Source organism: Allobosea sp. 05T433 (assembly GCF_056396065.1).
The window spans coordinates 114,450-172,120 of sequence record NZ_JBFTKS010000015.1 but is presented as its reverse complement, the minus strand read 5'-3'; the positions used below and the strand labels follow the sequence as shown (position 1 = coordinate 172,120).

The window sequence follows — 57,671 nt, the reverse complement described above, 5'->3', positions numbered from 1 at the left end:
TGTCGTTGGTCGGGCCGTTGCCGGAAGTCGAGCGGGCCGCGACCGAACTCGGCTATCCCGACCGCCGCACTTCGGCCACCGACATGGTCTTCGTCGGCTTCGGGATCTTCCTGGGCGGCTTGTTCGGTCTGCTGACACTGGTCGTCTGGGGCGTGCCACTGACACTGACCGCCAGCGGCGGCGCGCTCTTCATGGGGCTCGTCTTCGGCTGGCTGCGCTCCGTCTACCCCTTCTACGGTCGCATTCCCGAGCCGGCGATCTGGATCTTCGATACGGTCGGGCTCTGCATGTTCATCGGCATCGTCGGGCTCGGCGCCGGCCCAAGTTTCGTCTCGGGCCTGAAGGCGACCGGCGTCAGCCTGATCCTGGTCGGCCTCGTCTCCGCGCTGCTGCCGCATACCATCGGCATTCTGTTCGGGCGCTACGTCCTTAAGATGGACCCGCTCATCGTGCTCGGCGCCTGCGCCGGGGCCGGCACCATCACGGCGGCGCTCAGGGCCATCCAGGACGAGGCCCAGAGCAGCATTCCGGCGCTGGGTTACACAGTGCCCTATGCCATCGGCAATATCCTGCTCACGGCCTGGGGGCCGATCCTGATCGGAATCATGTCGCGTTAGGGCAGCCGATCTGTTGCGGGTCCGTTTCCACGCTGTGGACATCCAGCCCCTGGCGAAAGCTCAGGTCGCGCGTGCTTTCGGGTATTCGAGGAAAGAACCGTGGCAGTGCGCGGGTTGATCGCAGCAGAGATGGCGCTCTCCTTATCTCACAAGGAGCTTCGTCTGATGGGCGCTTCCTGAACAGAGCCGAACAATTCCGTTCATCCTGCGTTCCCTTTCGGAAGGCTTTAATCGCCGGGAGGAAAGAAGGAGAACCCCGATGCGTCGGTTCTTGATCACAGCCACTATCGTCTTGGGCGCGGCCGCAACCATGGCCGGCCTCGCGCCCGCAGCTCACGCCAGCGAAGCGATTGCGCCCTCGATTGCGCAGCAGCTCGACAAGCAACCGTTGGCGTTCGCCATGACCGAGGCGAAGCGGGAACGCTTGATGATCATCCAGGGCAACATGGATCGGCAGCGATATTACGGCCGCCGCGATGGCTATAGTCACGGCTACGGCTATGGTTATGGCCGTCGCCATGGTGGTCCGCCGCCCTGGGCGCCTGCACATGGCTACCGCCGGCACCATTATGAGCGCTGGTAGGCTCGCTCCCGCGGGATAATTTCCCCGCTGAATAGGCGGAGGGCCGGCAGGCGGCTCTCCGGAATGGTCGAGGCTCCGGTCTCATAAGCTCGGAGCCTTGGTCATGGGAGCCACGCGTTAGGCTCGAGCAGGTCAGCCTTGTGCATCGTCGCGCGCGTGTCGCCGCCGACTTCGTGCGTGCCGCCAGAACGCGACAAGCGCAATCAGGGCGGTGACCAGCAGGAGTGAAACGCCCATCTGGATCAGTCCGAACTTGTGTGCGCCTGGAGGCACAAACCACCCGGCGACGACGGCGGCGACGTTCAGAACGGACTCAACGAAGCGGTCCAACATCTTGATCCCCTTTCCCAAAGCCCGTTTCAGGAGCAAGTCGCTGAACGGTGGCGAACGAGAGGACTCTCATCCTCATTTGTCGGGGGTGCCCGCTCGCGGTGCAAGCAAATTCTAGAAGATCCTGCCCGCAAAATTCATTCTGGAAGCAGTATTCAGCGGCATCGGGCTGCCTGAACATTTCCGAGCCACTTGCGAAACCGGGATGCGCCCGGACTACCCTTCAGTCAGCTGCTACAGCCGCGCAAATCAACCAGGTCTGGCGTGCGCCATCCCAGGGCTTTCTGCCCTCGGGCGGTGTTGCGGCGGCCAAGCTAACAGCTGATCGAGGCCTATGCCGGTGGTCCTTATCCACCGCCGGGAACCACCCCCCGGCAGGCCCAGGCGACCGCCGCAAATGAGCGCGGGCCATCAGGTTGGCCGGCCTCATAGGCGGCCCTGACGGCTTCACCGGCCTTTGCCCGGGACGCCGGATCGAGCCCCGCCACATATTTGCCGAGCGGCCCCTCCCCGGCGGCGAACGGGTCCCAGTAGTCAGCGAAATTCGCGTAATCCATCCTGATCATAAGCGAGGTCTGTTCGACGCTCTCGAGGCCCTGCGCCGTGAAGGTCTGCCGCATTTCGTCGGGCCTCATCATGGGCTGGAAGCAGTAATGAGCGCGCAGGCTTCGCGCCTGCTCGTCCTGCGCAGCGAGGGTGTCCAACATCATGCGCATCCCCGACATCCCGCCGAGATGATCCCAAACGGCGGCTGCGACAACGCCGCCCGGCCGCACGACGCGACGCATTTCGGCAACCGCCTTGTCGGCTGCCGGCACGAAGTGCAGGACGAGCAGCGACAGGGCCCGGTCGAATTCGTCGTCGGGGAAAGGGATGGCGCAGGCATCGCCCTCCTTGATCGTGATCCGCGGATCACTGTTCCGGCGCCGGGCCTCCGCGACGAAGATCGGTGAAAAGTCGATCGCCGCGACCTCGGCGATTTCCGCTGCCTGGGGCAGCGCGAAGGTCAGGCTGCCTGTGCCGCAGCCGACGTCGATGACGCGCTCGCCATGGGCGATACCGGCGAAATCAATGAACGGGCCGGCAAGCTGACGGCTCCAGCGGCCCATGAGCTGCTCATAACCGCTGGCGCTGCGGACGGTGAAGCTGGACGGCATGGTGGGGCTCTCCTTGCTCGCTGAAGAACCTCCCTACTGCGCAACCTGGGAAACGGCCGACATGAGCTCCTGGGGGTTCGGCGCCCCGAACATGTAACGCCCCCCTTCCGGAACTTCGGTGAAGCACCAGCGCACGATGCCTTGCCGGTCGAGCAGGAACTGGCCGACAAGCTGGCCAAGGCCTGTCGCCTTCATCTCCAGGTCGGCCTCGGTCAGTTCGTAACCGTCCTTGTTGTCGAGGAATTGCGACCCCGCCAGCGGGTCGAGCGGTCCTGGCGTCTCGCCGGAAATCTCGACCCGCATACCCAGCACGGCGGCCATCGAGACCTTGTGCGGCCACGCCGTCTCGTTCTCCGTGAATTCGAGATTTGGCAGGCCAAATGCCTGGTGGGAGGTTCGTTTAGGGTCGGAGGCGGCGATAAGATTGGGCATCGGATGATAACGGAAATAGAGCCGCGCGCGTTCAATCGGCGTGTTGACCACGGTCAGGCTCTCGACGCCCGCAGCACGGAGCGCCGGATCGAGCTGCGCCTGGGCGGCGATATGGCGCCGGCAGAAGGCACAGTGCAAGCCGCGGTACAGGCCGACCAGCACCGGCTTTTGACCGCGAAAGTCGTCGATCGCGATCTTTCCCTCGCGGGTGATGGCGTCGAGCACGACGTTCGGTGCCCTGTCGCCGGGTTGAAGAGGAACCATGTCGGCCTGCGCGAGCATATCCAACCTCCTCCGCGGTCAATCGAGGAAAGGCAGCACCACGAGCGCTTCCGGGTCGAGCCCGTGCCGGGCGCAGACATCTTGCGCCAGCGAAAAGTAACGGTCGGCTTCCGCCAGATCGTCACGGTCGAGATTGAGTGTTGCGAGACCATCATAACATGGAAAGAGCAGCTGCGGCTCGCCCGTTTCGCGGGCAACGTCGAGCGCTTCGTTGTAGAAGCTGGCCGCGATGTCTGGTTGCCCCTGGCATTGGTGAATCTGCCCGAGCACGATCAGGGGCACAGGCAGGTGCTCGCGCTGGTCGAGCGCACGGTCGATCTCCACCGCCTTCTCCGCCGCCGGAACGCCCTCTGTCGGGCAGCGGTCCGTGAATGTGCAGCAGGCGACCGCCAGATTGGTGAGGAGGCGTGCCTGGAAACCCAGATCGCCGATACGCCGCGATATCTCGAGGCCGCGCCGACACACCTCCATCGCCTGCACGGGATTGATCGTTGTATAGAGCACGCCGAGATTGGTGTAGCCGCGGCAGGCGGCGCCAGGCAGGTCGGCAGCTTCAGCCACCTCTATGCTTCGCTCCACCTCGCGCACTGCTTCGCGGTTCCGCCCGAGCCGGGCCAGCGCGACGCCCTTGGTGTTGAGCGCTTCCGCAGTCACGAGCGCTGCCTCGCGCCCGATCCCGGAGGCCTCGTCCCGGGTCAGCGTGCACGCGCATGCGAGCGCAGCGTCGGCCCATTCTGCTGCACGCGCGTGGTCGCCGGTCCGGAACGCCAGGCGGCCGCGTTCCTGCCAGAGATGCGCCTGCTCGATCGGTGCGTCAGCTCCGTCGAGAAGTGTCGCGGCCTCGGCGTAGCAGGCTTCGGCCTTGTCGCGCTTGCCGACATCCCAGAGCAGGCGGCCGATCTTGCGAAGAACCCGGGCCGAGGCGACGCGGTCGCCGTTCTCGCGATAGACCCGCAGCACCATCCCATAGTGCTCATGCGCCAGCGCACGGCGGCCGGTCGGGCCACAGAGATCGGCAATCCGCTCGCCGACCTGCAACCTGACCCCTGTCGGTTCGGCCGTCGCCAGCGCCGCGAGCGCCTGCTCGTAGAAGCGAAGGGCGTCATCATTGGCATAGATCATGCGGGCGCGATCACCGGCCTCGCGCAGGTATTGCGCGCCCTTTTCCCGCTCTGCGCTCAGCCCGAAATGATGACCGAGCACGGTCAGATCTTCGAGCCTTTCGGGACTTTCGCCGCACAGGCCTTCGAAGGCGGTGGCGATCTGCCCGTGCAGTTCGGTCCGTCGTAGCAGCAGCAGATTCTGGTAGATCACATCGTGCAGCAATGTCTGCGTGAAGCGGTAGCACTGCGACGAGATTGCGCCTGTCCCGGCCTTCTGGATGATTTCCGCGTCGCCAAGCAGTTCGAGCCCGGCTTCGAGCCTGGCGGGGTCGGCGGTCACCGCTGCAAGCAGCGTCGCATCGAAGCGAGGGCCAATGACCGCGGCTTCCTGCGCGAGACGCCGCGCCTCCTGCGGCAGCCGGTCGAAGCGGGCGAGCAACATCGCCTGGATCGTGTCCGGGATGCTGACTGCCGCTTCGCCCGCCACGATCTGCCAGTGCTGGCCGTCGCGCTTCAGCACGTCGAGCTCGATCAGGCTGCGCACGATCTCCTCGAGGAACAGGGGGTTGCCGCCGGCGCGCTCGAGGATCCTCTCAGGCAGCGCCCCGATGGAACTCAGCCAGCCCTCTCCGAACAGGGCCGCGAGCAGGCGGCGTCCGTCGCTGTCTCCAAGCTGCGTCAGCCTGAGCGCGGTATGGCTGAAGCGGCTTGAGTCCAGCGGGTCGTTTTGCTGCGTGGGGCGATGAGTGACCACCAGCATCAGCCGCGATCGGTCCAGCCTGTCCATCACGAAACGCAGCGCTTCCAGCGATACCGTGTCAGCCCAGTGCAGATCTTCGACGACGATCAGCAGCGGCGATAGCGCCAGGCGCCGCTCGATGATCGTGCAGACAGCATGGAGGATTTGCCGCCGCAATTGCTCGGGCTCGACATGCTGCAAACTTGCCTTGGGGTCGCCCAGGCCGAGCACATGGTAGAGCAGCGGCATCAATCGCTCCGCCTCTTCGCCCGCCATGCCAAGGTTGGCCAGCAAGGCTGCGAGCTTCAAGCGCATCTCGTCGGGAGCATCGTTCTGCATCACCCCGGCAGCGCTGCGCACGACTGCGCCGATGGCGCCGAAGGACTGTTCGCCAAGCGGCGAGCAGGCGGCCTGCCGTACGGCAACGTCGCGAAAGCGCTCCTCGCAGCCGAGGCGGCCGACGAACTCGTTCACCAGCCGAGATTTCCCGATGCCGGCCTCACCGACAAGGCGCAGAAGCTGCGCCTGGCCAGCACAGGCCTGGTCGAGACTCGCCAGCATGCGCTGGAGCTCCGCATCGCGGCCGATCAGCGGTGCGCTGAGGCCGAGTGCATCGAGCCCACGCGCTGCACGGGGTGATGCGAGCGGTCCACCCAGCCGATGCACCAGCACGCTGCCGGACCTGCCGCGAAGGGCGACCTCACCGAGCGAGGTATAGGAGAAGGCATGCCGGGTCAGCCTATAGGTCAGCGGCCCCACCAGGACCTCGCCCGGGGCGGCCAGCGATTGCAGTCTCTGCGCTGTATTCACCGTGTCGCCGGTCACCGAATAGGATTTCGCAGTACCGACGCCGAGACCTCCAGCAACAACCGGCCCGGTGTTTATGCCGAGATGGAGCACCATTTCAGCGCGCCCGGCGGCGGAGCTTTCGCCGAGCCGCGCCGTGCGGGCGATCATGTCGAGCGCAGCGCGGAGCGCGCGTTCGGGATCATCCTCATGCGCGACAGGTGCGCCGAACAGTGCGAGCAGCGCATCGCCGATGAACTTGTCGACAAAGCCACCGAAGCTCTGCACGGCCGCGGTCAGTTCCGTGAACAACGCGGTCTGCAAGGTCTGGACGACCTCGGGGTCGAGCCGCTCGCTGAGCGCGGTGAAGCCGCTGAGGTCGGCGAACAGGACCGTCACCGTCCTGCGATCCGCATCGGAGACCGGCGGCGCGGTTGTATGGTCCCTTTCAACGTCCGGAAGCGGTGCTGGCATCCGGGAATCCAGCGCAGCGATTGCTCTCGACGCGGACGCTGTCTGAGGAGTGGCCCTCGCGGTGGTGCGGGCGCCGCATTGCGGGCAAAAGGCGAAATCCGGCGCACAGAGAAAGCTGCAACTCGAACACGGCACGGGCTGGCGCACGCCGCATTTCGGGCAGAAGGCAAAGCCGCTTTCGATCTGGAAACCGCAGCCCGAGCAGTCCATCGAACAAGACCTCGCGGGGCCGTAAAAGCCTGCTCTCGCTTCACGCTTTGCCGCACGGCCTTCATGAGGTTGAACCCATAACGGCCAGGCTGCAAGCGACGGCGCGATAACGGAATCAGTCGGCCGTTCCTACCAGGCGAGTTGGCCGGTCGGGCTCTCGGCGGCAGCCGATCGCGTCGGCGCGTCCTGCGCCATGAGCGATTTGCCGTCGGGCCGAGAACGTTCCTGCGTGCGCGGTCGTCCCCTGCCCTCAGAACCTCATTCCAAGCCTGGCGTTGAAGCTATGGTCGGTGGCGCCCCGCGCGAGCTGGCCATCATAGGCGATGCTGAGCTCGGCCGCCGGCGTGAGCTTCATGCCGATGCCCGCGCCGACCACCAGCGCATCGCGGGCGATCGGAACGCCCGCGATCGAGAACGGGGCGCCGCCGGCGAAGGCCTGGAGCGAGAGTGGCGTCAGGTCGCCGCCAGCATGGCGCCAGCCGAGCGTGCCGTTGAGCTGCACCGTGCTGCTGCCGAGTTCGACGCTGGTCTGCGCACGCAGGCCGAGCGTGGCGAAGGTCACGGCGGTGGTCTGCGGGCCCGCGGACAAAGCGGCGATGCCGCCCGTCTCACGAAAGCCATCACTGCGAAGGTTGACATAGGCCAGATTGGCGAACGGCTCGAACACGCCCGGCCCGAAGTCGAGACGATAGGCGATCTCGCCAAAGGCCTGCAGGGAGTGGGCGCCGTAGCCCGACAGAAGCTGCTCGCCGCTGCCAGGGAAGGAGACCGAACGCCGCATCGAGAGATCGTGCCAGGTAAAGTTCGCCGCGCCGGTCAGGCGGAGACGATCGAAGCGGGCCCCGCCATAGAGGCCGATCGTGTAGTTGTCCGCGTCCGCCTGCGACCTGCGGCGCGCCACCTCGAAATGCGAGCGCGAATATCCCGCCATGATGCCGGCCCGACTATCCGCCGTGGCAGCGAGGTCGAGGCCGGCGACGAGGCCGTTGGTCGAGCGCGTGAGCGAGGCGGCATTGCCGTCCCCTTGTGTCTGCCCCCAGGAGCCGAAGCCGCGCGCCCATAGCGCCAGGCTTTCCGCCGGGGCCGTCGAGATCGCCCCGTTGCCCGAAGCATAGGCCAGCGTCGCGATATGCGGCGCGCCGATTCCGTCGAAGGCCGCGCGGATCCGGTCGGAAACCGCACTGCGCACGATCTGGCTGCCTTCGATCAGCACGGTCTTGGCCGAGGCGTGAATCTCGCCGGACAGGCTGTCGAATGCGCGTCGGCCTTCATCCTCGTCGCGCAACTGCGTGAAGCGCTGCCAGAGCGGATTGGCCTCGTCGAGGCTCTCCAGGCCGAGGCTGGTCTGGGTCTGGTTGCGGGTCTGTGCGAGAGCGGAGAAAGGCAGGTCGTTGCGCAGCAAGGTCAAGGTGACGCTGGTCGCGTCATAGCCCAGCGTCGGATCGAGGAAGAGATAGCGCGAGCTGACATCGTCGAAACGGCCCTGCACGCCCCGATCGGCGGTCAGGATCGTATAACGCTGGTTCGCTCGATAATTGCCGTCCTCACCGAGATGCACCACCGAGCCGCCGCCGAGCCGTGCCGCACCACCGGCACGGATCAGGTCGCTCGACATGCCGCTGGCATCGACCTCGACCTCATAGCTCGCGCCCGGCTCGAACGCGATGTCGCCGGTAACCGTCAGCGTGCCGATCGAGTTGCCGGGCGCGATCGTCGCGCCGGAGCGGATCGTCGTTGCGCCGACGGAACCGCTGCCCTGAAGTCTGGCGCCAGCGAGCACGTCGATCTCGCCGCCAAGGGAACCATTGACCACGAGCATGCCCGCCGACACCGTGGTCGTGCCGGAATAGCCCGCGCTATCGCCGCGCAATTCGAGCCCCCCGCGGCCGGTCTTGTCGAACCGTCCCGTCCCGGAGAACACGCTAGCGATGCTGGCGTCTCTGCGCTGATCGAACACGACCGTGCCGTTATTGGCGATGTCGCCGGAGATCGAGGCTGCGTCGCCGACGAGCCTGCCCGCCGCGACGACGGTGCGGCGATAGAAGTTGGTGCCGGTCAGCGTCAGCGTTCCCGCCCCGGTCTTGATCAGATCGCCGAAGCCATAGACCCCACCCGTCAGCGTCGCGTCGCGGCCATTGGTATCGACGGTGCCGTTGCCCAGCAGCAGCACGGTGCGGCTGGTGTCGAACGCGGTGCCGAAGCGCAGCGCGCCGCCGAAGAAGCTGATCGCCGTGCCCCGGGCGCCGAGATTGCCGTCGGACGCGACCTCGAGCACACCAGCCCTGATCACCGTGCCGCCGGAATAGCTGTTATTGCCGGTCAGGATCGTCGTGCCGCTGCCGGACTGGACGACGCTGCCGCTGCCCGAGATGGCGCCGGCGAAGACGTAGTCGTTCGTGCGGTTGAAGCTCAGAAGGGCGTTGTTGACGACATCGCCGGCGAGTTCGCCGGAGGTCCCGCCATTGCCGATCTGCAGCATGCCGGCCGCAATCGTCGTGCCGCCGCCATGGCTGGCGCTTCCTGTCAGTGCGAGCGTGCCCCAGCCGTCCTTCACCAGGCTGCCAGTGCCGCTGACTGCCCCACCGAGGGCCAAGGTTGTGCCCGCGATGGTCTCGATCGTGCCCGAGCCGGTGAGCGTGACCGCGCGGCTGCTGGTGATGTCGGCGAGCGTCGCCAGCCGGCCTCCCCCGCTCAATGCAAGGCTGGAGGATGCATTGCCGAGATTGGCGTCGGCGATGATGGCCAAAGTGCCGCCGCGGATCGCCGTGCCCCCGGAATAGCTGCTCGTCCCCGTCAGCAACAGCGTGCCCGCACCTGCCTTCGCGACCCGTCCGGCGCCGGTGATGCTGCCGGCGAAGGCACTGTCCTCGGCCTGGTCGACGGTCAGCGTAGCCGTGCCGAGCGCAATCTCGCCGCCTGTGCCGGCGAGTTGGCTCATCGCCAGATGATAGCTGTTGAGATCGAGCCTGCCGCCGGTCAGGACGTAGCCGGTCATCCCTGGCAGGGCTCCGGCGCTCTCTGCGATCAGCGTTCCGGCCGTGATGAGCGTGCCGCCGGACCAGCTGTTGCTGCCTGAAAGCGCGAGCGTACCGGTGCCCCATTTGATCAGCCCGCCCGCGCCGCCGAGCCCCCCGGTGAGCCGCAGCGTCGTGCCAGTATCGGTGTCGATGGCGCCGGTGTCGCGCAAGGCGATGCTGCGGCCGGAGGTGAAACTCGCGGTCGTATGGAGCGCGCCATTGTCGAAGGTGAGGCCGCCCGCACCGCCAAGATTGCCGTCATCGGCGATCTGAAGCGTGCCGCCCCCGATCTCCGTGCCGCCGGTATAGGTATTGGCTCCAGACAGGATCAGCGTGCCGTCGCCGGTCTTGGCGAGACCGTCAGAGCCAGTAATCGTCAGGGCGACCGTTGCGGTCTCGCCGTCGAGGACGCGGATCTCCGGCGTCGTGATGACGAAGCTGCCGTTATTGTAGCCGCGCAGGTTCAGGCTGCCTCCGGCCCCGTCGACCAGCGTGTAGCTGCCGCCCGCGAATTGCAGCCCGACGAGGTTCTGCTGGCCGTCAACGGTAACGGTGCCGCCCGGACCGCGGAAGACACCGTAGCCGCTCCCCCATTGCGTCGGAGTGGCGCCGGCATAGTCGAACCAGTTCTGGCTTCCGGCATTCCAGGTGCCGGATGCGCCGCCCGCCGATGTCGTGCCCCAGAGTTGCAGGATGTTGAGGCCGTTCTGCTGGACGAGCAGGTCGACCTTGCCCGCCTGCGAGATGTCGATTCTGTAGTCATAGGCGAACGGGCTGGTCGCCGGCGTGCTCCCGATGCCGAGGCCGCCGCCGGAGAGGGCACCGGTATAGGTGAAGACACGATGGAAGCCGATCATGGGCTGAGAACCGGCGCCGATGTTCAGTATCCCGCCATTGAGGGCGAGGTTTCCATTGACCTGTGTCGTGGCGGAGTCGATCGGGGGGGCGTCGGCGCTGCGCAGTTGGTAATCGTAGTTGCTGCCGGCGTTGAGTGTCAGCGTGCCGTTGACGATGAGCGGGGCGGCATCCGATGGCCTGATGGTGCCGCCTGCATTCCCCGTGAGGTTGCCGTTGACGGTCAGCGAGGTCGGGCCGGAGGGCGCCAGGGTGCCGCCATTGCCGATCGTGATCGCACCCAGGCTGCCCTCGCCTTCGACACGGCCGCCAGCATTGAGCGCGATGGCGCCGCCGAGACGCGCCGAGCCCGCCATCCTGAGCGTGCTGCTCGCCACCGTCACAGCGCCCGAGAAACCCGAACTGTCGCCCGTCAGGATCGTCGTGCCCGAGAGCAGCCGGATCGTCCCCGCGCCCGCGCTGGCGCTGGAGAGCGCCGCATCGAAGCGATAATCCGACGCCGTGTGGTTGAAGACGAGCGCACCGGCTGTCGAGATTTGCACGCCACCGGTTTTCAGGAATCCGGGAGCGGCTGCCGGAGCCCCGGCACCAGCACCGATGTTCAAGGAGCTGGGGCCGTAATCCTTCAAGGCGATGACATATTTGCCGGTATCGATCAGCCCGCCATCCGAGACCGTCGCGGTTGCGGCTGCGCCGCCGAGCCCCGACAGGGTGAAGGCCTCGACGCCATGATAGAGGGCATCCGAATTGACCGTGGTCAGCACGGAACCGGCACCTGTGACGACGAGGCTGCCGGCGACCGCCACCGTGTCGCTCTGGACCCGACCACCATCGGAGATGAGCAGCGAACTCGTGCTGCCGACGCCAAGTTCGGCGCGCTCGAGGTAGCCGGGGCCGCGATGCACGGTCCAGCGCGAGCCTGCACCCGTGACGACGGCATCGGAGCCGGGCGCGCCGGGCTTGCCGCCGATGATCGTCTCGCCATAGCTGTCGAGGCTCCCGCCATTGGCGATCGTCATATGACCTGAGCCGTCGATCCCGAGGTACAGCGCCGAATAATTGCTCCAGTGCGACCCTGGCCCGGAAATGAGGACCGTGCCGCGAGAGCCGGCCTCCTTGCCGATGATCGTGGCGATCCCGAGCTGGGGCTGGAAGAGCGTGAACAGGCTGGTCAGGGTACCGCCATTCGTGATGGTCAGCGACGCATCCCCCCTGTCGCCCACGACCATGGGGACAGCATTGTTCCATTTGGCCGCGGAACCGGAGATCGTGACGGCAGCATGGGAGCCCGCATCAGGCGCGATGACCGCCGTCGTGCTGGAGAATTCCGCCGCACCGGACAGGACGAGCCCGCCATTCCTGACGCTGATCGTGCTGAAGCTCGCCGCGCCCGTCACGGTCCAGGTGCCCGGGCCGTCCTTCGCAAAGGTGCCGAAGGCCTGGCTGGCATTGCCCAATGCGCCGAAGTCGAAACCGGCATTCTGCCAGCCTCCGAGGACGAGCGTGTTTGGATTGCTGTCGTCGCGGGTCAGGACGACAGTGCCGAGGATGCGATAGCCCGCCTGCAATTCCAGCGTATTGCCGCCGCCGCTCAGATTGATGGCATCGGCACGCGACCCGTCGGGATTGAGCCCGCCTTCGATCTGCCCGGCCGTGACGATCCGAACGCCGCCGCCGCCCGACACAGCACGCCCGCCGCGCCCGTTCTGGCCCGCAGTGCCATCATGGCCGGGATCGATATTGTACGACCCATATCCTGCCGCGCCGGCCGCCCCTCCAGCGCCGCCCTTGCCGCCGGCAACGAGTCCTCCGGCCTGAACCTCCAGGCTTCCGCCGGCGGCGAGGACGAGACCGTCACCGCCATTGCCGGCGCTGCCGCCATGGCCTCCGTCGCCGCCGTTCTTGCCCCCGCCCCCCGTTCCGCCGATGCCCCCGGCACCGCCGTCACCGCCGCGAATGACCGACTGGTTCTGGACGATGATCGGGCCGGAGCCGGAGGCATAGAGCCCGGCTGCGCCATCGCCGCCATTGCCGCCGCTGCCGCCATAATACCCGTCCCCGCCATCGTCTCCCCAGAGGAAACAGGGCAGGCCCGGAGGGCAGTTCTGGCCGAGCACACCTCCCGCGCCGTCCCCGCCCGTACCGCCGGCACCGCCTGCGCCGCCATTGCCGCCCGAAATCACCGACCTGACGAGGACTTCTCCGGACTGCAGCAGCACCAGCCCGACCCCGCCGCCGCCGCCACCGCCGCCACCGCCGCCCGCACCGCCATAGCCTGCCCCTGGGATCGGTCCAACCAGGCCGACGGCACCGGTGCCGGCCTTGCCGCCTCTCGCGCCCGCGCCACCGCTGCCACCGAGAATCGGCGCGGTGACGAAACTCGCGCTCGGATCACTCAGGATCGCGCCGGTACCACCGCCGCCACCGCCGCCGCCGCTGCCGCTGTCATGCCCCCAGATGCCACCGAAGGGCTGGCCGTCGCTGCCGTCTCCGCCAACCGCGCCTGCCTCACCGGCACCGCCCGTGATCGCTTGGCCGCCCGGTAGCGGGCCGGAACCACTCCTGCCGTCGAAGCCGATGGCACCGGCACCGCCGCCATCGCCGCCGCCTTTGGCATGCGCGCCGCTACCCCCGGCTCCGCCCAGGCCGCCGTTGGCAGTACCGCTGCGCTTGTCGCCGTGCCGGCCGCCGCCGCCGCCGCCTCCCCCGCCCGCGAACAATCCCGAGCCGGCGCCCGCTCCGCCAGCGACAGGCTTGCTGACGCCATGGCGGCCGCCCGCGCCGCCGCCGCCCAGCGACTGGGCTGCGGCCGGAGATGCGCCGATCAGGATGGCGCCGAGCATGACGCCCCCGGCCAGGGCTCCGGCGATGGCCGTGGACGAGCGCAGCGCAGCCCGCTTCTGCGACAATGCCGCGCCGTGATATCCGCGCAAGCTTGCAATCGGCGTCCGGTCAGGACGCCGGCTGATTTCAAAGGCCAGGCTCGGCCGCGCCGCCGTCATGCCCCTGCCGTCCGCAACGCTCAGCGCCCTTCTGCCGCGGGCACGAGTTCGGCAGCGAGATCCCGGACCGCCTGCCGTATCCCTCCGAACATGGCGAAGTCGACGCGGCTGGCGACGACGAAGATGCCGAGCTTGCGGTTGGGCGAGAGCACGACATAGCTCATGAAGCCGCCGATGCCGCCGCTCTTGCCGAGCAGCAGCGGCACGCGTTCGCGCGCCGGGCTGACGATCCAGCCCAATCCCATCCCGTCGGAATCCGTGGCCTCGACGCCAACGAGGCGCGCAAGTCCGTCATGGGGCCGCCAGAGCGCATGCGCGAGTGTCCGCGCCGGGCGCCCGGCCGCGTCATCGGCCAGATGCCAGCGCATCCATTTCACCATGTCCTCGGCGGTGGTGTAGATGCCGGCGCTGGCCTGCATCACCTCACTTGCCTCCCAGTTCGGATCGGGCTTGCCGAACGGATCGAGCCCGGTCATCAGTCGGGGCTTCTGAGCCTCCGAGAGACGCAAGCCCGTGTCCGCCATGGCGAGCGGCGCGGTGATGCGCTCGCGCACCAGTTCGGCAAACGGCTTGCCACCGGCCCTGCCGAGCGCGTCGCCGAGCAGGCCGAAGCCGAAATTGGAGTACATCGCGGTGGTGCCGGGGCGGTAGGCCGGGCGATGACCCGAGATCCAGTCCCAGTAATAGGATGCCTTGAAGGTCGCGAACGGGTTCTTCTCTTCCGCCGGCGTCGCTGGATCGGCCATTTCGCGCGGCAGTCCAGCCGAATGCGTTGCGAGGTCGAGCAACGTGATCGGCCGGTCGGCGAAATCCAGCGGAGCCTTGCCGGGCGGGGCATAGCGACTGAGCGGAGCGTCGAGGGCGAGCTGCCCGGTTGCGGCCATCGCGGCAAGCACATCGGCCGCGAAGACCTTTGAAACCGAACCGACGCGGACGATCGATCGGCGGTCGGGCTCCTTGCCGCTGCCCGGCGCGGCTTCGCCATAGCCCGCGATGACGCTGTCCTCGCCCCTGACGACGGCGAGGATCAGCCCCGGAGCGCGCGCGTTCAGGAACATCGCGACGCCGGCCATCGATGCCGCATCCTGCAGGGCCAGATCTTCGGCAGCGGCTTGGCGCTGCCAGCCTGCGGACAGCACGACGGCCAACAAAGAGACGACGGCTAACCTTGCCGCCTTGCGTCCCGGGATGCGTCTGGAGGTTGGAGCGGTGACGGTGCGGCGGAGCGGCATGGGCAAAGCGTGAATCGGTTGATCGGTTCGCCTATCGGGTTGGCGTGCCGGGCGGGAGGCAAGCTCAATTCGACCAACCGACATGCCGGTTCGATGAATGCCCTTGCCGATAGGTTTCATCGTGAGAAATCGGTAAAGCGGCAGGAGGTTACGTTACGCGAAGCGGCCGGCGCTCAAATCCCGAGTCGCTGCCGCAATTCCTGCCGGTAGGGGCGCGACACGGGCCAGGCGTCCGCGAGCTGGCCGAGCGCAATCTTCCAGCCATTTCCGTCGCGCCGGTCGAGCCCGCTGACATGATGCAGATTGACGATCGCGGTGCGGTGCACGCGCAGGAAGGAGGCCGAAGGCAGCAGCCCGGTCCAGAGGGCGAGCGGGCGCAGGTCGAGGACCGTCGAGCCGTCCTTCAGCCAGACCTTGGCATAGTCGCGCGCCGAGCGGACGCCGAGAATGGCATGGGGCTCCACGCCGATGATCTGCCCCTGCCGGCGCAGATGGATCAACGGTGCGAACGCCTTCGCCGGGCCGTCCAGCGCCTGCGCGCTGCGGTGCGATCCGTAACGCGCCAGCGCGATAAGCTCCGCGCATTGAAACAGCGCCCTGATATCCGCCTGCTGCCAGCGCCGGGCTGCGGTGGTCGCGTCGAAACCGATACAGGCACGCAGCTGCCCATCATGGAAGACCGGGACGCTAAGCACGCTCTGGTCGCCCTGGCGCAGCATCTCGACCTGGAGCTGGCGGGCCGGACGCGGCAAGTCGGCAACCCGATTGATCATCACGGCCTTGCCCGAGACCAGGAACTGCTGCAGCCAGGCAATCATCGTCACCGGCGTGTTCTGCAGGTCCTCGACGAAGGAGCGAACGCCCTGCCTGCTCCATTCATGGGTGTTCCGGAAGCGGAGCAGCGCGGCGTCATATTCGAACATCCAGGCCCGGTCGGCACCGGCAAGCGCGCCGATCTCGGCCAGCGCAGCCGTGATCGCGACATCGGCCGGCTCCTGAATCAGCCGCTTGGCCGTGCGATGGGGCCAGTCGGGCCCTGGTCCATCGCCGCAGTCGGACAGCGAACGGGCCTCGTAGGCGGCGTCAGGCGGCTCGCCTGCCGGGGTGCCTGCCTCCGCCTGCGCAACGACCTGCCAGCTGCCTGTGCCACGCACGGCGATTCCTCCTGCTGCATCCGCACATTTGGCGGCGGCCACTGTGCAGGTGCAACCGAAATATTGGCCGTGACGCAACCAGTCCGAACGATGGCAGGGGGCCGCGCCTGCTCGCTCAGCGTGATTGCAGCGTCGGGTCGAGCCTGTCGCGGACCCAGTCGCCGATGATCGAAATCGACATGGTCGTCAGGAAGATCGCCATGCCGGGCAGGATCGCGATCCACCATGCGGTKGTCAGGTAGGCGCGCCCTGCCCCCAGCATCTGGCCAAGGCTGGTCAGAGGCGGGCGGATGCCGAGGCCAAGGAAACTGAGCGAGGTTTCGAGCAGGATCACCTGCGGAAAGTTGAGCGTGAACTGAACGATCAGCACGCTCAGGATGTTGGGGAGGATATGCCGGAGATAGACATGGCGCGCCGGCGCGCCGAGCGCGACCACGGCCGTCGCATAGCCTTGCGTGTTTGCGGCGATGACGACGCCCCGCGTCAGCCGCGCAAAGACCTCCCAGCCGTAGAACCCCATGATGGCGATGAAGAGCAGGAAGCCACCCCCGAACATGGCGATCAGCGCGAGCGCGATCATCATGAAGGGCAGCGACGCCTGGACGTCGGCCAGCATCATGATCGCTTCCTCGACGAAGCCGCGGAAATGCGCCGCGATGAACCCGAGCGCCGTGCCGATCAGGGCGCCGATCAAGGTGCCGCCGAGTGCGACAAGCACGCTGAAGCGGATGGCGTAGATCAGGCGGCTCAGGACATCGCGGCCGAGTTCGTCGGTGCCGAGCAGATGATCCGTCGTCCCACCGAGGAAGACCGGCGGCCTGAGGCGCTTGAGCAGCGCTTGCGCGCGGTAGTCATAGGGCGCCAGCCAGTCCGCGAAGAGAAAGACGACAACGATCAGCGCCAGCAGGACGAGGGCAACGACGACGAGGACGGGATAGCGCGCTTCCGCACGCACCGGAGTGTCGTCAGCCCGACGGAAGGACCATGGCATCGCCATCTCAGTTCTCCGAACGTGCAGCGCGCATGCGCGGATCGATCAGGGTGTAGATCGCGTCGACCGCGAGATTGGCGAGGATCATGGTGACCGAGACCATGATCAGGATCGCCTGGACCAGCGCGAAATCGCGCGACGTGACCGCGTTGACGAGAAGCCGACCGACGCCAGGGACCGCAAACACCGTCTCGACGATGATCGAGCCCGCGACGAGATCGCCGAGCTTGAGCCCGATGATGGTGACGATCGGGATCGCGGCGTTGGGCAGGGCATGCCAGAGCACGCGGCGCATGCTCGGCACGCCCTTGGCGCGGGCCGCTACGACATATTGCTTGTTCAGGACCTCAAGCATCGCCGAGCGGGTGAAACGCGCGAATGTACCCGCAAAATGCGTGCCCAGCGTCACAGCAGGCAGGATCAGGTGCAGGGCCGTCGCGTCGCCCGAACTCGGCAGCAGCCGCCAGTGCAGCGAGAACAGCAGGATCAGCAGGATGCCGAGGAAGAAATTCGGCAGGCTGAAGCCGAGCACGGCGAAGCTCATCACCAGCCGGTCCACCGGCCGATTGCGGTTCAGCGCCGCGACGATGCCGAAGCCGACACCAAGAATGAGGCCAAGCACGAAGGCCGTCAGTCCAAGCCGCAGCGTATGGGGGAGCGCACCTGCGATCAGCTCCACCGCCGGGCGCTGATCGGAGAGCGAGAGGCCGAAATCGCCCTGTGCGATGCCGGCGAGATAGGAGACGTATTGCTGCCAGAGGGGTCGATCGAGCCCGAATTTCTCGCGGTAATGCGCGATGAGTTCGGGCGAGGCCTGGTCTCCGACCAGGGCATCGATCGGGTCCCCCGACAGGTTCAGCGCGACGAAGGTCAGGGTCACGATCAGCCAAACCGTCAGGAGGCCGCGCGCCAGCTTGGTCAGGAAATGACGGCCCGGCATCACGACGCCACGCGGTTTTGTGTTCCGACGAGCAGGTCGGGGTCGTTGAGCAGCACGGCCTGCGGCGACTTCTCCAGGATGGCAGCAAGGCCATCGGCATCGACATCTCCGACACGGCGCCCGGTTCCGCTCCCTCCCGCCGTGACCCAGACCGGCACATGCCCGAGCAGGCCTGTCGCGACCGTTCCGTCGAGACCGCCTTCCCAGATCCGGAAGGCGCTCGCTCCGGCTGCCGCGAAATGGTCCGGGTTTGCCTTATCGGGAAGGAAGGCGAGCACCCGGACGCCCGGCATCTGGAGCCGGGCGTGGGCGACCTGCAGGACGTCGCGCACACCGATCCATACCCGATCGCGCAGCCCTGCCCCATCGATCACCGCGATCACCGCGTCGATGATCGTCAGATCCTGCGTCTTGACGTCGATCAGGGCCTGTCGATGCGGGCAGATCGCTGCGAGCGCCTCGGCCAGGGTCGCGAGCCGGATGCCGCTCGAGCGCGCGATCGTCGCCAGCTCCGCGTAGGTGGTTGTCGCGATGGCCGCCGTGCTGCCTGCCAGCCGCGCCAGATCTGGATCATGCGCGGCGATGACGACGCCGTCCGCCGTCAGGCGCGCATCGGTCTCGACGAGATCGGCCCCGGCGGCGATCGCCGCCCGATAGGCCTCCAGCGTATTCTCCGGGTAGCCGGCGGAGTGGCCGCGATGGGCAATGACAAGCGGCCGGTTCACGATTCTGCCCTCAGTTCTTCGGAGAAATGGCAGCGGACGCTGCGGCCACCCTCGACTTCCCGCAGCACCGGCATTTCGACGGAGCAACGCGGGCGGGCATAGGGRCAGCGGGTGTGGAAATGACAGCCCGGGGGCGGATTGGCAGGCGACGGCGGATCGCCCATAAGCCGGGCCGATCGCGTGCGCCTGGGCGCGGAGAGATCGGGAATCGCGGCCAGAAGCGCCATGGTGTAGGGGTGCAGCGGCTGCCGGTAGACCGGATCCGTCGGCCCCTCCTCGACGATCTGGCCGAGATACATCACGGCGATGCGGTGCGAGAGCTGCTTCACTACGCGCAAATCGTGGGAGATGAAGAGATAGGCGATATCGAACCGCTCCTGCAGCTCCTGCAGGAGTTCGGTCACCTTCGATTGAACGGAGACATCGAGCGCCGAGACCGGTTCATCACAGACGATCAGGCTGGGTTTCATGGCCAGCGCGCGGGCGATGACGACGCGCTGCGCCTGGCCGCCACTGATCTGATGGGGAAAGTGTCCGGCCGTTTCCGGCGGGAGGGCCACCGCCCGCATCAGGCGCGCGACCTCGGCATCCCGACCGGCCCGATCTCCGATCTCGTGCAGGTCGAGCGGCTCGCGGATCTGCCGGCCGATGCTCAGCCGCGGATCGAGCGCCGATTGCGGATTCTGGAAGATCATCTGGATGTCGCGGCGCTGCCGCTGCCAGTCGCCCGGGCTCAAACCGGCAAGGTCGCGCCCCTTGAAGACGATCTCGCCGCCGCTCGGGCGCTCGAGCCCGACGATCATCCGGCCGGTCGTGGACTTGCCACAACCGGATTCCCCGACAAGGCCGAGCGTCTCGCCGACCCGCAGCATGAGCGAGACATCTTCGACGGCGCGGATCGTCTGCTGCGACCGGAAGAAGGAGCGTCCGCCGCCGAAATGGCGACGCAGCTTCGAGACCCGCAGCAGCGGTTCCGACCGTTCACTCATGAGGCGACCCGCTCGCGATAGACCGGCGCGGAGACATCGAGGCGCGGCATCGCGGCCAGAAGCTCGCGCGTGTATTGCGCTTCCGGCGCCTGCAGGATGCGCTCGGCCGGGCCGGCCTCGACCACGCGGCCATGGCGCATCACGACGACATCGTCGGCCATCTCGGCGACAACCCCGAGATCATGGGTAACGAACAGGATCGCCATGCCCAGCTCGGCCTTCAGCCGGTTGAGCAGGTCGAGGATCTGCGCCTGGATCGTCACGTCGAGTGCCGTCGTCGGCTCGTCGGCGATCAGCAGACGCGGCTCGCAGGCCAGCGCCATCGCGATCATCACGCGCTGCGCCATGCCGCCGGAGAACTGGTGGACATAGGATGCCAATCTTTGTGCGGGCTCGGGAATTCCGACCATCCGCAGCAGCTCGAGCTCGCGCGCCTGGCGCTGCGGCTCGGAGAGCGAGCTGTGCAGCCGCAGGGTCTCGCGCAGTTGCGTGCCGACGGTGTGCAGCGGATTGAGCGAGCCGAGCGGGTCCTGGAATACCATGCCGATGCCGCGTCCACGGATCGTCTCCAGCTCGCTTTCGCTCGCCAGGGCGAGATCGCGCCCCTCGAACAGGATGCGCCCGCCGACGCGCCGGCCGTTCCGCGGCAGCAAGCCGAGCACGGCCTGGCAGGAGACGCTCTTGCCGCTGCCGCTCTCGCCGACGACGCATGTCGTGGMGCCGCGACGGACCGAGAACGAGACGGAATGGAGGATGTCGGCATAGCCGGCGGCGGTGCGGAAGCCGACCGTCAAATCCTCGACGGAGAGGAGCGTGTCGCTCCCCTCGCCGGTTTCCGTGATGCGGTCCGTGTCCGTCACTTCGCGCCGATCGACAGGTTCGAGGGGCGGAAGTCCATGTAGTACTGGCTATAGGGCGTCCAGTTGATGCCCTTCTTCAGCGCGTAGCCGGTGACGGGGTTGTAGAGCATCGTCATCGGCATATCGTCCTCGAAGGCAACGAGCAGCTTCGCGAACTGCGCCTTGCGCTTGGTCTCTTCGGTCTCGGCGAGCAGCTCCCTGGCGGCCTCGTTGAATGCAGCGCTCGCGCCGTAATATTTCCAGGTGTTCTGGTTGTCGGTATCGGGGCCCCACAGGGTCAGGATCGCGCCTGCCGGATCAGGCACGCGATAGGTGTTCGACCAGGCGAAGACCTGGGCACCGGGCTTGCGGACATCCTTGAAGCTGTCGACGAAATCGATGCGCGCATTGATGCCGACTGCGCGCCACATCTCCTGGATGACCTGCGCCGCCTCGACATTATAGAGGTAGTAGTTCGGGATCAGCCTGTAGGAGATCTCCTGGCCCTTGTAGGAGCTCTCGGCAAGGAGCTTCCTGGCGAGCACGGGATCGTAGGAATAGCCCTTGTTCTCCTTCACATAGATCGGCCCGAAGCTCGGCAGCTGGTGGCCGTTGGGCGCATAAGTCTGGCCCTTCCAGAGAGCGTCGATCAGCCCCTTGCGGTCGATCGCCAGGCTCATCGCGTGGCGCAGCTTCTTGTCGGAGAGCACCGGGTCGTTGGTGTTGAACTGGAGCACATGGCTGTTCTCCAGCGGCTCCGTCTTCAGCGTGACATCCTTGTAGCGCTTGAGGCCGTCCCACTGGTCCGGCGGGATCTCGACGGCGATATCGAAATCACCCGCGACGAGACCGGCGACACGGGCTGCGACCTCCGGAACCGAGCGGAAGGTGATGGATTTCGCGGCGGGAGCGCCCTCGAAATAGCGATCGAACGCGGCAAGCGTGATGCGGTCGTTCTTCTGGTAGTCGACGAAGCTATAGGGGCCTGTGCCGACGGGCTTCCAGCGCAGCGCTTTGGCCGCCTGATCCATCCAGGTCTTCGCTTCGACACCCTCCGTCCTGAACTTGTTCCAGGCCTCGTCGCAAATGACGAAGGACATGTAGCTCGACAGGCGGTGCTCGATGATCGGGTCGTGCTGGGCCGTCGTGATCCGGATCGTAAACTCGTCGAGCTTCTCGACATTGGTGAAATTGCCGAAATAGACGCGGCCATCGGGATAATAGGACTTCGCCCCCCAAAGCCGATCGGCAGAAAACGTCGCCAGCACGTCATTAGCGTTGAACGGGCTGCCATCATGGCACACGACGCCGCGGCGCAGCTTCATGTCGAAGGTGGTCGGCGTGCTCCAGGACCAGCTTTCCGCCAGCCCAGGAACCAGTTTCGCACCGCCGTCCGCCGTCGGATGCGCGAAATCGCGCCGGATCAACGTATCGAAGATCGAGTAATAGACCCGGACGTCGACATTGCCGGTGTTCTCGCCGGGGTCGAGCGAGCGCGCAAGTTCGTTCACAGCCACCGTGAGGGCCGGCCGCTCCGCTGCCGACGCGCCGGTTTGCATGGATGCAGCCAGCCCCGCGCCAAGCACCGCCCAAAGCCCTGCATTGCGTTTCATCGCTCTTGCCATTGCATCCTCCCTTGGGGCGCCCCGCTACCGGGGTCCTTGTTCAGTGGTCCGATCACGCGCGACACCGCAGCCGCTATCCCGGCTTGCCGCGAAACATCCGTTGCAGCGTCTCGACCTTTGCCAGCGTCTTCAGCGAGCGACCGCGGTCGGTGCGCGACAGTTCCAGGATCAGGGTATTGCAGATCGCCATCGGGACGGTGAGCGAATGGAATTCGCCCTGCTCGCCACGGTCGGCAACGAGTTGCGCGTCGCAATCCGGCACACCCGTGCGCCGGTCCGTGATCAAGAGCGTTCCGGCATTGATGCCTTGCGCATAGGCGATGATCCGCGCGGCCGCCGGGCTCTCGTGGCGAAAGACCAGGGCGACGACGACATCGCCGGCGGCGAGGCCGAGCAATTGGTCAGCCGCCTGCCAGTCGGCATGGGCGACCACTGCCGCCCTGTAGCCGGACCTGACGAGACGGCGCACGAACAGGTCCGCCAGGCTGCTCGCATGCCCCTCGCCGACCACCAGGATCCGCCCGGCGTCGCGCAGCAGACCGGCGGCGGCAATGATATCGGCATCCGAAATCTGCGCAGCCACCGCGTTCAGGGCACGGATTTCACCATCGACGACAGAGCCCAGGAGGGAATCGCCGCGGACGCGGCTGAGCCGGCGCCGGACGCGAACCGACGCGTCGAGATCGGCGACGACCGCGTCCTGCAAGGCGCCGCGCATGTCGCGATAGGTGGCAAAGCCGAGCTTGCGTGCGAGCCGGCCCGCAGTCGAGGGATGCACGCCGGCCTGCCCTGCGACCTTGTGCGCCGGCAGAAAGCTGCCCGCTGTCTGGTCAGCCAGGAGAACCTCGATCAGCCGCCGATCGGCTTCGGTCAGTTCGTCCCGGTGCGCCGCGATAATCTCCGTCAGGCTCATGCAACCCTCCCAATGCCGCCCAAGGTAGACAAGCTCTTCGGAGCTATGCAAGATAAATTGCTGACTCTTGATATCGCAATTTATCTTGCAACGCAGAAAACCTCTTGGACTGTGACGGTGACATGACAGAGATCGCCTCTCATCGCGGCGGAGCCAGACTCTGGCCCGAGAACAGCCGCCTCGCCTTCCGCAACTCCGCCGCGATGGCTGTCGACTTCATCGAGTTCGACATCCATCGCAGTCGCGACGGCGTGCTGCTCGTCCATCACGATCCGCTGCTCGGCCGAACCTCTGCCGGCACCGGAGCGATCGCGGACAAGGACTGGGCCGACCTCCGGGAGGTGGCGCTGCTGCGCACAAGCGACGAGACCATTCCGAGCCTTGACGAAGTGCTCGACGTTCTCGAGCCGAGCGGCATCAAGCTGCGCATCGAGCTGAAGAACCGGCACGACGGCAGCCGCTATCCCGGGATCGAGGCCCAGATCGTCGAAGTGCTCACGGAAACGCGCCTGCTCGACCGGACGACCTTCACCGCGTTCGATCTCGCGACGCTGGAAGAACTGTCCAGCTTGGCGCCAGCCACGCCATTGATCTGGCTGATCGCCGAGAAGACGCTCGCCGCGCCGACGCGAGATCTCGGTGCCTTGTGCCGAAAGGCGCGCATGGCGGGCGTTCCGGAGATTGCGGTGCGCATCTCGCAAGCCCAGGACACCGATGCGGAGATCTGCCGGCGTGAGGCGATCCGCTACGGTCTCTTTGCCGTGCATGAGGAGGCGGAGATCAAGCAGGCCTTCGCCGCGGGCGTGAGCGCCTTCACGACGGATCGGCCGGACCTCGCCGTCGCCCTAAGGCCATAGGCAAGTCGGACTGCGCGGGCTCTGCTGCGTCTTGCCGATCCATCAGAACTTTCCCGCTTCCGGTCTCGAAGGGGTGCCGCCATGCCAACCAAGGCGGCACGCTGGAAAACCTCGATCCAATCTCTCAATATTTGATCTCATCCTGAACGTCGGTATTATCCAAAAAATAATTATGGATCTTTCCTGAGTTATTCACGCTATATAGCGGCGCGATCGACTTTCTCGATACTTTTAAAATTCACCTCATAATTTAGGTTAAATCTCGTCCGTAGTGAATTGTTCTCATGTCAGGAAGCGCCATTATTTTGTCGGCGACACTCCCTGGTGTGCGCCGGCTGCTTGGGGCCAGCTCAAGGACAAGGCCGGGAACGATCGTGTGCGGCCAGACTTTATGCTGCGGGCCGCGTGTTCCGGCATGGCGTCAGTCGTGCAACTCTGCCGAATGAGGGCATGTGCCTTTCGAGGCGACGCGCAATGGATGATGAGATCCGTCTGCACGGCACCCTTGCTAAGAACCGAGCCGTGCTAGCCGGTCTCAGCCCTGGCGCGCAGGTCCTCCCATGAAGCGGAGCACCTGATCCATCGAGGACCGCGCGACGCGCGATCATCCAGCTATCCGGGCCGCGGTCCTGCTCCAGCGTTGGAGCGGTATCTGGCCTGTTTGATGCGCCCAACGAGCGCATGATGCTGCCTGCGGCGGGCCTTTTGTCCCTCGCCAGGCGCCATTGAAAGCCGTCGCCGACCATTGCCGCATCGATCGACAGCCGTCGCTCGATCACTGGCGATGCGCACCAGGAGACCGATATGGCGCTCGAACAGGCCTGCGTACATGCGATGCCCAAACCCTGGGGGTCGACCGATCTCCTGCCCTGGAGCGAGGTCGCGCATGACGGCGTCGCCATCGGTGAACTCTGGTTTCAACGCCGCGACATTCACGCGGCCGAGCCCGCCCTGCTGCTCAAGTTGTTGTTCACGCGCGAGGCATTGTCGATCCAGGTGCATCCGGACGACGCTTTCGCGCAAGCTATGGGGCTCCCTCACGGCAAAACCGAAGCCTGGTATATTCTCTCCGCGACACCGGATGCCACGATCGGCGTCGGGCTGAAATCGGCCCATACGCCCGCAGAACTGCGGGCCGCCATCGAGGATGGCTCCATCACCGACCTCGTGCAGTGGCGCAAGGCCTGCAAGGGCGACGTCATCTTCGTGCCGGCCGGAACGATCCACGCGATAGGCCCCGGGCTTGTCCTCGCGGAAATCCAGCAGCGAAGCGACACGACCTTCCGCCTGTTCGACCATGGCCGCCAACGCGAACTTCACATCGAGCACGGCGTTGCAGCGGCCCTGGCCGCGCCCGCCGCAGGGCAAGCCCCAGTGCGGTATCTTGGCGATTGCAGGACCCTGCTCGTCGCGAGCCCGTATTTCGTCCTCGAGCGGTTTGATCTGGCTTCGGGATCGGTCTGGAACCTCAGTGCAAGCAGAGAGACCTGGCTGGTCATCATCGCTGGCACCGCCAGGCTCGGGGCGTTCCAAGCAGTCGCCGGCGAGGGCTGCTTCATCGAGGCCGACAGCATGCGCATCGAGGCGGGGGGCGAAGGCCTGACCTGTCTGGTGGCCTATGACGCGACAAGCCCCTGCCCCGACCTTTTGCATGCCGTCTCTGCGCATGATGCGAATGCGCCAGGCGACGCCGTTTCCCAGCCGCCTCAGCCGCCCCTGCCGCTCCCGACGCTGGCGGGTCCGTCCAACCCCTTCACGGAGGCCCGACCATGAGCCCGCTCCACCGCATTGCCTTCATCGGCAACTCGCTTCCGCGTCGCTGCGGAATCGCGACCTTCACGACGGATTTGCAACAGGCGGTCGCCTTGTCGGGCTCGGATCTCGAAACCTCGATCGTGGCCATGAACGACCATGGTCATGCTTACGACTATCCACGCTCCGTCCACTATCAGGTCGGCGACGACGGGTTGGAGGATTATGCAGGGGCCGCCGACTTCCTGAATGATGGTCGGTTCGACATCGTCTCGCTCCAGCATGAGTTCGGCATCTTCGGCGGAGAGGCCGGCGGCCACATCATGGCGCTGCTGTCGCGGCTGAAGACGCCGGTGGCCACCACACTCCACACCGTCCTGTCCGAGCCGACGCCGGTGCAGCGCGATGTCATGGAACAGATTGTCGACGCCTCGACGCGCATCGTCGTCATGGCCGAGAAGGGCCGTGACCTGCTGCGGACCGTCTACAGACTCCCTGCCGACAAGATCGAGGTGATCGCGCACGGCATTCCCGACGTCGCCTTTCTCGCACCTGACGACGCCAAGACCAGGCTCGGGTTCAGCGGCCGCTCCGTCATCCTGACCTTCGGTCTGCTGTCGCCCAACAAGGGCATCGAGGTGATGATCGACGCGATGCCGGCGATCCTGCGGCGTCGCCCCGATGCGGTCTATGTGGTTCTGGGTGCAACGCATCCCAATCTCGTCCGCGACCAGGGCGAGGCTTATCGCGCCAGCCTGATGAGCCGCGTGCGCGAACTCGGCGTCGAGGATCATGTGGTCTTCCTCGACCAGTTCGTCGATCAGGCGACGCTACTGGGCTTCATCTCGATGTGCGATGTCTATGTCACGCCCTATCTCAACGAGGCGCAAATGACATCGGGCACGCTGGCCTACAGTTTCGGCCTCGGGAAAGCCGTCGTCTCGACGCCCTACTGGCACGCACAGGAACTGCTCGCTGATGGGCGCGGCATTCTGGTGCCCTTCGGCKATGCGGTTGCCATCGGCGACGAGATCGCGGGACTGCTGACCGATGTCGACAGGCGCCAGGCAATGCGGCTGCGTGCCTATGCCAGTAGCCGTTCGATGACATGGGAACGAACGGCCAAGCGCTATCTCGCCGCGTTTGAGACGGCGCGTCGGGGCCGGGTGCTGAGCGTCGTCGCCAGCCCCATCATGACAACGCCCTCGCCGCAGATTCCTGCGCCTCCGGAGATGCAGACAGGACATCTCCTGTCCATGTGCGACGATACCGGATTGTTCCAGCATGCCGTCCATTCCGTGCCGGATCGCGCGCATGGCTACTGCGTGGATGACAATGCCCGCGCGCTCCTCCTCGCCTGCACCTTGAGCAGCACCGGCGAACGGCAGCTTACGGACGCGCTGACGGCGCGTTACGCATCCTTCGTCCAGCACGCCTGGAATCCCGACACGCGACGCTTCCGCAATTTCATGAGCTTCGACCGGCGCTGGCTGGAAGATACGGGTTCCGAGGACAGTCATGGCCGGACGCTCTGGGCGCTGGGCGAATGCGCGCGCAGCGATGTCAGCCCGTCGCGCCGGCAATGGGCAGCCGCCCTGTTCGCACAAGCCCTGCCCATCGTCGAGAGCTTCACCTCGCCCCGCGCCTGGAGCTTCACCCTGCTCGGCCTCGACGCCTATTGCGCCGTCGCCGGGGCGCCGCCGACTGCCATCTGGCTGCGCCCGCTGCTGGCCGATCGCCTGCTCGCCCTGCTCTCGGCGGTCGAGACACCGAACTGGGTGTGGTTCGAGGACGGGCTTTCCTATGACAACGCGCGCCTGCCTCAGGCCCTGATCGCAACCGGTACCTCCATGAAGGTCCCAGCCTATCTCGAGGCCGGGTTGCGGTCGCTGCGCTGGCTCGCGGATCTGCAGACGACGCCCGCGGGTTTGTTCAGGCCTGTCGGCTCCGACAGTTTCGGCGACAAGCGCCGTGCACCGAGGTCCTTTGATCAGCAGCCGCTGGAGGCCACGGCGACAATCTCAGCCTGCCTCGCAGCCTGTCGGGCCGATGGCGATCCGCATTGGCGGACCGAGGCCGCACGTGCCTTCGCCTGGTTCCTCGGCCATAACGACCTCTCGGTGCCGCTGGTCGATCTTGATACCGGCGCCTGCCGGGACGGCCTGCACCGCGACCGCGCAAACGAGAACCGCGGGGGCGAATCCGTGGTATCCTATCTTCTCAGCCTCGCCGAGATTCGCCAGCAGGCCCGCATCAGCGGGGACCGCCCGAAACTGGCGCCGCTTCGGGTCCTCCATGCCTGATCCTTCCGCCAGCGCGCACGAACAGACTGGGGTCGCCTTGTCCCAGCCCGCTTTCCTGAACCGCCAGGCCCTGTATTTGCGCCCCGATCCTTCCAGGGTGGTCGTGCGCCGGTTCGGCCCCGCGGTCGAGCCCAGGGACCTCAGCCCAATCGACAAGACGCGGGCGAATCATATCGTCGGCCGGGTCCTGGCGCTGGATGCCGATACGGCCGAGAGCCTGCTCTCCGACGTCTTGGAGAACTTCAAGGGCCGACACCGCAACCTGCTGGAGAAATTCGAGGAGCGCGCCGATGAGATGGAGGAGGCATTCGCAACGCATTGCGACTTCACCAGGATTCAGCGTCAGCTGGTCGGAGCCTACTTTCTCCAGGAGAATTCATTCGAAGCAGCGGCGCTCTTCAACCCGAGCATCGTTTCGCACCCTGACCAGTCCGGCGCTCCTCCAGGCGGGCGCCGCTTCATCCTGAGCGTTCGCGCGGTTGGCGAGGGCCATATCTCGTCCCTGACTTTCCGCTCGGGCTCGATCGCGAATGACTGCAGCATCAGTGTCGATCCGACATCGCGGCTGGCTTCGATCGCCACCTTGCGCAACCGCATGGCGCGCCTCGACGGCGACGATGTCGAGGTCGCATTTTCGCCCGATGGCGACATCAGCGAGCGGGTGATCTTCCCCATTACCGCATCTCAATCGAATGGCATCGAGGACGCACGTTTCGTCGCGTTTGACGAAGATGGGAGGACGGTGTTTCGGGCGACCTACACGGCCTATGACGGCCGGGCGATCCGGTCCGAACTGATCGAGACCAGCGATTTCCTGTCGTTTCGGATGTCGCCGCTGCGGGGCACCGCGGCCGCGAACAAGGGCATGGCGCTGTTCCCTCGCAAGATCGGTGGGCGCTACGCCATGATCGCGCGGCAGGACAATGAGAACCTCTATCTCATCTATTCCGATGACCTCTTCACCTGGAACGGTGGGGTCGTGATCCTGAGGCCCCAATTTGCATGGGAGTTCGTTCAGATCGGCACCTGCGGCTCCCCGATCGAGCTTGACGAAGGCTGGCTGCTGTTGACCCACGGCGTCGGGCCCATTCGGAAATACGCGATCGGAGCGGTTCTTCTCGACAAGCAGGATCCGTCGAGGGTCCTCGCGCGGACCCGCGAGCCGCTCGTCCGGCCAGAACCGTCCGAGCGTGAAGGCTATGTTCCCAATGTCGTCTATACCTGCGGCGCGATACGCCATAACGACCACATCATCCTGCCCTACGCGGTCTCCGACACGTTCTGCAATTTCGCGACGATCAGGATCGCTGCGCTGATGGGCGCCATGGAACGCTAGGAAGTCTTCCGGGCACGGGCTTGCGCGAGAAATCGGCTACGCAGGCTGGAAAAAGGTTCCGCCTGCGCCTGGCTCAAAGTAAGCATCGACGTCGTCATATGTCATGCCTTCGGCCAGGCCGGAATAATTGAAATCATCAAGCAAATCAGGGTTAAGACAATCGGCCGAGGGGCTGGAACGATGTATGTGCGAAGATGACGCGGCCTTAGAACTTGCTTAGCGACTGAAAGAAGCGCGTAGTGGATTGTCGCCTCCCTTCGCACTGAACCGAGAGCGGGTCGCGGTGTCATTGTGGCGCCGGTCGGCACTGGATTTTCGTCTTGCAAGGCAATGGCCAGATCATCTGGCGCAACGGCACGCGCCAGCCGGCATCATTCAGCTTCAGAACGTCACTGAATGCCAGGGACATGTGTTCCGGGCATCTTGTCGCGAACCTGAGCCGGACGGACCCGCTCCAGTTCGCCTTTCCGATCCACCTGATCCGGGACGACGGAGACATCGTGGATCTCCTGATCATGGGCCATCGCCACGATGGGGCGGCCTTCATCGGCCATCTGGCTTCGTCGAATGAGAAGGCGCGCAATGGATCGGGCATCGAGGACACATGTCATGACAACCGATTATAAGGCAGGCGATGTCATCAGCTTGGCTTTTGGCTTCTTCGACAGAACCGGCGTCGGGAAATACGAGATCATACGGGTGCTTCCGGCGAGCGAGAACGGACAGCGGCAATATCGGGTGCGCGGCGCCGATGGCCACGAGCGCGCCATCGAAGAACTCCAGATCCGCGCCAGCGTCACGCAAACGAACCATTTCGGCAACCTGAAATAACCGCGGCGTCCGGAAGAGAGCCGAGCAGGCGGCTCTGTTAGCATTGGCAGGGAATGGCAGGTGCGGATCATGACGGACCGGACCACCGAAACGGAGATCACGTTCAGCCATCCCTTCAGGTTGAGCGCGCTGTCGGATCCTCAGCCGGCCGGAACCTATCGGGTCGTCACCGACGAAGAAGAGATCGTGGGCGTGTCGTTCCGGGCTTTTCGCCGGACCGCCACGATGCTGCAGATCCCGGCCATCGAATTTTCACGCGGTTCCTCGCAGATCATCCTCGTGGATCCGATCGAACTTACAGCTGCCCTGGAGAAGGATAAGCAGGCCTAGTCACACCTATGAACCGTGAAGTGAGACGATCATGCGTTATCTCGGTGGAATCTCGGGGCGAGGCGCCCTGATGAGCAACGGCATCAAGATCGGCCGTGCATCCTACGATTTTGAAGGTTTCTTCCAGGATCCGATCGGAGTGACCAGCTGCGGCGAGGTCCGGCTGGCCTTTCCCGCACTGAAGACCGTCTTCGGCCGCGCGGATGTGCAGCTGCTGACCGATGATGGCCATCTCCTCGATCTCAGGTTCTCCTATCGGGAATTTCCGTCGACGACCGGCGCCGCCCATGTCGAGGTCACGGGAGATCTGCCTGCTACGCCGCAGAATTGGCACCATTGATCATCTCGCCCGCGATGCTGCCGATCGGCGGGCGTCGCTCGAATCCCCGGCTCTCATCTCGCTCGACATGATGCGGTCGAATTGCCCGGCCCACCCGCCGCGAGGTCGAAGAAACGGAAACAGCCCGGCGCATGGTCCGGGCTGTTTGCAGATCCAGGATGCGCGACTCAGAACTTGTAGTTAACGCCGACGCGAACGATGCCGCCATTACCGCCACCATTGGTGGTCGCGGTATAGAGCCCGGCCGGGAGCACGCCACCCGCCGGGTTGGTGAAGGCCCTGTTTCGCCGGCCCTCGCCGGTATCGACGTAGAGACCTTCGAGCTTGACGGTCCAGTTATTGGTGAAGGCATATTCGACGCCGCCGCCGATGGTCCAGCCGGTATTGCTCGTCGTGTTGCCGGTCAGCGGGTTGCTGTTCAGCCCGCCATAGGCGAGACCGCCCGTGATGTAGACCAGGGTCCGATCGAAGGCGTAGCCGACGCGGGCACGCACGGTGCCGAAATAGCCGCCGTCACCACCGCCTCTGTTTGCCCACCAGGTGTATTGCCCCCAGGACACATCGCCGCTCGAACCGACATATTGGATATCGGTCTCGAGACCGTAGACCCATGCGCCGGACTGCCAGTTATAGCCGATCTGGCCGCCACCGACGAACGCGCCGTCGCCGCCACCGCCACTCAGGATTCCCGAGGAGCCAGTCGTCGGCCCGGTGACGATGACGTCACGCGACCCGCCCCAGCCCACACCGGCGTTGAGACCGACGTAGAAGCCGGCCCAGGTAAAGACGGGAGCGTAGACGATCGGGGCCGGGGGCGCGGAGCGGCTGGGAAGATCGGCGGCGAAGGCAGACGTAGCCAGGCAGGTTGCAAGGACGGCGGTGGATGCAAGCCCTAGTCGCATGGTGTCCTCCGAGGTCGGCATTTCACCTCACAATTGTTGCACAACAATCCACATCGGTGAACCTCAATAATCGACCGTCCTTTACTGCAGGAGTGGCCTAGTATTCCGATGGAGATGCTTTGGCCAACCAGCCGATTCCAAACGTGGAATCTGCACTGCCCACGCCATCCCGATCCGGTGGCCGCTTCACAGTCGCCACGCCCGCCGGCGCGCTTTCAGTCCAGCTCCGGCCGTCATGGCTTGGCCCGCTCGCCCTCCAGATCATCCTCGCGAGACGTTGCGAGCGATGGCGGTGTCTCCCGGCTGTAAATGAGAATTGCGCGCTACGGCGCGATCGATTGGGGGGATCGCTCGGCTTCGCCTTCGGCCGCGACGATGCAGTTTCGGCCTCTCGACTTGGCGGCATAGAGGGCCTTGTCGGCACGTGCGTACAGGCTCAGCGATACATCCGTCGGATCCGTCTCGGCGATTCCTGCCGAAAAGGTGCAACGAAAATCGCCATGGCCGCCTTGCGGCTTCATCGCCCGAACGACGATGAGCATGCGTTCCAGGACCAGCGCAGCCTCGGCAGCGGATGTCCTGGGCATGACCAGGACGAACTCTTCGCCGCCGACCCGGCCGAAACAATCGGAGCGCCTGACATTCGCGTGGATCTCCTTGGCAAATCTGCACAGGATCTCATCCCCGGCCGCATGCCCGAAGCGATCGTTGATGACCTTGAAATGGTCGATATCGAGAACGGCCAGGCAGCCCGTCAGCCGGCTGTCCAGGCGCCGTTGAAGCAGCATGTCGTCGATCCGGGCCATCACGAACCGGCGGTTGGCGATCCCCGTCAGTTCGTCCGTGTACGAGGCCTTGACCGCACTGTCCCGGTCCTGGCGCAGAGTTCTCTTGTCGGAATGGAGATCGGTCGTGACACTCGCGATGCAGAGCATCCAGCCGTCATCGCTGACCATCTCGGTCATCCAGAGCCACCGCCCGTCATGCAGATCGGTCTCGTAGGCGCGGTACCCGACCTTGCCTCGCCGCGACTGCGTCGAGATCAGCCATTCCTCGAAATTCTTGGTTCGAACGACCGTCCCCGTTTCCGCCGAAAAATTCCGGCGCATGATCTCCGACCAGGACGGATCCTCGCTGGCGCGGATGGAATAGGCCTGGCGAAAGGCTCGGTTCGCCTTTCGAAGCCGGTCGAACTGGTCATACAGGGCGACCAGGACCGGGGAGCCCTCAAGCATCTCAATGAGCTGTTGAGTCGTCTCGTCCATCGATCGGGAACCTAACACGTTACCGGGAGGGGAAGCAGCCCTTCACTCGACGAATGACCGGCCCGGTTTCTGTCCGACGAGCACGGCATTGCCGGAAAGGGACTGCCGATCAGGCAGTCGAGCGGAGGTTTGCAGCATAAGGCCAGTATGCAGTGACGATGGCTCACCGTACCCAACCCTCGCACTGCCGATCAACCTGCCTTTTGCCGAGGAGCGGTCGAGCGCCTTGCTGCCGCCCTTGCCGGCGCCCTGGCTCAGGCACTGGCGCGCAAGGTTTCCATAAGGTCGCCTGCAGTCGCGACCCGGCTCGTTCCGGCTGAAGTTCCGATCGGGCCGCGTCGTCACTGCATGTTGTAGACGATGCGCCCGATCCAATAGCCCTGATAGGCAAGATGCACGGCAGCCATGGACATCTGGACCCAACGTTGCGCGAAAACACAGGCAACGAGACAGAGAGCCAGGCCAATCGGTACCTGGATCAAGTAATCGCCGCTGAGTTGGGTCCAGCGCTCCGTGCCCTTGATCAGGGTATCGACCACGTCGAGAATGAAGGACGTCGCCATGAGGCCGAAGAACCAGCGCCGCCGGTTGATGAAGAAGTCCTCGTAGCCGGCATATTCAGCGACGTTGTCCGGAAACAGCAGCGCCGACAGCAAATAGAGCACGATCGCGTAGCCGATCAGGAAGATGTAGACGCCGAAGCTCCAGTTGGGGATGCGCGACAGCCCGAATTCCCACCACCAGAACAGCACGAGTTCCAGCAGGATCGAGCCGACCCAGAGCATGTGAAGCATCGAGACGCGATAACGATCGGGATGCTGGATGAAACCGGCGATGCCGGTCAGCATCCGGGTGATGCCGAGGCCGATGATCATGCCCATTACGATGCGGACATGGGGAAAGAGTTCATGCGGCGCGACGGTATCCATCGCGTGTGATTAGAACATCCGGCCGGAAATTGGAATCCGGTTCAGCTTCGAAGCGGATCGTTCACTCTTGCCTCGAAGAGATTGAAATCACGTCTGAAAATTGAAGCGACGCTTGCCAGAAAGACCCCCTCTGCTTCCGAGGCAATGCAGGCATCGCCTACTCCCTGCGGCGCGGAAAGCATGGACACCGATCCGCGCAACCTCGGTCGCCGGCGAGTTCGTCCTGGAGGCGCAGCCCCCCTGCCCGGATTACTTGGTTTTGACCAGAACGACGCGAGCGTTGCTGTCTTCCCACCGCTTCAGGACATTGATCGTGACATCGCTCTCATGCCGATGCACGCGCACATCGAATCGTGAGGCCCCAAGTCTCAGCCCGCGAATTGTCACATCGTCGAGAAACGAAGGCAGGACGGGATCCAGGAGTTTGACCTCGTTCGTCGCCGCCGGCAATTGCAGCCCCAGGCAAGCGGCCAGCATCGCGAAGGGCGCGGCTGCAGCCCAGGCCTGAGGCGAGCAAGCGACGGGATAGGCAGTCGGTCCACGTCGACGCCGTCTCAGGAAGCCGCAGAAGAGCTCCGGCAGGCGGCGCTGTTCCTGATAGGCGGCCGCGTCAAAGATCGCCTCGAACAGCCGTGCAGCCTCAGTTTTCAGGCCGTAATTGCTGAAGCCGAGCGCGATCAGCGCGTTGTCATGAGGCCACACCGAGCCATTGTGATAGGACATCGGATTGTAGCGGGCTTCATTGACATTGAGCGTGCGAATGCCCCAGCCGCTGAACCCCCCTTCACTCATGAGTGACTGGGCGACCTGCGCCGCCCGCGAGGGGTAGGCGATGCCACCGAACAGAGCATGACCGGCGTTGGAAGAGCGGACGCGACACTGCCGCTTGTTTCCGTCCAGCGCCAATGCGTAGGAGCCGATATCCTCACACCAGAAAGCCCGATCGAACCGCTCCTGCAAGATCGATGCTTCACGCCGCAAGACGTGGGCGCGCTCGCCGAGATCGAGAGCGCTCGCCATGGTGGCTGCAGCTTGCTTTGCGGCATAGACATAGGCCTGAACCTCGACGAGGGCGATCGGTCCCTGAGCCAAGGAGCCATCGGCATGCGAGATCGAATCGTGACTATCCTTCCACCCTTGATTGGTTAGGCCATTGTCCGTCTCGCGATAGTATTCAACAAACCCGTCGCCGTCGCGATCTCCGAATGTGTCGCACCATTGAAGTGCGGCCTCGACGTTGGCCCAGATCTGCTCGATCGTGGCCCGGTCGCCTGTTCGATCAAAATACTGGCCGGCCAACATGACGAAGAGCGGGGTGGCATCCACGGAGCCGTAATAGAGTCCGAATGGAACCTCGCCGAGATTGGCCATCTCTCCGTGTCGTCGTTCATGCAGGATCTTGCCCGGCTGCGCATCGGCTTCAGGGTCAGGGGCGATGGCCTGTGCCTTCGCCAGCTGCAGCAGTACGCCCCGCGCCACCAAGGGATCGGTCCATAGCAACATCATTGCCGTGATAATGCCGTCGCGCCCGAACATCGTCGAAAACCACGGAATGCCAGCATAGGGGTAAACTCCGTCGGCGCTCCGGGTCATGAGCGTGTAAAGATCCGATGTCGAGCGATAGATAAGATCTGAAAAGAGTGTATTCGTAGACTCTACCTTGGCAATATTGGAAGTCAGAGCGCGCAGGTCTCGGCGAGCGTCCTGGTAGGCCTTGGCAAAGCCCTGAGGTGGGGCGCCGGGGGCGTCCTCTCCGGAACGAATGTCTCGATTGGGTGCGTCAAGCACGTCGCAGGCGATGGCGATAAGGAGCGACGTTCGCTCGCCTGGCTTGAGCGAAAATTGAAATGACGCAAAGTCCCTGGTCAATTGAACAGGTTCAGGCTCGAATCGAAGAACGGTTCTGCGCACCCTGTCGTCGAGGCCGCGATAGAGGAAACGCGCAATCTGCGAAGACATGAGGACGTCGACTTCGCCGCGATGCGCGCGTTTCATACCCCTGACTTCGAAGAGATCCCGGAAATCTGCCGCGAAAGACAAGGAAATCTTGAACTCGTGCGGAACACGGTCGAAATTGCGCAATCCGACACGCTCATAGCAAACGGAGTTCCAGAGAAATTTTGTCCGCTCGATGGCGATCGCATCGCGCGGAATGATGGTCGTGCCATCATTCCGGGCAATCTCAGGATTGGCCAGATCGACGGTCAAGGAAGCATTGTCGTCCTGGATGACCGAGCTGAGAAGGAGTGGACGCTTGCCTTCGAAGAAGAGTTGCAGCCGCGAAAGGTGCCTGGTGTCGTTGCAGAATAACCCCTCCGACGTGTCGGGGGTGATACCCAGGTCGCCATAGCTGTCGAGAACAGCGAACGCATCGCCCGCCTTCAGTGTGCGCAATGGGCGCTCTACGAGCGACGGGTGGGCATCGAGGGCGTGCTCGGCCAGTTGTTCCTGCAGAGGCGGGATCTGGCGCTCGCCTGCGGCGACGCTGTGCTCATTCATCCCACTGCTCCTCCTCGCTGGAGATCAGGCAGGTCCGCGCGGATTGGGTCATGGTTCTGCGTCTATTCTGCGGCCCTTCGGGTGTCCCCTGGCGAACGCAGCAGGTGATCGAAGGCGTCGAGATAGTCGGTCGCCATCCGGGCGGCGGTGAAATGGCCTTCGAAATACCGCCGGACCTGGAGGCGATCCATGGCAACGCTATGCTTTGCCGCGGCAACGGCTTCAGCGATGGAGTCGACGAGGATCCCGGATACGCCATCCCTTACGACTTCAGGCACGGAACCGTTCCGCCAGGCGATAACCGGCGTTCCCGCCGCCATCGCTTCGATCATCACAAGCCCGAACGGCTCTGGCCAATCGATCGGAAACAGAAGGGCGCAGGCGCCGCCGAGGAACGCAGATTTCTGCGCCTCGTCGATTTCCCCGATGAACTCGATTGAGGGATGATCGAGCAGCGGCAAGATTCGGGTCCTGAAATACTCCTCATCAACCGGATCGACCTTCGCCGCGATCTTGAGCGGCATGCCGGCACGCTTGGCGATCTCGATCGCCCGATCCGGCCGCTTCTCCGGCGTGATGCGCCCGAGGAAGGCCAGATACGCCCCTCCCCGCGCGTCGAACGGGCAAAGGCCCGGACCCAATCCGTGATGGACGGTTGCCAGCCAATTCGCAGTTGCCGGCATCGGTTTCCGTTGGCAATCGGAAATCGATATCAGCGGCATCTGGGGGAAGGTCTCATAGACCGGGAGAAAATCGGGCAGGTCCAAGCGGCCATGGAGCGTCGTCACGCATTTGTGCGCGAGATCCGTGAACAAGGCATGCTGCAGCAGATCGAGATGGAAATGAATAATGTCGAAGGAAGCCGCACGCGCCCGGACCTTCGCAAGCATCGCAAGATGGCTCGCGGTGTGATCGCGAATGCCCGCAAGTCGCAAGCCCTGCGGTGCGCAAGCGACAAGCTCGGCGGACGTCGTTGAATCGGCCGATGCGAACAGGGTGACCTGATGTCCTTGCCGAACAAGCTCTTCGGTGAGCCAGGACGCGACCCGCTCCGTCCCGCCATACAGTCTCGGCGGAACCGACTCGGCCAGCGGTGCAACTTGCGCAATCCGCATCCGATTTCTCCAAACGCCGCTGACGCCTGCCGGGACGGCGAGCTAGCAACTCCGGTCGGGCGGAAAAGTTCGGACGCCTTGACCGCCGGCAGCCTGCCCGGCCTGGATCCGGGGGACCGTTTCCGGCATTGCCATCACCATCAGGATAAGCGCGACCAGCCCCACTGCGGACAGCACGGCAAAGGCAACGCTGTATCCGGCCCAGACCACGAGACTGCCGGCAAACACATAGCTCGACGCACCGCCAATGCCCTGAATCGTGCCGATGATCCCGCGAGCCATATTGTAACGACCGCTGCCACGGACGGCACCATAAAGAATAAGCGGGAGCAACACGTCGAACAGCCCTGCGCCGACTCCGTCGAGAAGTTGGAAGCCGATCATCCAGTAGGGGTCATCGACAAGCGCGAACAGGATGCCGCGCAAAGGCACAGCGGCGAATGCCAGCGTCAGCAGCCACTTCCCACCGATGAGATTGGCCCGCATGACAAGGAAAGCCATCGGGATCGTCGCCAGTTGGGCGACGATGATCGCCGCGGACGTCACGGCCGTCTCGAAGCCCTTGGCCTCCAAGGCAAGCTTCTGGCTCGCAAGGGCCAGCATCGGCGCATTGGCGAAATGGAACAATGCAGCTCCGATCGCGAGCACCGCAAAGGGCCGCTCGGCAAACAGCCGTCGCCATGCATAGGGACCGCCCCGGTCGCGGCTCGGTCCTTCGAGACCGCGGGCCAATTGATGGTCGATCGCGCTCGCGGGAATCGAAAGCGCGGCAATCGTCGCCAATCCTGCGAACAGCGGAAGCATGTAGAAGACGCCGCGTTGCCCGAAATGGGTGCCGATCAGCGCAGCAAGTGCAGCAATGAACACATTGCCGATGCGGTCATACGCGGCATTGCGCCCAAGTTGCCGGGCAATGCCGCGCGGCCCGAACATTCCCACCGTGATCGCCGCAATCGTCGGTGCAAAGACGGCCCCCAGCAGCGCCATGCTGACGTCCGCGACGAAGACAACGGCGAGTGTCGGGACCGTCGCAATGGCAGCGCCCAGCGTCGCCAGGGCCCAGGCCCCGCCGACTATGAGGGCCCGCTTGGCCCGCGTGGCATCGATCAAGGCGCCGATCGGGGCGTGAAAGGCAATGCCGATCAGCCCGCTTACGGTCAGGAGCGCCCCGATCGTCGCTTGATCCCACCCGACATCCGTCAGGAGGAACACGTTGACATAGGGCCCAAGGCCCCCACGCAAATCCGCCAACAGGAAGTTCAACCAGTCCAGGCTGAGCCGATGCGACACTGAAACCTCGCCGTGGTTTCCCACCCAGATGTCGATGCCTGCGTCGTCCACAGGGCGCCCCCCCCGGCGGCGCTGCGGTTTGAAGCGATATGCCGAAGCCGGCAGAGGGAGCCTTGGAGAGATGCCCAACGCTCCTTACCGCCAGTGTGCCAGGCCGCTGCCGCGATTGCAGACGTGTTGTCCGCGCGTTTCGCCCTGTGCACGCCGTGCTACAGGAGGCTGGTAGCCACCATTCCAATGGCGGTGACGGCCATCACAGCGGTCGAAAGCCAACCAAAGAAGGTCAGTCCACGGCCGATCGTTTGTACGCCCATCACCCGTGGCTGGGTTGCCATCACCATCATCAGCACCATGATCGGAACGGCCACGATGCCGTTGATGACGGCGCTCCAGTAGAGCGCCTTGATCGGATTGATCGGCGTCAGATTCAACGCCACTCCGCAAAGGGTTGCCACCGCAATTGTGACGTAGAACGCCTTCGCATGCTTCGGCTTGCGATCGAGCCCCGTCGGCCAGCGCAGCGTTTCGCCGACGGCATAGGCTGCTGATCCGCCGAGAACGGGGACGGCCAACAGGCAGGTCCCAACAATGCCAAGCGCGAAAAGTCCTTCGGCAAAGACGCCAGCGACGGGTTTCAATGCTTCCGCAGCTTGCGAAGAGCTTTCAATGTCCGTCACGCCATTGGCATGCAGCGTGGCTGCGGCCGTGACCATGATTGCCAGCGCGATGACATTCGAAAATCCCATACCCACAAAAGTGTCGAGCCGTATGCGCGCCCTGGCGTCATCGGCTTGCCGGGGCGCCTCCTTGAGCGGTTCGCGCTTCGGATTCGCCTTGATATCCTCGACCTCCTGGGAGGCCTGCCAAAAGAACAGATAAGGGCTGATCGTCGTTCCCAGTATCGCGACGATTGCAGTCAAATAATCAGCCCTTAAAGATATGCTTGGAAGTATAAGACTCCGCCCCAATTCCAACCAATCGATCTTTACAAAAAACAGGGTTCCGACATAAGCGAAAAGGGCGATCGTCAGCCATTTCAACACACTGACATAACGTTTTGTATTCCAGTAGAACCTGCATAAGGATGCAAGCAATGCCAAATATAATGACATAGACGAGCTGCGGACCAGCCACGAGCAGGCGCAAGGCATCTGCCATCGCACCGATGTCAGCTCCAATATTGATGATGTTTGCAACAAGAAGCAGGGTTACGCCGCCATAGACCAGCCAATCGGGATAATGCCGACGCAGATTTCCTGCGATCCCATGTCCTGTGGTGCGTCCCAGCCGGGCACTGATGATTTGAATGGCACTCATCAAGGGATAGGAAAAGACCAGCGTCCAGGTCGTCATATAGCCGAACTGCGCCCCGGTCTGGGAATAGGTCGCGATCCCGCTTGGATCGTCATCAGATGCGCCAGTGATCAGCCCGGGCCCCAGAACATGCAGGAGCCGCGGCTTGCTGGGCTCCACGACAGGGCTGCGAGATCCATGCGCGTCGGCCATTGTCGTCCGGCTCCTGCGGCCTTTCCTCCATAAGTGGCGAGATGCCGCGATGTTCCCAATAATCTGCCGGAGACTTACGCGACGATCGGATTGCAGCCAGAGATCGTTCCCGATCTGAGGTCATCCATGCGTGGATGACCGCGCCAAATGGTTCCCGGCATGTCCGGCTAAGCCGAAGGCGCGTTGAACCGACAATCCGCGCCCCAGGGCCAAGATTCCCGACAAGCATTGTCGCCGCGCGGCGAGCGTTGCCCTGCTAGATCATCGGACCGGATATCGTATCCAGTCCGATGATCTAACCCTTTGTCTTTGCATCGGCTTTGCCCCGAAAACCGCAATCTACTTTTCGGGCCGATGCTTTAGACCGGAACCTTGCTTGCATTCATGCGCGATCAATGACCGCGAGGGGCTCGACGAATGGCAGGCCTTGAGCCCGTGCCACGGGCTCGCAGGTGACCTGCCCGACGCATATGTTGAGGCCTTGGCGCAAGTGCGGATCCTGCTTCAAAGCCTCGCGCCAGCCGTGATTGGCGATGGCCAGTACGAAGGGCAATGTCGCGTTGTTGAGCGCGAAGGTGGAGGTGCGAGCGACTGCGCCAGGCATGTTGGCCACGCAGTAATGCACGACCCCATCGACGATATAGGTCGGGTCGGAATGCGTGGTGGCCTTTGAGGTCTCGAAACAGCCGCCCTGATCGATGGCCACGTCCACGACGACGGCGCCCTTCTTCATGGTGCGGATCATATCGTGGCTGACCAGCTTGGGCGCCGACGCGCCAGGGATCAGCACMGCACCGATCACCAGGTCCGCTTGCCTGACGAGCTCTTCAATCGCCGCCTGCGTGGAAAAGACGGTGGTGATCGCATTGCCGAACTGGGTGGCCAGGCGCTTCAGCGGCTCCGCCGACCGGTCCACGACCGTCACCTGCGCTCCCATGCCAATGGCGATGGTCGCCGCATGCGTGCCCGACACGCCTCCGCCGAGAATCACGACGGACGCTGCCGGGACACCCGGCACACCGCMCAGCAAGATGCCGCGTCCCCCTTGGGCCTTCTCCAGGGCATGTGCGCCGACCTGAGGTGCGAGTCTGCCCGCCACTTCGGACATCGGCGCCAGAAGCGGCAGGCTGCCGGAGGGTGAAGTGACTGTCTCGTAGGCGATACAGATCGCCTTGGATTGAATGAGATCGCGGGTCTGCGCAGGATCGGGAGCAAGGTGCAGATAGGTGAACAGGATCTGTCCGGGCCGCAGACGCTTTCGCTCCTGGGCCAGGGGTTCCTTGACCTTCACCACCATCTCGGCTTCTGCGAATATTATCTCCGGCCCGTCGACTATCTTGGCGCCGACCGCGACGTAGTCCTCATCGGTGATGCCGGCACCAAGACCTGCGCCCGACTGGACCATGACCTGGTGACCATGATGGACCAACTCCCGGATGGATGACGGGACGAGCCCGGTACGCGCTTCATTGTCCTTGATTTCGCAGGGCACGCCGACGAGCATGGAATTCTCCTCCCATGGAGCCAGGGCCTTTATGTTTGGCCCATAGTGCGCGTTTGATTGCGCGGCTGGCAGGATCATTCACCAGCCCGCGCTCGATCATTGCGTCAAATGAGCCCGCTGGCCAGTGCATGGCGATCTGGTCACCCCATCACGAAGAGCGTGAGCTGCGAACGACTTCGATTTCAATTTCTGTACAGCACCCGCCGTTCGTTGGATGGAAATCGACGGAGCACGCCGTAACGACCAGGAGAAGATCGTACTCGGCGCGAACGACGACATACCCGCCAGGCGGGTTGATCGACGGGAGAACTTCAAGCCGACCGTCTGGTTGCGGAGGCGAGTTTTGGAACAGGTCGACCGGATCGGGTACGAAGGGTAGCGCAACGCCTTCGTCCTGAAGTGCCAAGAGCAGGTTGTCCCTGCAGTTTGGGTGATCGTGCAGCCCGGCCCGCTCGTAGAGTTCACGGTTGCAGGCAGGAAACAGCATGTCGTGCGGACCGGGTGATCCGTCCTCGACCAATGTCAGCAACGGAACGCCGCGGTCGCTGTAGAAGCTTTCTCCGACCTTGGGAAACAATCGCTCGTTGATGTCTCGGGTCTGGGCCGTGCTCAGCCAGTCGAGTCGGGGCGAGGTGACGAAGGCCCAGAGATCGGCGACCTGCTGCCCCTTCGGATCGACGATGCGGATGATATCGCCACCCGATACGCGTACTGACCGTCCGGATTGGGCGGGAACGATGATTGACAGGTCGCCTGGCTCACGCTTCACAGAACTCGACTGCATTCCAGATCCTCACACCCATTCCGGCTCATCCTAAGGTACCGGTGCTAATTGACGATCAGGATGGCTTGTTCATGGTTCGGCGCGCGCGAGACAGCGCTTCAGCTGGACCTCACGCGCGCCCTGACATCGCAGCTCTCGAAGTTTCGGAACAATCATTTCCCGCGCCTGTTCCTGTGATGTCTTTGGGAGTGCCGCCAGGACGTGCATCTTGCGTGCAAGCTCAGCCGCGAACGCGGAGTGTCACTTGGAAAAGCTCAAGGCGTATCGTCAGAAGCGCGATTTCGAGAAGACCAGGGAGCCTGACGGAGACGCTGCGGTTTCGAAATCGAACCGCCTGCGCTTCGTCATCCAGAAGCACGATGCGACCCGGCTTCATTATGATCTGCGCCTGGAACTGGACGGGGTCTTCAAGTCCTGGGCGGTGACCAAGGGCCCCTCGCTTGATCCTGGCGACAAGCGCCTCGCAGTCGAGGTGGAAGACCACCCCCTGCCCTATGGAGATTTCGAAGGGACCATACCCAAGGGGCAATATGGTGGGGGGACGGTTCTGCTCTGGGATCGCGGCTACTGGCAGCCGGAGGGCAAGATCAGCCCGGAGCGCCAACTGGAAAAGGGCGAACTCAAGTTCGTTCTGGACGGCGAGCGCCTCGAGGGCAGCTTTGTCCTCGTTCGGATGCGTCATGACCGGGATGGCGGCAAGCGCACCAACTGGCTGCTGATCAAGCACCGGGACGCGCATTCCGTGGATGGCGACGGTGATGCGGTCTTGAAGGCCGACACGTCCGTTGCCTCCGGCCGCAGCATGGACGCGATCGCGGCCGGCAAGGGGCGTTCGCCCAAGCCATTCCTCCTCGCGAAGGACGCCCTCGCCGCTGACGCCGAATGGGACAGCCGGAAGGGTCTGGCCGCGCAGCGCAGACGAAGCCCGGAACGATCCGGATCTCCCAAGAGATCTCGCCCGGCCCCCATGCCACCGTTCATCGCGCCGCAGCTATGCCGAAGTGTCGAGCGTCCCGCCAATGGTGGCGGGTGGGTGCATGAGATCAAGTTCGATGGCTATCGCATCCAGATGCGGGTCCAGGGCGGGACCGTCACGCTCAAGACGCGGAAGGGGCTCGATTGGACCTCCCGTTTTGAAACGATCGCCAAGGCGGGAGAGAGCCTGCCCGATGCCATCATCGATGGCGAGATCGTCGCGCTCGACAAGCATGGCACGCCGGATTTTGCCGCCCTCCAGGCCGCCATTTCGGAGGGCAGGACGGAGGATCTGATCTTCTTCGCCTTCGACATGCTGTTCAGCGTCGGGGCCGATCTCCGCGAGCTGCCACTCCTGCAGCGCAAGGAGCGTCTGAAGGAGACTCTCGACGACCACGGCGACGGCGTCATCCTGCGCTATGTCGAACATTTCGAGACCGGCGGCGACGCCATCCTGAAATCGGCCTGCCAACTCTCCCTGGAAGGCATCGTCTCGAAGGCGGTCGATGCGCCCTATGTGTCAGGGCGCAGCAACAGCTGGACGAAGGCCAAATGCCGCGCCGGGCACGAGGTCGTGATCGGCGGATGGTCCACGACGGCCGGCAAATTCAAGTCGCTTCTGGTCGGCGTCAATCGAGGGTCGGATCTTGTCTATATCGGACGGGTGGGTACGGGCTACAGCGCCGCCAAGGTGCAGGCGCTGTTGCCAAAGCTGAAGGCGGCGGCCGCGACAGCCTCGCCCTTCAAAGGGGCCGGCTCTCCAAAGCGCGAGCCCGGGGTCACCTGGTTGAAGCCCGAACTTGTCGCGGAGATCGAGTTTGCCGGCTGGACCGGGGATGGCATGGCTCGTCAGGCCGCCTTCAAGGGCTTGCGCGAAGACAAGCCCGCCGACGAGGTGGAAACCGACCTCCCCGCCGATCCGAAAGGCACCGAGACGCCGCAGCCGAAACAGGTATCCTCGCGCCGTCGGGGCGAGAGGGCCACTGTCATGGGGGTCGGTATCAGCCACCCCGAGAAGATCTTGTGGCCGAATGCGGGGGATGACCGGCCTGTCTCCAAGCAGGAACTGGCCGAATATTTCGCGGCGGTCGGCGACTGGATGATGCCCCATATCAAGGGCCGGCCCTGTTCGCTTGTGCGCGCGCCCGATGGAATTACGGGCGAGATGTTCTTCCAGCGCCACGCCGGCATGGGAACCTCGAACCTGTTCGAACTCGTCCGGGTCTTTGGCGACAAGAAGCCCTATCTCCAGATCGATCGGATCGAGGCGTTGGCGGCGGCGGCCCAGATCGGCGGCATCGAGCTTCACCCGTGGAACTGCGCGCCCGGAGATCCGGAGACGCCGGGCCGCCTGGTCTTCGATCTCGATCCAGGGCCCGGCGTGACATTCGGTGAGGTGATCGAGGCCGCAAGCCAGATGCGCGAACGGCTGGATGCGCTTGGACTGGCCAGTTTCTGCAAGACCACAGGCGGCAAGGGACTGCATGTCGTCACGCCCTTGGCGGCTGGAAAGCGCAACAAGATCGAGTGGCCTGCGGCGAAAGATTTCGCTCGCCATATCTGCGCGGAACTCGCCGCCGAACAGCCCTCACGCTACGTGGTCAATATGGCCAAGCGTCTCAGAAATGGCCGCATCTTCCTCGACTATCTGCGAAATGACCGCATGGCGACGGCGGTCGCCCCCCTGTCGCCGCGGGCACGGCCGGGCGCTCAGGTCTCGATGCCGCTGACTTGGCCGCAGGTCAAAGCCGATCTCGACCCCAAGCGTTTTACCGTGCGGACCGTGCCGGGCCTGCTGAAGACGACCAAGGCTTGGGAAGGCTATGACGACGCGGCAGGCTCGCTCTCCGACGCGATCAAGAAGCTGGGCAGGCGCGCCACGGCTGCCTGACGGGTTGCCGAAAGCGGCGCCGGGGAACGATCAGCCACGCCACCGCGTTCACCGCGTGTGTCGGGAGATGTGACCATGGCGCCGCGGACGTTCTGGAAGGGCTATCTCAAGCTGTCCCTCGTGACCTGTCCCGTCGCGATGATGCCGGCCCGATCGGACAACGAGAAGGTCCGCTTCCATACGCTCAACCGCAAGACCGGAAACCGGATACGAAGTCGCTTCGTCGATGCGGTCACCGGCAAACCCGTCAGCGACGAGGACGAGGTCAAGGGCTATCCAAGGGGCGATGACGACTATGTCATGTTGGAAGACGATGAACTCGACTCCGTGGCACTGGAGAGCACCCGAACCATCGACATCCAGACCTTCGCTCCAAGATCATCGGTCGGCTGGATCTGGTATGACACGCCTCATTACCTCGTGCCCGATGCAAAGGTCGGGGAAGAGGCATTCTCCGTCATCCGCGAAGCGATGAAGCGTACGAAGACGGTCGGAATCTCGCGGCTCGTCCTCTATCGGCGCGAACGGGCCGTGCTGCTGGACGCCCGCGATAACGGCATCGTCTTGTGGACCTTGCGCTATGGCGATGAGGTCCGGCCCGAGAAAGATTATTTCGCCGGGATCGGCGAGGCCGCACCGGACTCTGACCTGCGTCCCCTGATGGACAAGCTCATCGCGACCCGCACCAAGGACTGGTCGCCGGAGCTTGCCAAGGATCCGGTCCAGGAGGAGCTGCTTGGTGTCATCAAGGCCAAGGAGAAGGGCCGCAAACCGACGAGGACATCGCCGCGTCCGGCCTCGGAAGGCAATGTCGTCAACATCATGGACGCGCTCAAGCGCAGCCTGGAACCGCGGCGCAAATAATCAACTCGCCTTCTTGCGCGGGGCTTGCTTCGCCGCGGCGGGCTTTTCGCCGCCGCCAGCCTTGGCACTTTGACGCAATGCCTCCATCAGGCTGACGACCTTCGAGGGCTCGGGCCGCTTCTGTGGCTTGATCTTGCGGCCTTCGATCTTGGCCTGGACGAGTTCGGCCAGCGCGGCTTCATAGCGATCGTCGAATTGCTTGGGATCGAACCTGCCAGCCTTCGTCTTGATGATGTGCTCGGCCAGGTCGAGCATCTCACCGTCGATCTTGATGCCCGGGATCTCGCTGAAGGCGTCCTCGGCCGAGCGGACCTCGTAGTCGAAGTTCAACGTCGTCGCCACCAAGCCCTCGTCCTGAGGACGGATCAGGATCGATCGCATCCGGCGGAAGATGACCGTTCGGGCCAGCGCGGCCGACTTCTGGTCCTTCATTCCCTCGCGGATCAGCGCGAAGGCTTCGGACGCCACGGGTGAGGCAGGCGCGACATAGTAGGGCTTGTCGAAGAAGATCTCGTCGATCTCGTCGCACCGCAGGAACGTCTCGACCGTGAGGGTCTTGTCGCTTTCCGGGATCGCGGCGGCGATCTCTTCCGGTTCGAGTAGGACGTAATCGCCGTTGCCCTTGTCGTAGCCCTTGACCTGATCCTCGGTCTCGACCGGCTTGCCGGAGACCTCGTCGATGTACTGACGATGGACGCGGTTGCCGGTCTTGCGGTTCAAGGTGTGAAACGAGATCCGCTCGGCGGTCGAGGCTGCCGTGTAGAGCGAAACCGGGCAGCTCACCTCGGCGATCTTCAGAACGCCTTTCCAGACAGCGCGCGGCGCCATGACATTCCCCCATAGCATTTCAGCGGACGCGAGCGAGCAACGAGCGGGCGTCCATGATGGTTCCAGTTTGCACCGCACCACGCGACCAAAGAAGCACCGGAACCGTGATGGACGTCGGCGCGCGGCTGCATTCGTTCACGACAGAAACGGCGTCGACTGGCGGCTACAGGGAACACGTTATCGTGAGATGGTTCTGCCCTTATGCGCCCCAGGCACCCGAGCACCTGAACAGGGCTTGCCCGGCCGGAGCGTCGCAACGGCTCTGTCTCGTCTTCCGTTTCGTTGACGGGCTGGTCGCATTGCCCTGCCAAGCGCGGGAACCTCAACCAGGCCTCACGTGGTCATGGCGATGTCCGCAATGGCGTCTGCCGCGGCTCGTAGGCGTGGATGGCCGTTCTAAGCGCAGCGAGCTGACGATCTCGGGCGGTGCTCGGCCTGATGCCTTCCAACTGGCCAACGCGCTCACAAGCATCACGATAGTCTTCGTGCGTGCGGAGTGTCACCGTCACTGGTTCTGATCTAGAAAGGGTATCGGACATGCAAAGTACCTCCCTGTAGGGAGCAACCTAAACCTTGGAGCGCTTCCGGCAATGTCATTTGCCGGATGCGGCAACACTTGGTCGAATTCACTCCAGCCGCGTGATGATCAGACCGGTTCTGGCGACCTCGAACTTGCGCTCATCGACAAAGTTCACGAGCGCGCCGCTATCGAGCGTGTAGGTGATGCTGCGCAGACCGGGATAAAGCCGCCAGACGATGACCGCATAATGCTTGCCGTCCTCGTCCTCACAGATCTCGCGTGACAGCTCGGTCGGCATGATGGCAGCCGGCCGGGGGCGACCACTCAGCGGCCGTCGATCGGAAGGTCGTCCGGGTTTCCGCTTGGGATGAAAAGCGCGGGGTAACGAACCCATGTCAGCACTCCCATATCACCACCATATCCTAACTGCTGAGGCGGCACGAAGTTCCACGTCGCCGGAACGAGTGCCCGCTGCCCGGCGTTTGTCTGCGGTGGAGGAGAACCCGTCATGCGCGCGCGCCAGATGTCGCGGTCCGGCCCCGGTTCGGAGGCGTTGAAGGGCACGGTCGTGTCGCCCGTTGCCATACCAGTGGAGGCCCGTCTCCCTGACGACAGCACGCAAGATGACGATCCCATGCCGCAGCATGTCGAGCCATGCCTTGCCAGTGAGGCGGCAAAGCCGCCCAAGGGGGCCAATTGGTCTTTCGAGGTGGCATGGGACGGCTACCGGCTTGCCGTCCATATCGAGCCTTCGCGCGAGGTGCGCCTGCTTACGCGAGACGGCCGGGATTGGACGGCCCGCTTTCCCGCGATCGTGGCGGCGGCGAAACAGATCGTCGTCGACAGTGCTATCCTCGATGGCGAGGCCGTCATCCTCGACCGGAGCGGAAAATCGGATCTCGCGGCCTTGGAGCAAGCGCTCGGCGGGCGAGACGGCAAGGGCAGCGCCGAACTCGCGGTCCTGTTTGCCTTCGATCTTCTGTACCTCAATGGACAGGATCTGCGGCATCTGCCGCTCTCGCAGCGACGCGAGGTCCTGGCCGATGCAATCGACCGCGCGTCTCCCGGTATCCTGCTCAGTGAGGACGTGATTGCCGACGGAGAGGCGTTCTACACCCTCGCCTGCAAGCTCGGCCTCGAAGGCATCATCGCAAAACGCCTTGATGCACCCTATCGCTCCGGCCGCGATGGTGACTGGCTCAAGATCAGGTGCATCCAGTCGGAGCGCTTCGTCATCATCGGATATGAGCCTTCGATCGGCTTTGGAGGAATCGGCAGGTTGCTGCTCGCTGCGGAAAAGGCCGACGGCCTGGTCTATGTCGGCGGGGTTGGCAGCGGCTTCACCGAGCTGTCCGGCGCCGCCTTGAAGGCGCGGCTCGACGCGAGACTCGTTCCGCGACCACCCCTGGCCATCCAGCGGACAGCCGCGCGCTGGGTTTCGCCCCTGCTGGTTGCCGAGATCGAATTCCGCGGCTGGACCGATGACGGCAAGCTTCGCCATGCGACTTACAAGGGCCTGCGCGACGAAGCCGGTGCTGCGACGATCTTTCGGTTCGATGATGCATAGGAGTCAGGACCGAGCCAGGGCCGGACATCGCGGACAAGGCCACGCGTTCGCCAGGCAGCAAACGGCCCGCCAACGGAAGCCGCTGGCGGGCCGAACGGTTGGACGATTGTGCTGATCACTCGATGATCTGAACGATCCTGCGGGTGCCGGGCTCGACCAGCACAGTGCGGTTATTCACGACCGTATAGCGGTACTGGGTCGCGCCATACTCGCGCGGCACTTCGCGATAGGTCACGCCCTCATTCGGGAGCACGGTGCCGACCGCGAGCGGCTCGGCATAGGTGTAGGACGGCACACGCTGCTCGACCACATAGGTCTTGAAGCGGGGGGTGTTGTCGCCGACGATGCCGCCTACGACAGCGCCACCCACGCCGCCGACAACAGCACCGACCGGACCGCCGACGATCGCCCCGCCCACGGCGCCTGTCGCCGCGCCGGCAGCTGCACCACCCTGCGCGCCCTGCGGATTCTGGGCGAATGACGCGACGGGCACGAGAATCAGGGTCGCGGCGAGAGCAAGTTTCTTCATCATCACAGATCTCCTTCGCTGAGGGTTCTGTGTTCAGGAACGGGCTCGATTCCGGTTTGTTCCACCGATCGGCATCCGGACGTTGGTGTCCCGCGAGAGGCCGCCTCCGCCGCGAACGGCCGCAATCAGGTCTCGGCCTGGGTCACCCCAAGCTTGTGCCAGAGCTGTTCCCTGTCCATGCAGGAGACGTCGTAGGTGACCTGCCGGCCCTTGAATTCCGGTCGTTTTCCGAACTCCAACGTCATCGCGCGCGCGATGTCGTCGATGCGGGCCTCGCAGGCCTGCACCGTGGTGAAACCCAGTTCGCTGATCCGGGCGGCGGTGCAGGTCGCTTCGCCGGAAATGCAGGCGACAATCACCATCGTGAAGGCATCCATGGAGGCACTCCGAGTGAAATCGAGTCAGGCCAGCCATTAAGGCTGGGGTTTCTGGGTTACCGAGAGCTTAAGGGGAACAAGCAAGATGCGGGMCGGCGCCACCGGCGCAGGCCGATCGCGCCCTGTGCGGTCGCATCGGCTTACCCGAAAACCGCAATCCTCCGGGCCGATGCTTCAGCGCCACATGCCCTTGAGCCGTGCCGATACGTCAATTCTCACGCCGCTGCGGTGTTGCATGGCGGCCTGAGCCTGCTCGATGGGCCAGGTCGCCTGCTCGAACAGGTGCAGCAGGGCATGCGGGATGAACCGCGTGCGTGCCGCGTAGACATGCCGATCGCCTCGCGCGGCCTGGCCATGAGTGAAGAAGCGCTGCGGCACGACCAGATGCAGGTCGTCCCTGGCGCGCGTCATCGCGACATAGAGCAGCCTGCGCTCCTCCTCGATCTCGGCGGTCTCCCCGACGGCAAGGTCACTGGGAAGACAGCCGTCCACCGTGTTCAGCACAAAGACCGACTTCCATTCCTGTCCCTTGGCGGAGTGGATGGTCGAGAGGATGAGAAAATCCTCGTCCAGCGATGGCGGACCCGCTTCATCGCTCGTTGCGTCGGGCGGATTGAGGGTGAGCTCGGTGAGGAAGCGCTCGCGGGATGGATAGCCGGAGGCGATCTGCTCCAGCTGAACCAGATCGGCTCGACGCGTGGTGAAATCCTCGTGAATGCGCTCCAGGTGAGGGTCGTACCAGAGACGGGCCCGTTCGAGGTCTGCCGGCCAGCCTATCCCTGAGCGCAGCGCCCGGAATGTCGCAACGAAATCCGGCCAGGCGTCGCCCGTACGCGCGGGCGCCGACAGCTCCGCGAGGCCTGCTGCGAAATCATCTGCCGTGCCGGCCTGATCGAGCACGCGTTGCGCGGAGGTCGGCCCCACGCCCGGAAGCAGCTGCAGCAAGCGGAACCCGGCGACCCTGTCGCGCGGATTCTCGACGAAGCGCAGCATCGCCAGCATGTCTTTGACATGGGCGGCATCGAGGAATTTCAGCCCGCCGAACTTCTTGTAAGGAATATTGCGCCGTGTCAGCTCGACCTCCAGCGGGCCGCTGTGATGCGAGGCGCGAAAGAGCACCGCCTGCTGCTTGAGCGTGTGCCCCGCCTCCCTGTTCTCCAGCACGCGCGTCGCGACGAAGCGCGCCTGGTCGGCTTCGTCGCGAACATTGACGAGTTGGGGCTTGCCGCCCGACTGGCGGTCGGTCCAGAGGTTCTTGGTGAAGCGCTCGCGGGCGAGCTCGATCACCCCATTCGCGGCGGCCAGAATGGGCTGGTTCGAACGATAGTTCTGATCCAGCGTGACGACCTCAGCCGGTGGGCTGAAGGCCTGGGGGAAATCGAGGATATTGCGGATCTCGGCGGCGCGGAACGAGTAGATCGATTGCGCGTCATCGCCGACGACGGTGAGCCCCTGGCCATCGGGCTTGAGCGCCAGCAGGATCGAGGCCTGAAGCTTGTTGGTATCCTGATACTCGTCGACGAAGACATGGTCGAAACGTCCGCCCATCTCCGCGGCAAGGCTGGGCTCGCTTGCGGCCTGGGCCCAGCACAGCAGAAGATCGTCGTAATCAAGGACGTTCTGGGCCTGCTTGGCCTCGACATAGGCTGAAAAGAGCTGCTTCAGCTCCCCTGCCCATGATGCGCACCAGGGAAAGGAAGCACCCAGCACGGCCTCAACCGGCTCTTCGGCATTGACGCAGCGCGAATAGATCGCAAGGCAGGTGCCCTTCTTGGGAAAGCGCCCTTCCGTTTTCGAGTAGCCAAGCTCGTGACGAGCGAGGTTCATCAGGTCGGCGCTGTCCTCGCGGTCATGGATCGTGAAATGCGGATCGAGCCCAAGCTCCGGCGCGTAATCCCGGAGCAGCCTTGCTCCCACGCTGTGAAAGGTCCCGGCCCAGGTCAGCGCGTCGGTCATGACGGCAGCCCCCTCTCCCAGCACGTCGCGCGCGATGCGCTCCACCCGCCTCGCCATCTCGGCTGCAGCGCGTCGGGAGAAGGTCAGCATCATCATGCGGCGCGGGTCCGCACCGTTCAGGATCAGATGCGCGACACGATGCGCGAGCGTGTTGGTCTTGCCGGATCCCGCCCCCGCGATCACCAGCAAGGGACCCGGCTGCGTGCCGACGCCGTGCTCCACCGCGCGGCGTTGCGCGGGGTTGAGCCTGTCGAGATAGCTTGGTGGCGCCAGCGAATCGAGAGCGAACATGTCTCATATTCGATCATTTTTCGCGTTTTGTTCGCAACGCAAAAGATCGGGAATAGGGCAGCCGTCCTGAGCCAGATGGCCGAAGCCCTATGGCAGGATCGGTTTCGACCTGATCATGAGGCGGCGATTCACCTCACCCAGCCAGCGAGGCGAGCGCCCGCTCGATCCGGGAACAGCCGCCCCTGGCGCGCGCCTTCTCGAAGGAGGCCGCGAGCTTCCCGTTGGCATAGGCCTTCACCACGATGGCGTGGACATAGCTCTTGCGCGTCACGGCAGGCGTGTTCGCCAGTTGCTCCGAGACGGCGCGCATGATCTCGGCGAGCTGACGCTTCTCGCTGCCATCGCCGATCATGATCTGGCTGGCCAGCAGCAGTTCGGCGGCCGCAGCGTTCCCCGCCAGCATCCTCAAATCCTTGGCACTGATGGCGAGGCCGGAGATCTCGCGGAGATAGGCGTTGATGTCGCCGGCATGGACCGGCGTCACCTTGCCGTCCTCGTCCCGGTATTGCAGCAGTCGCCGGCCGGGCAACTGCGCAATCCGGGCAAGTGCTCGGGCGAGCGGGCCATCCTGCCGCGAGCATGCGATCTGCTTTCCGCCCTTGCCGCGAAACAGCAGGTCGATCCGCGAGGCCGTCAACGCGACATGGCGCTTGAGGAGCGTCGAGGCACCATGGCTGCCATTGCTCCTCGCATAGGCCTCGCCGCCAACGCGCAGATGGCAGCGGTCGATGATGGCGACTGCGCAAGCCAGCGTTTTCCTGCGGCAGAGCGCACGCGCCTTGAGATCATCGGCGACCGCCTTGCGCAAACGGGGCAGCGCGTCGATCAGCAGCCGCAATCGCTTCAACTTGCGGCGTTCGCGGACCCGCTCCCATTCGGGATGATAGAGATATTGCAGCCGCCCGGCCTCGTCCCGCCCGACCGCCTGGAGATGGGCCCGTGGATCGGCCGCGATGCGCACCTCGCGATAGGCGGGCGGAATTGCAAGTGAGCGGATCCGCTCAAGCAAGGCCGCGTCCCGGACGGGCTCGTCAGTGGCGTCGAGATAGGCAAAGCCCCTGCCGCGCCGGCCCCTGCGGATCGTCAGATCTCCGGGATTGACGATCCGCAGCCGACCAGGGGCGCGGGATGGCTTGCCGGCGACCATGGCGTTACTGCTTGCCCAGCGCTTCCTGCATCAAGCCGCTTCCCGGCGGTTATGATGGCGGCGCACGAGTTCTTCGGCGTAGGCCAAGTCAGCCTGCGTGAAGGCCGGCACCGGATCCGTGAGGATGGCGGTGAGGACATCCCGGTCGCGCTGGCCATTCGCTATCACAAAGGCGAGCGCATCCCTCGTCTCGCGTTCGGCATGAAGCTGGGCCACGAGGGCCGCAATCAATCTGTCCTTGGCCGATAGCTGCATGGCAAAACCTCCGCAGGAAGCTTCGCGATAAACACGGTCGGGCCAGCGCTTGTTCCGCCCAGGCGCAATCTGTCAGCCCGCCAGCGGCGACGCGCCGATCGTGACGGTGAGCGCGCCGAGGCGCTCGATGCTGCCGACGAGAACATTACCGGGAAGGACCGCGCCGACGCCATGCGGCGTACCGGTCATGATCACATCGCCGGGCTCGAGCGAGTAATATTTCGAGAGTGTCGCAATGATCTCGGGCGTGCGCCAGATCATCAAGGACAGGTCGGAATCCTGGCGTGCGACACCGTCGACCTCGAGGCGGATTTTGCCCGTCGACGGGTGGCCGACCTGTTCGACCGGGTAGATCGGGCCGCAGGGCGCCGAGTGATCGAATGATTTCTTAAGTTCCCACGGGATCCGCGGGCCGTCTGGCGTGTCGAGCAGCTTGCGGCGGGTCATGTCGAGGCAGATGCCGTAGCCGAAGACATGCTCGAGCGCTTCGTCCTGAGGGATGTTGTAGCCGCCGGACTTCATCGCCACCATGAGCTCGAGCTCGAAGTGAAAATCGTCCGTCATCGGCGGATAGGGAACGACGCCGCCGTTCTGGACGATTGCATCGGCCGGCTTCTGGAAGATCAGCGGGAAATCGCGGGTCTCGTCGCCGCCCATCTCCCTGACATGGGCGACATAGTTGCGACCGACGCAGTAGATCCGCCGGATCGGGAAGCGCGCCGAGGAGCCCTCGATCGGCAGTGACTGGAGGGTCGGCGCCGGAACGGCGAAGTCTGCGAGTGTCGTCATCTGGGAAGCCATGCGCTGGGTCACGATCGGGACAGCATATGGGCCGGCTCGATCCTGTCCAGATAAATCTGCATATTTTTATCACACGCCAGATAATCTGAATTTATTTGACACGTTTGATCGATAATGCATCGTTCGCTCATCCGTATCAGAAAAACGCAAGGGGAGCGGGATGAAACGTAGGCAGTTCATGGCAGCGGCGGCGGGCCTGCCGCTTGCGCTCGCAGCGTCGCGTGTTCATGCGCAGGCGCAGGATGAGCTCACGATCGTCTATCCGAGCCCGGGCGGGCTGGGTTATTTCGCCCTCTATGCCGCGATCGGCGAAGGTTATTTCGCCGAGGAGAAGCTCAAGATCCAGCCGCGCAGCGTCAATGGTTCGGCCCAGGCCATCCAGGCGCTCCTTGCGGGCCAGGCGCAGCTCGCCCATCCCGGTCCGGGGCCGCTGATGGCGGCGCGCGAACGGGGCCAGGATCTGGTCTACATCTACAATTACTTCACCCGCAGCCAGTTCAACCTCGTCGTGCCGGAGGCTTCGCCGTTCCAGAAGCCCACCGACCTGAAGGGCAAGGTCATCGGCGTCGGCACGGCAGACGGGGCGGAGGTCGCGTTCGTGCGCTCGATCTTCGACGCCGAGGGCATGAAGGAAGGCCAGGACTACAAGTTCATCACGGTTGGCGAGGGCGGCATGGCTGTCGCCGGCTTCATGCAGAAGGCGATCGACGCCTATGCCTCCGACACCGCGGGCGCGGCCACGCTGACACTGCGCGGTGTCAAGCTGCGCTCGCTGACACCTCCGCCGTTCCAGTCCTTCTTCGGCAACGGCTATGTGGTGACGCGGAAATATCTCGACGAGAACCGCAGCATGCTGGAGCGCTTCGGCCGCGCGCTGGTCAGGGGCACCAAATTCGGGATCGACCCGGCCAACCGGGCCGCGACCCTGAAACATGCCCGCATGGGCAATCCGCAACAGCTGGAAAACATGCCCTTCGCCGAGGCTCTGCTCGACGTCTATTACAAGCTGACCAGTCCGATCGATCCCGCCAAGGGTTTTGGCTACAACCACCCCGCCGCCTGGGAGATGTGGCAACAGACGCTCGTTGCCTCGGGCGATCTCAAGAAGCCGCTGGCCGACCTGACCAAGGCCTATTCCAACGATCTCGTCACGGCCTGGAACGCTCCGCGATGACGGTGGCGGCGACTGTATCGGCCGAGGCGCGACCTCGGCCGGTCTACGAACTCGCGCAGGTTTCGAAATCCTACGGCGAGCGCGTGGTGGCGCTGGAGAACGTCGATCTGGTTCTCCGGGAAGGTGAGTTCCATTCGGTCATCGGCTCGAGCGGCTGCGGGAAGTCGACGCTGCTCAAGATCATGGCGGGCCTGACACCGCCTTCGAAGGGCCGGGTGATGCTCGCGGGGACACCGGTGCTGGGCGCMCGTGCCGATATCGGGATGATGTTCCAGCAGGCGACGCTGTTTCCGTGGCGGACGACGCTCCAGAACATCCTGCTGCCGGTCGAAGTCCGCGAAGGGCGCGCTGCAGCCGAGACGGCCGCGGCGCGTGCTCGCGTCCTGCTCGAACTGGTCGGGCTGAAAGGGTTCGAGGACACCTACCCCTCGCAGCTCTCGGGCGGCATGGCGCAGCGCGCCGCGATCTGCCGGATGCTGATCTCGGAGCCGAATGTGCTGCTGCTCGACGAGCCGTTCAGCGCACTCGACGAGATCACCCGTGATTTCATGAACATGGAGCTGCAGCGCATCTGCCGCGAGCGCAACGCCTCGGCCTTCCTGGTGACCCATTCCATCGCCGAGGCCGTCATCCTCTCCGACATCGTGCATGTGATGTCGTCGCGCCCCGGGCGGATCGTGCGCAGCATCCCCATCGCCCTGCCGCGGCCGAGGACGCTCGACATGACCACGCTGCCGCTCTTCGGCGAGTATGTCGGTGTGATCCGCGGCCTTCTCGACAAGGGAGCATTCCTGTGAGCCATGTCGCGGAGAAGCCGTTGGCAGCCGCCCTGCCCGCCGACACGGTCTGGATCGAAAAGGTTTCGTGGATTTCCAAGGCCCCGCGCTGGGCCTCGATGCTTGGGCTGCTCGTGCTCTTCCTCGGGCTCTGGCAGGGCATCACCGCCGCCGAGATCGTCTCGCCGCTGATCCTGCCTACCCCCGGCGATACGCTGCGCGATATCGGCTTCGTCGGGCGCAACCTGATGGCCGGGGACTATATGCTGCCAGCCTTCTGGGTCACGGCAAGCGAGGTCCTCGTGGGCTTCGTCGTGGCGCTGGCGATCGGTGTCACGCTCGGCGTCGTGGTCGGGGAAACGAGCTTCGGCGAGCGCGCGGTGATGCCTTACATCGTCGCGGTCGACACCATGCCCAAGCTCGCCTTCGCTCCGCTCTTCGTCGCCTGGCTCGGGTTCGGCATCATGTCGAAGGTCGCGCTCGCAGCCTTCATCTCGGTGTTTCCGATCATCGTCGGCACCGCGGCCGGGCTGCATGCGGCCGACGAAAATGCGCGCATGCTGTTCAAGAGCATCGGCGCCTCGCGCCTCCAGACACTGGTCAAGCTGAAGATCCCGACCGGCCTGCCGCAGTTCTTCACCGGCGTGAAGATCGCGGCGATCAGCGTGGTCTCGGGCGCGATCGCCGGCGAATTCCTCGGCGGCGGCCAGGGCTTCGGCGAGCTGATCCGGGTCGCCGCATCGCAGCTCGACACCCCGCGCGTCTTCTCGCTGATCATCTATCTCAGCCTGCTCGGGCTTTTCATGTTCGGCGTCGTGTCCTGGATGCAGTACAGGTTCGTCTTCTGGCAGCGTTCGAGTAACACCATCTCTTCCAGGGCACCCCGGTGAGCGGCAGCAGGACAGACACGACCATGGCAAAAGCTGCCGAGAAGACCACGCTGTCGACGACGGTCTACCAGAAACTGCGCAGCGACATCATCCAGGGCGAATTCAGGCCGGGTGAGAAGCTGCGCATCGAGGGGATTGCCTCGACCTATGGCGTCGGCAGCAATGCGGTCCGCGAGGCCCTGTCGCGGCTGTCATCGGAGCGCCTCGTCGAGCGGCACGAGCAGCGTGGCTTCTCGGTGCCGACGATTGCCCTCGACGATTGGCGGGTCCTCGTCCGCACGCGCTGCTGGCT

Annotated in this window: 47 protein-coding genes and 1 pseudogene (2 of these 48 cut by a window edge); 16 read left to right on the top strand and 32 right to left on the bottom strand. The window is 64.5% G+C overall.

Annotation, left to right across the window (positions count from 1 at the left end):
• Together aspT and AC1DGP_RS21010 are read left to right on the top strand one after the other, a co-directional pair.
• Nucleotides 1-617 carry the 3' portion of an aspartate-alanine antiporter gene (aspT, locus tag AC1DGP_RS21015; RefSeq protein ID WP_476769656.1) on the top strand. 1,066 nt of this gene lie to the left of the window's left edge, so only the last 617 of its 1,683 coding nucleotides appear in the window; its start codon lies off the left edge, out of view; its stop codon occupies nucleotides 615-617.
• 259 nt (nucleotides 618-876) lie between these two features.
• Entirely contained in the window at nucleotides 877-1,200 is a 324-nt protein-coding gene (locus AC1DGP_RS21010; protein WP_441490985.1) for a hypothetical protein, read from the top strand.
• Between the two features lie 132 nt (nucleotides 1,201-1,332).
• On the opposite strand, the gene AC1DGP_RS21005 is transcribed toward AC1DGP_RS21010, so the two are convergent.
• From AC1DGP_RS21005 to AC1DGP_RS20940, 14 genes are all read right to left on the bottom strand, one after another.
• Nucleotides 1,333-1,533 carry a hypothetical protein gene (locus tag AC1DGP_RS21005; protein ID WP_441490986.1) on the bottom strand — a complete coding sequence of 67 codons (201 nt, stop codon included), beginning with the start codon at nucleotides 1,531-1,533 and terminating at the stop codon, nucleotides 1,333-1,335.
• Between the two features lie 344 nt (nucleotides 1,534-1,877).
• Nucleotides 1,878-2,687: a class I SAM-dependent methyltransferase gene (locus AC1DGP_RS21000; RefSeq protein WP_441507779.1), complete on the bottom strand. Its 810-nt coding sequence runs from the start codon at nucleotides 2,685-2,687 to the stop codon at nucleotides 1,878-1,880.
• A gap of 33 nt (nucleotides 2,688-2,720) precedes the next feature.
• Nucleotides 2,721-3,401, bottom strand: coding sequence for a peroxiredoxin-like family protein (locus AC1DGP_RS20995; RefSeq protein WP_441507778.1), 681 nt, complete (start codon nucleotides 3,399-3,401; stop codon nucleotides 2,721-2,723).
• Nucleotides 3,402-3,419: 18 nt separating this feature from the next.
• Complete coding sequence (locus tag AC1DGP_RS20990) at nucleotides 3,420-6,713, bottom strand: adenylate/guanylate cyclase domain-containing protein (protein ID WP_476776603.1); 3,294 nt, start codon at nucleotides 6,711-6,713, stop codon at nucleotides 3,420-3,422.
• A gap of 250 nt (nucleotides 6,714-6,963) precedes the next feature.
• Nucleotides 6,964-13,587, bottom strand: coding sequence for an autotransporter domain-containing protein (locus AC1DGP_RS20985; RefSeq protein ID WP_476832497.1), 6,624 nt, complete (start codon nucleotides 13,585-13,587; stop codon nucleotides 6,964-6,966).
• A gap of 20 nt (nucleotides 13,588-13,607) precedes the next feature.
• A complete protein-coding gene (gene ampH, locus AC1DGP_RS20980) occupies nucleotides 13,608-14,819 on the bottom strand; it encodes a D-alanyl-D-alanine-carboxypeptidase/endopeptidase AmpH (protein WP_441507775.1) in 1,212 nt (403 codons plus the stop codon).
• Nucleotides 14,820-14,992: 173 nt separating this feature from the next.
• Nucleotides 14,993-15,973 (bottom strand): LytTR family transcriptional regulator DNA-binding domain-containing protein, encoded by a 981-nt coding sequence (locus tag AC1DGP_RS20975; protein ID WP_476832496.1) that lies wholly within the window; start codon nucleotides 15,971-15,973, stop codon nucleotides 14,993-14,995.
• Nucleotides 15,974-16,088: 115 nt separating this feature from the next.
• The gene (locus AC1DGP_RS20970; RefSeq protein ID WP_476769651.1) at nucleotides 16,089-16,970 is read right to left on the bottom strand and encodes an ABC transporter permease; all 882 of its coding nucleotides are present in this window, start codon (nucleotides 16,968-16,970) and stop codon (nucleotides 16,089-16,091) included.
• A gap of 1 nt (nucleotide 16,971) precedes the next feature.
• Entirely contained in the window at nucleotides 16,972-17,904 is a 933-nt protein-coding gene (locus tag AC1DGP_RS20965; RefSeq protein ID WP_441507773.1) for an ABC transporter permease, read from the bottom strand.
• Entirely contained in the window at nucleotides 17,904-18,629 is a 726-nt protein-coding gene (locus tag AC1DGP_RS20960) for a glycerophosphodiester phosphodiesterase (protein ID WP_441507772.1), read from the bottom strand. Before AC1DGP_RS20960 ends, AC1DGP_RS20965 begins: the two co-directional genes overlap by 1 nt.
• On the bottom strand, nucleotides 18,626-19,618 hold the full coding sequence (locus AC1DGP_RS20955; RefSeq protein ID WP_441507771.1) for an ABC transporter ATP-binding protein: 993 nt from the start codon (nucleotides 19,616-19,618) through the stop codon (nucleotides 18,626-18,628). The genes AC1DGP_RS20960 and AC1DGP_RS20955 overlap by 4 nt, the downstream gene beginning before the upstream one ends.
• Nucleotides 19,615-20,478, bottom strand: coding sequence for an ATP-binding cassette domain-containing protein (locus AC1DGP_RS20950; RefSeq protein ID WP_476832495.1), 864 nt, complete (start codon nucleotides 20,476-20,478; stop codon nucleotides 19,615-19,617). Before AC1DGP_RS20950 ends, AC1DGP_RS20955 begins: the two co-directional genes overlap by 4 nt.
• Entirely contained in the window at nucleotides 20,475-22,070 is a 1,596-nt protein-coding gene (locus AC1DGP_RS20945) for an ABC transporter substrate-binding protein (protein WP_441507769.1), read from the bottom strand. The genes AC1DGP_RS20950 and AC1DGP_RS20945 overlap by 4 nt, the downstream gene beginning before the upstream one ends.
• A gap of 85 nt (nucleotides 22,071-22,155) precedes the next feature.
• Nucleotides 22,156-22,995 carry a MurR/RpiR family transcriptional regulator gene (locus tag AC1DGP_RS20940; protein WP_476832494.1) on the bottom strand — a complete coding sequence of 280 codons (840 nt, stop codon included), beginning with the start codon at nucleotides 22,993-22,995 and terminating at the stop codon, nucleotides 22,156-22,158.
• 122 nt (nucleotides 22,996-23,117) lie between these two features.
• Between AC1DGP_RS20940 and AC1DGP_RS20935 the strand changes: the two genes are divergently transcribed.
• The 4 genes from AC1DGP_RS20935 to AC1DGP_RS20920 all read left to right on the top strand — a co-directional run bounded on the left by AC1DGP_RS20935 (nucleotide 23,118) and on the right by AC1DGP_RS20920 (nucleotide 29,243).
• On the top strand, nucleotides 23,118-23,852 hold the full coding sequence (locus tag AC1DGP_RS20935) for a glycerophosphodiester phosphodiesterase family protein (RefSeq protein WP_441507767.1): 735 nt from the start codon (nucleotides 23,118-23,120) through the stop codon (nucleotides 23,850-23,852).
• An 804-nt stretch (nucleotides 23,853-24,656) separates the two neighbouring features.
• A complete protein-coding gene (locus AC1DGP_RS20930) occupies nucleotides 24,657-25,625 on the top strand; it encodes a class I mannose-6-phosphate isomerase (RefSeq protein WP_441507766.1) in 969 nt (322 codons plus the stop codon).
• Complete coding sequence (locus tag AC1DGP_RS20925) at nucleotides 25,622-27,907, top strand: glycosyltransferase family 4 protein (protein WP_476832493.1); 2,286 nt, start codon at nucleotides 25,622-25,624, stop codon at nucleotides 27,905-27,907. The genes AC1DGP_RS20930 and AC1DGP_RS20925 overlap by 4 nt, the downstream gene beginning before the upstream one ends.
• Nucleotides 27,908-27,944: 37 nt before the next feature.
• Nucleotides 27,945-29,243 carry a glycoside hydrolase family 130 protein gene (locus tag AC1DGP_RS20920; RefSeq protein WP_476832492.1) on the top strand — a complete coding sequence of 433 codons (1,299 nt, stop codon included), beginning with the start codon at nucleotides 27,945-27,947 and terminating at the stop codon, nucleotides 29,241-29,243.
• A 389-nt stretch (nucleotides 29,244-29,632) separates the two neighbouring features.
• On the opposite strand, the gene AC1DGP_RS20915 is transcribed toward AC1DGP_RS20920, so the two are convergent.
• Complete coding sequence (locus AC1DGP_RS20915) at nucleotides 29,633-29,797, bottom strand: hypothetical protein (protein WP_441507763.1); 165 nt, start codon at nucleotides 29,795-29,797, stop codon at nucleotides 29,633-29,635.
• Nucleotides 29,798-29,852: 55 nt separating this feature from the next.
• Between AC1DGP_RS20915 and AC1DGP_RS20910 the strand changes: the two genes are divergently transcribed.
• The 3 genes from AC1DGP_RS20910 (at nucleotide 29,853) to AC1DGP_RS20900 (ending at nucleotide 30,744) form a co-directional block, all read left to right on the top strand.
• A complete protein-coding gene (locus AC1DGP_RS20910) occupies nucleotides 29,853-30,074 on the top strand; it encodes a hypothetical protein (protein ID WP_441507762.1) in 222 nt (73 codons plus the stop codon).
• A gap of 69 nt (nucleotides 30,075-30,143) precedes the next feature.
• Nucleotides 30,144-30,404 carry a hypothetical protein gene (locus AC1DGP_RS20905; RefSeq protein ID WP_069882796.1) on the top strand — a complete coding sequence of 87 codons (261 nt, stop codon included), beginning with the start codon at nucleotides 30,144-30,146 and terminating at the stop codon, nucleotides 30,402-30,404.
• A gap of 31 nt (nucleotides 30,405-30,435) precedes the next feature.
• The gene (locus tag AC1DGP_RS20900) at nucleotides 30,436-30,744 is read left to right on the top strand and encodes a hypothetical protein (RefSeq protein ID WP_441507760.1); all 309 of its coding nucleotides are present in this window, start codon (nucleotides 30,436-30,438) and stop codon (nucleotides 30,742-30,744) included.
• Between the two features lie 167 nt (nucleotides 30,745-30,911).
• Here the strand turns inward: AC1DGP_RS20900 and AC1DGP_RS20895 are convergent, their stop codons facing one another.
• From AC1DGP_RS20895 to AC1DGP_RS20855, 9 genes and pseudogenes are all read right to left on the bottom strand, one after another.
• The gene (locus AC1DGP_RS20895; protein ID WP_441507759.1) at nucleotides 30,912-31,646 is read right to left on the bottom strand and encodes an outer membrane protein; all 735 of its coding nucleotides are present in this window, start codon (nucleotides 31,644-31,646) and stop codon (nucleotides 30,912-30,914) included.
• A gap of 323 nt (nucleotides 31,647-31,969) precedes the next feature.
• Complete coding sequence (locus AC1DGP_RS20890) at nucleotides 31,970-32,911, bottom strand: GGDEF domain-containing protein (RefSeq protein ID WP_441507758.1); 942 nt, start codon at nucleotides 32,909-32,911, stop codon at nucleotides 31,970-31,972.
• Nucleotides 32,912-33,252: 341 nt separating this feature from the next.
• Complete coding sequence (locus AC1DGP_RS20885) at nucleotides 33,253-33,840, bottom strand: hypothetical protein (RefSeq protein WP_476770981.1); 588 nt, start codon at nucleotides 33,838-33,840, stop codon at nucleotides 33,253-33,255.
• A gap of 249 nt (nucleotides 33,841-34,089) precedes the next feature.
• Nucleotides 34,090-36,339 (bottom strand): amylo-alpha-1,6-glucosidase, encoded by a 2,250-nt coding sequence (locus AC1DGP_RS20880; protein WP_476832491.1) that lies wholly within the window; start codon nucleotides 36,337-36,339, stop codon nucleotides 34,090-34,092.
• A 62-nt stretch (nucleotides 36,340-36,401) separates the two neighbouring features.
• Complete coding sequence (locus tag AC1DGP_RS20875) at nucleotides 36,402-37,454, bottom strand: glycosyltransferase family 4 protein (protein WP_476832490.1); 1,053 nt, start codon at nucleotides 37,452-37,454, stop codon at nucleotides 36,402-36,404.
• Between the two features lie 42 nt (nucleotides 37,455-37,496).
• Complete coding sequence (locus AC1DGP_RS20870) at nucleotides 37,497-38,795, bottom strand: MFS transporter (RefSeq protein WP_476832489.1); 1,299 nt, start codon at nucleotides 38,793-38,795, stop codon at nucleotides 37,497-37,499.
• A 158-nt stretch (nucleotides 38,796-38,953) separates the two neighbouring features.
• Nucleotides 38,954-40,250, bottom strand: a pseudogene (locus tag AC1DGP_RS20865) (NRAMP family divalent metal transporter).
• A gap of 382 nt (nucleotides 40,251-40,632) precedes the next feature.
• On the bottom strand, nucleotides 40,633-41,754 hold the full coding sequence (gene ald, locus AC1DGP_RS20860) for an alanine dehydrogenase (RefSeq protein ID WP_476832488.1): 1,122 nt from the start codon (nucleotides 41,752-41,754) through the stop codon (nucleotides 40,633-40,635).
• A 148-nt stretch (nucleotides 41,755-41,902) separates the two neighbouring features.
• Nucleotides 41,903-42,538, bottom strand: coding sequence for a DUF1989 domain-containing protein (locus tag AC1DGP_RS20855; RefSeq protein ID WP_476832487.1), 636 nt, complete (start codon nucleotides 42,536-42,538; stop codon nucleotides 41,903-41,905).
• A gap of 244 nt (nucleotides 42,539-42,782) precedes the next feature.
• On the opposite strand from AC1DGP_RS20855, the gene ligD (AC1DGP_RS20850) reads away from it, so the two are divergent.
• Nucleotides 42,783-45,404: a DNA ligase D gene (ligD, locus tag AC1DGP_RS20850; protein WP_441491016.1), complete on the top strand. Its 2,622-nt coding sequence runs from the start codon at nucleotides 42,783-42,785 to the stop codon at nucleotides 45,402-45,404.
• 75 nt (nucleotides 45,405-45,479) lie between these two features.
• Nucleotides 45,480-46,268 (top strand): non-homologous end joining protein Ku, encoded by a 789-nt coding sequence (gene ku / locus AC1DGP_RS20845; RefSeq protein ID WP_441491017.1) that lies wholly within the window; start codon nucleotides 45,480-45,482, stop codon nucleotides 46,266-46,268.
• Here the strand turns inward: ku (AC1DGP_RS20845) and ku (AC1DGP_RS20840) are convergent, their stop codons facing one another.
• On the bottom strand, nucleotides 46,269-47,096 hold the full coding sequence (gene ku, locus AC1DGP_RS20840) for a non-homologous end joining protein Ku (protein WP_476776594.1): 828 nt from the start codon (nucleotides 47,094-47,096) through the stop codon (nucleotides 46,269-46,271).
• A 626-nt stretch (nucleotides 47,097-47,722) separates the two neighbouring features.
• Nucleotides 47,723-47,914, bottom strand: coding sequence for a hypothetical protein (locus AC1DGP_RS20835; protein WP_441491019.1), 192 nt, complete (start codon nucleotides 47,912-47,914; stop codon nucleotides 47,723-47,725).
• Between the two features lie 210 nt (nucleotides 47,915-48,124).
• Here AC1DGP_RS20835 and ligD (AC1DGP_RS20830) point away from each other — a divergent pair, with 210 nt between their 5' ends.
• Nucleotides 48,125-49,183 carry a non-homologous end-joining DNA ligase gene (ligD, locus tag AC1DGP_RS20830; protein ID WP_476776593.1) on the top strand — a complete coding sequence of 353 codons (1,059 nt, stop codon included), beginning with the start codon at nucleotides 48,125-48,127 and terminating at the stop codon, nucleotides 49,181-49,183.
• 115 nt (nucleotides 49,184-49,298) lie between these two features.
• Here ligD (AC1DGP_RS20830) and AC1DGP_RS20825 read toward each other — a convergent pair whose 3' ends face one another.
• The 6 genes from AC1DGP_RS20825 to AC1DGP_RS20800 form a co-directional block, all read right to left on the bottom strand.
• Nucleotides 49,299-49,715 carry a DUF1236 domain-containing protein gene (locus AC1DGP_RS20825; protein ID WP_069881129.1) on the bottom strand — a complete coding sequence of 139 codons (417 nt, stop codon included), beginning with the start codon at nucleotides 49,713-49,715 and terminating at the stop codon, nucleotides 49,299-49,301.
• Between the two features lie 122 nt (nucleotides 49,716-49,837).
• The gene (locus AC1DGP_RS20820; protein ID WP_476776592.1) at nucleotides 49,838-50,089 is read right to left on the bottom strand and encodes a hypothetical protein; all 252 of its coding nucleotides are present in this window, start codon (nucleotides 50,087-50,089) and stop codon (nucleotides 49,838-49,840) included.
• Nucleotides 50,090-50,263: 174 nt separating this feature from the next.
• Nucleotides 50,264-52,336: an ATP-dependent helicase gene (locus AC1DGP_RS20815; protein ID WP_476770560.1), complete on the bottom strand. Its 2,073-nt coding sequence runs from the start codon at nucleotides 52,334-52,336 to the stop codon at nucleotides 50,264-50,266.
• A 133-nt stretch (nucleotides 52,337-52,469) separates the two neighbouring features.
• Nucleotides 52,470-53,483: a DNA topoisomerase IB gene (locus AC1DGP_RS20810; RefSeq protein ID WP_476770561.1), complete on the bottom strand. Its 1,014-nt coding sequence runs from the start codon at nucleotides 53,481-53,483 to the stop codon at nucleotides 52,470-52,472.
• Between the two features lie 30 nt (nucleotides 53,484-53,513).
• Entirely contained in the window at nucleotides 53,514-53,738 is a 225-nt protein-coding gene (locus AC1DGP_RS20805; RefSeq protein WP_476770562.1) for a hypothetical protein, read from the bottom strand.
• A 72-nt stretch (nucleotides 53,739-53,810) separates the two neighbouring features.
• Nucleotides 53,811-54,527, bottom strand: a complete 717-nt coding sequence (locus tag AC1DGP_RS20800) for a fumarylacetoacetate hydrolase family protein (RefSeq protein WP_441507743.1) — start codon at nucleotides 54,525-54,527, stop codon at nucleotides 53,811-53,813.
• Between the two features lie 172 nt (nucleotides 54,528-54,699).
• On the opposite strand from AC1DGP_RS20800, the gene AC1DGP_RS20795 reads away from it, so the two are divergent.
• The 4 genes in view from AC1DGP_RS20795 to AC1DGP_RS20780 are tightly spaced (at most 23 nt apart) and all read left to right on the top strand, a layout consistent with a single transcriptional unit that may run on beyond the window.
• A complete protein-coding gene (locus AC1DGP_RS20795; RefSeq protein ID WP_441477901.1) occupies nucleotides 54,700-55,713 on the top strand; it encodes an ABC transporter substrate-binding protein in 1,014 nt (337 codons plus the stop codon).
• Entirely contained in the window at nucleotides 55,710-56,510 is an 801-nt protein-coding gene (locus AC1DGP_RS20790; protein ID WP_441491026.1) for an ABC transporter ATP-binding protein, read from the top strand. The genes AC1DGP_RS20795 and AC1DGP_RS20790 overlap by 4 nt, the downstream gene beginning before the upstream one ends.
• Nucleotides 56,507-57,379: an ABC transporter permease gene (locus AC1DGP_RS20785; protein ID WP_476832486.1), complete on the top strand. Its 873-nt coding sequence runs from the start codon at nucleotides 56,507-56,509 to the stop codon at nucleotides 57,377-57,379. Before AC1DGP_RS20790 ends, AC1DGP_RS20785 begins: the two co-directional genes overlap by 4 nt.
• Nucleotides 57,380-57,402: 23 nt before the next feature.
• Nucleotides 57,403-57,671, top strand: partial view of a GntR family transcriptional regulator gene (locus AC1DGP_RS20780; RefSeq protein ID WP_441491028.1) — the beginning only. It continues 451 nt past the right edge of the window; 269 of the gene's 720 nt are visible here — the first part of the coding sequence; its start codon is at nucleotides 57,403-57,405; the stop codon falls past the right edge of the window.

Bases quoted from the DNA above. Each gene is read 5' to 3' on its own strand.
- AC1DGP_RS20810 (WP_476770561.1), bottom strand. From the start codon at position 53,483: ATGGTCGCCGGCAAGCCATCCCGCGCCCCTGGTCGGCTGCGGATCGTC.
- AC1DGP_RS20910 (WP_441507762.1), top strand. From the start codon at position 29,853: ATGACAACCGATTATAAGGCAGGCGATGTCATCAGCTTGGCTTTTGGC.
- AC1DGP_RS20815 (WP_476770560.1), bottom strand. From the start codon at position 52,336: ATGTTCGCTCTCGATTCGCTGGCGCCACCAAGCTATCTCGACAGGCTC.
- AC1DGP_RS20795 (WP_441477901.1), top strand. From the start codon at position 54,700: ATGAAACGTAGGCAGTTCATGGCAGCGGCGGCGGGCCTGCCGCTTGCG.
- ku (WP_441491017.1), top strand. From the start codon at position 45,480: ATGGCGCCGCGGACGTTCTGGAAGGGCTATCTCAAGCTGTCCCTCGTG.
- AC1DGP_RS20930 (WP_441507766.1), top strand. From the start codon at position 24,657: ATGGCGCTCGAACAGGCCTGCGTACATGCGATGCCCAAACCCTGGGGG.
- AC1DGP_RS20935 (WP_441507767.1), top strand. From the start codon at position 23,118: ATGACAGAGATCGCCTCTCATCGCGGCGGAGCCAGACTCTGGCCCGAG.
- AC1DGP_RS21000 (WP_441507779.1), bottom strand. From the start codon at position 2,687: ATGCCGTCCAGCTTCACCGTCCGCAGCGCCAGCGGTTATGAGCAGCTC.
- AC1DGP_RS20820 (WP_476776592.1), bottom strand. From the start codon at position 50,089: ATGGATGCCTTCACGATGGTGATTGTCGCCTGCATTTCCGGCGAAGCG.
- AC1DGP_RS20990 (WP_476776603.1), bottom strand. From the start codon at position 6,713: ATGGACTGCTCGGGCTGCGGTTTCCAGATCGAAAGCGGCTTTGCCTTC.
- AC1DGP_RS20805 (WP_476770562.1), bottom strand. From the start codon at position 53,738: ATGCAGCTATCGGCCAAGGACAGATTGATTGCGGCCCTCGTGGCCCAG.
- AC1DGP_RS20890 (WP_441507758.1), bottom strand. From the start codon at position 32,911: ATGGACGAGACGACTCAACAGCTCATTGAGATGCTTGAGGGCTCCCCG.
- AC1DGP_RS20835 (WP_441491019.1), bottom strand. From the start codon at position 47,914: ATGCCGACCGAGCTGTCACGCGAGATCTGTGAGGACGAGGACGGCAAG.
- AC1DGP_RS20800 (WP_441507743.1), bottom strand. From the start codon at position 54,527: ATGACGACACTCGCAGACTTCGCCGTTCCGGCGCCGACCCTCCAGTCA.
- AC1DGP_RS20885 (WP_476770981.1), bottom strand. From the start codon at position 33,840: ATGGATACCGTCGCGCCGCATGAACTCTTTCCCCATGTCCGCATCGTA.
- ampH (WP_441507775.1), bottom strand. From the start codon at position 14,819: ATGCCGCTCCGCCGCACCGTCACCGCTCCAACCTCCAGACGCATCCCG.
- AC1DGP_RS20965 (WP_441507773.1), bottom strand. From the start codon at position 17,904: ATGCCGGGCCGTCATTTCCTGACCAAGCTGGCGCGCGGCCTCCTGACG.
- AC1DGP_RS20905 (WP_069882796.1), top strand. From the start codon at position 30,144: ATGACGGACCGGACCACCGAAACGGAGATCACGTTCAGCCATCCCTTC.
- AC1DGP_RS20915 (WP_441507763.1), bottom strand. From the start codon at position 29,797: ATGGCCGATGAAGGCCGCCCCATCGTGGCGATGGCCCATGATCAGGAG.
- AC1DGP_RS20880 (WP_476832491.1), bottom strand. From the start codon at position 36,339: ATGAATGAGCACAGCGTCGCCGCAGGCGAGCGCCAGATCCCGCCTCTG.
- ligD (WP_476776593.1), top strand. From the start codon at position 48,125: ATGCGCGCGCGCCAGATGTCGCGGTCCGGCCCCGGTTCGGAGGCGTTG.
- AC1DGP_RS20985 (WP_476832497.1), bottom strand. From the start codon at position 13,587: ATGACGGCGGCGCGGCCGAGCCTGGCCTTTGAAATCAGCCGGCGTCCT.
- AC1DGP_RS20995 (WP_441507778.1), bottom strand. From the start codon at position 3,401: ATGCTCGCGCAGGCCGACATGGTTCCTCTTCAACCCGGCGACAGGGCA.
- ku (WP_476776594.1), bottom strand. From the start codon at position 47,096: ATGGCGCCGCGCGCTGTCTGGAAAGGCGTTCTGAAGATCGCCGAGGTG.
- AC1DGP_RS20825 (WP_069881129.1), bottom strand. From the start codon at position 49,715: ATGATGAAGAAACTTGCTCTCGCCGCGACCCTGATTCTCGTGCCCGTC.
- AC1DGP_RS20940 (WP_476832494.1), bottom strand. From the start codon at position 22,995: ATGAGCCTGACGGAGATTATCGCGGCGCACCGGGACGAACTGACCGAA.
- AC1DGP_RS20945 (WP_441507769.1), bottom strand. From the start codon at position 22,070: ATGAAACGCAATGCAGGGCTTTGGGCGGTGCTTGGCGCGGGGCTGGCT.
- AC1DGP_RS20855 (WP_476832487.1), bottom strand. From the start codon at position 42,538: ATGCAGTCGAGTTCTGTGAAGCGTGAGCCAGGCGACCTGTCAATCATC.
- AC1DGP_RS20900 (WP_441507760.1), top strand. From the start codon at position 30,436: ATGCGTTATCTCGGTGGAATCTCGGGGCGAGGCGCCCTGATGAGCAAC.
- AC1DGP_RS20875 (WP_476832490.1), bottom strand. From the start codon at position 37,454: ATGCGGATTGCGCAAGTTGCACCGCTGGCCGAGTCGGTTCCGCCGAGA.
- AC1DGP_RS21010 (WP_441490985.1), top strand. From the start codon at position 877: ATGCGTCGGTTCTTGATCACAGCCACTATCGTCTTGGGCGCGGCCGCA.
- AC1DGP_RS21005 (WP_441490986.1), bottom strand. From the start codon at position 1,533: ATGTTGGACCGCTTCGTTGAGTCCGTTCTGAACGTCGCCGCCGTCGTC.
- AC1DGP_RS20895 (WP_441507759.1), bottom strand. From the start codon at position 31,646: ATGCGACTAGGGCTTGCATCCACCGCCGTCCTTGCAACCTGCCTGGCT.